The following is a 49,986-nucleotide window of genomic DNA, read 5'->3' on the forward strand; positions in this document are numbered from 1 at the left end:
TAGACCTTCTGGAGCTTCGCCGTGACCTCGGCGCGCTTCTTCTCGTCCTTGGTCTTCGTGTCACCCTTGCCGCCGTCGACCTGCTTCCCGGCGGCGGCGCGGGTCGCGGTCAGGGCGGTCATGGCCTGGGCGCCGGAGGCCGCCGCGCCCTCTTTCGCCGAGGAAAGCTGCTGGTTCTCCGCAGACCGGCCCTTCGCGGGGGCCTTCGCGGAGTCCGTTTCGGCTGTCTTCTTGGCGGAGAGCGCCTCGTCGAACTCCGGCTCGTTGCCCTTGGCGAGCTGTTCCTCGGTGATCTCGGCGTCGGCCATCGCCTGGTCGTTGGCGGCCGGGCCCTCGGAGAAGTCCGTGACCGCCGCCGGCTGCTTCGCCGGGATCGCGTCGGACGCCGAGGGGGCGCCCGGGTTCGGCGGGGCCTGGTCCGGGGTGAGGGGGGTGACCTCTTTGTCCTGGGCGGCCGACGTGTCGGGCGGGGCCTTCGTCGCCGTGTCGATGTCCTTGGCCGAGGACTCCTTGCCGTCGGTGACCTTCCCGTCGACCTCGTCCTTGACCTTGTCGGCCTTCCCCGACTTGGAGAACTTGTCGGCCTCGTCGAGGTTCTTGGGCGCCTGCGCGTCGATCGCCTTGTTCACCGCGTCGACGAACGCCTTCTTGTCGAACTCGCCCGGCTTCGCGGCATTCATCTTCTCCGCGTTCGCCGCCTTGCCCTGCGCCTCCTTGTCGTCCGGGGGCGCCACGGCCGCGTCCTGCGAGGCCTTCGACTCCGCAGCCGCGGGCGGGTGGACGGCGATCCGTGTCCTCTTCGCCGCCACGTCCGCCTTGACCGCCCGGAAACCCGGGGCCTGGGCCGGGGACGGCTTCACCGGGGCCGTGTAGCGCTGGGCCACCAGGCGTGACACCGCCGCGTTCCCCGCCGTCCGCTGGAGCCGTTGGAGCGAGCGGCGGTCCATGGACGGAGAGGGGGACGGAGACGGTGTCGTGGGGGGCCGGTCCGTGCGGGAGACGGTGCCGGTACGGGTCGGTGTCGTGGGGGCCTTCTCCGGAACCGCCTTCACTCCCCGACCCTCCCGCCAGCCCTCGGTCGCCCGGACGTGGTGCCTGTCAGGGTGCCGGGCGCGGCCATGGGTGGGCGGAGTGTGCGCGGGCGAGGGCGGGGGCACCACCGGACGGTTCGTACGGGGCTGACGCGTTGCCTCTTCGGGCAGCCGCCGGTGCACGGCAGGGCGGCCGTGCATCCGTTCCCGGTGATCGAACGAGTGGCGAGAATTGCCGGCGTTCCCCGGTCGTGGAACGGGGCGAGCAGCACGTCGAGGAGCGCGTCAAGGAGAGGCTCATATGCCGTCGTACCTGTCCCCGGGTGTCTACGTCGAAGAGGTCGATTCCGGATCCCGGCCGATCGAAGGGGTGGGCACGTCCGTCGCCGCCTTCGTGGGATTCGCCCAGCGGGGACCCTTCGACGAGCCGACGCTGATCACGAACTGGAGCCAGTTCGTCAGCACCTTCGGCGACTTCGTCGACGGTACGTACCTCGCCTCCTCCGTCCACGGCTTCTTCTCCAACGGCGGTGGCATCTGCTACGTCGTACGGATCGACGACGGTTCCGCGCAGGACGGCGACGGGGAGAGCGGCGAGCCGGCCGCCGGGGCGGAGGTCCAGGTCGGGCCGTACGCCGTGAAGCCCCGGCCCGGCGTGGCCGGGGAGATCAGTGTCGAGGTCACGGAGGCCGAGGGGGACGATCCGCCCTCCGACGTCTTCCAGCTCATCGTGAAGCGCGACGGCCAGGTCGCCGAGACGTACCCGTCCGTCACGACGAAGCGCAGCAAGGAGAACGTCGCCACCCGGGTCAACGCCAGGTCCGAGCTCATCGAGGTACGGGAGTCGGGGCGCGGCGCGGCGCCCGCCCGGCCCGAGCCGCAGGCCGTCACCCTCGCGCCCGCCGCTCCCGTCGCCGGTGGTGCCGGGGCGCTGACGCCCGAGCTGTACGTCGGTGACGCCGACCGCCGGACCGGACTGGGCGGACTGGAAGCGGTCGACGAGGTCACCATGGTCGCGATCCCCGACCTGATGAGTGCCCTGCAACGCGGACTGCTGGACCTGGACGCGGTGATCGCCGTCCAGCAGGGGCTGATCTCGCACTGCCGGCTGATGGGCGACCGCGTCGCCATCCTCGACCCGCCGCCGGGCTTCTCGCCCCAGCAGATCAAGGGCTGGCGCACCGATCGCGCCAACTACGACTCCAAGTACGCGACCCTGTACTACCCCTGGATCAGCATCGCCACCCCCGCGTCCGGTGGCCGCCCCGTCCTCGTACCGCCGAGCGGGCACATCGCCGGGGTCTGGGCGCGCAACGACGACACCCGGGGAGTGCACAAGGCCCCGGCGAACGAAGTCGTACGGGGCGCTGTGGCGTTGCAGACGCAGCTGACCAAGGGCGAACACGACCTGCTCAACCCGATCGGCCTCAACTGCATCCGGTCCTTCCCCGGGCGGGGCATCCGGGTGTGGGGTGCGCGGACCCTCGCCTCGGATCCGGCCTGGCGGTACCTGAATGTGCGGCGGCTCTTCAACTACCTGGAGGAGTCGATCCTCGCCGGTACGCAGTGGGTCGTCTTCGAGCCGAACGACGATGCGCTCTGGGCCCGTATCCGCCGTACGGTCTCGGCCTTCCTGGTCAACGAATGGCGGAAGGGGTCGCTGTTCGGGCTGACCCCCGACGAGGCGTTCTATGTGAAATGTGACCGTGAGACCAACCCGCCCGAGAGTATCGACGCAGGTCAGGTCATCTGTGAGATCGGTGTCGCGCCGGTCAAGCCGGCCGAGTTCGTGGTGTTCCGGCTCTCCCAGCTGACCGGCGGCACGGGAGGGATCGACGAATGACCGGGATGACGTCCCGATCGGTGACCGGCCCATCTCTGAGCACGGCGTAAGGAGTCTGTTGTGCCACTTCCCGATCTCGACAGTTCCGTCGGGCATTCCTTCGGCCTTGAGTTCGACAGCGTCATCATCAAGCAGATCACCGAGGTCAGCGGTCTGAAGATGGAGCAGGACGTCATCGAGCTGAAGCAGAACACCGCCGACGGCAAGTACGCCATCAAGAAGCTGCCCGGACGCCCCAAGGCGGGAGAGGTCACCGTCACCCGTGGTCTCACGGAGGACAACAGCTTCGAGCGGTGGATCAAGGACTCGCGGTTCGGCCGTATGACGGACGCCCGCCGCAACGGCGCCGTCATCGTCTACGACTACGAGGGCATGCCGATCAAGCGCTACAAGCTGATCAACGCCTGGCCCAAGTCACTGGAGATCGGCACGCTCAAGGCCGGTGACACCTCGGTCCTGACGGAGAAGCTGGCGATCACGTACGAGAGCATGGAACTCGACTGATGCGGCGTACGGTCCAGTTCCAGAACCCGGGCCAGCAGCAGGCGGGGCCGACGGAGCGTGGGGAGCAGCCCCGCGCACCTCAACCCGAGCCTCTGCGCACCGAGTTCGCCTTCGAGCTGCCTCGTGGGTACGTCGACGATTCGGGCGCCGTGCACCGCAGCGGAGTGATGCGGCTCGCGACAGCCCGCGACGAACTGGTGCCGTTGCGGGACGACCGGGTGCGGGAGAACTCCGCGTACCTGTCCGTCGTGCTGATCGCCCGCGTCGTCACCCGGATCGGAACCGTCGAGGACATCCACCCGGGCGTCATCGAGGATCTGTTCGCCTCCGACCTGGCGTTCCTCCAGGACTTCTACCGGCGGATCAACGCCGAGGGCCACACGCGCGCCGCCGTCACCTGTCCGTCCTGCCAGGAGGAGTTCGCGGTGGATCTCGCCGGTGGCCGCCTGGGGGAATCGTGACGTACGCGGCCGACCTGCTCTACGAGGAGGTCGCGTACCTCGCCTATCACTTCCACTGGCCGCTCGATGACCTGCTGGACCTGGAACATCCGGAACGCCTGAAGTTCGTCGCACAGGTCGCTCGCCTCAACGGGCAGTAGCGAGTAGCGCAGGGGAGACGAGGGATCCATGGGGCTGATGTCCTGGCTGCGCGGAGGTCGTTCCCGTGGTGAGTCCGCGCCGGCCGGCGCTGCGGAGGGTCCACGAGCGGGCGGGAGCGACGCGGTTGGTACGGCTGACGCGGGTGGTACGGCTGGTACGGCTGACGCGGGTGCGCGGAGCGACCGTGTCGATGTGAGCCGGCTCGTGCCCATCCAGCGGACCGTCGCCGAGCAGGACCTCGTCATCGGCACCTCCGGGTTCGAGCAGTCGCTGACCACCCGCCGGGACACCGCACTCGGTACGCCGCTGGGGCACCTCGTCAGCCCAGAGGCGCCCGCCGGGCTCGTCCACGGGGTCACCGCGCCGGTGGTGGGCCCGCAGGCGGCGAGCACGGCTCAGCGGACCGTCGAGATGCCCATGCGGCGGGAGACCGTGCCGGGGCGTGAGGCGGTTTCCTCACCCGTACCGGCCGCCGTACCCGTACCGGCATCTGCGCCCGCCCCCGTACCCGCGCCCGTGCAGCGTGTTCACGGGGGTGGTGGCCCCGCCATGACGTCGGTCGGCGAGGGCGCGTTCGCGGATCTGCCCGTACGCCAACTCGTCGGTGAGCAGCCCCTCGTAGCGCCCCCGGCACTTCCGCCGACCCCGGCGGCCGGCGTCTCCGGCGCTGTTCAGCGCGCGGTGGGGTCTTCGGCTTCGGCGGGGGAGCCGCCCCGGCGCGTACCCGGACTCGGTGCGCCTCTGCCCGGTCTGCCTCCGACGGCTCAGCGACAGGCCGCCGCGTCCGTGCCCGGGGCCGCGGGCGAAGGCGGCGCCGAGGCGGTCGGGGAAGCGGGCGGGGAAGCCGGTCGCCCGGACGCGGGTGAGGTCACCGCGCCGCTCCTCGGTGACGATCCGCTCGTCGGCGTCGTGTCCGGCGAAGGCGAAGGCGAAGGCGAAGGCGAAGTCGGGGGTGAGGGCGGGGGCGGGGGCGGGGTCGGGGGCAGGGATGCGGACGGGGGGAGCAGCGCCGGTGCGGCCCCTGTTCAGCGTTCCGTTGTCGCTCCTGCCGCGTCCGCCGTACCTGCTGTGTCCGCCCTCCCCACCGCTCCGTTGCTCGGCGACCGGCCGTTGGTTCCCCGTACCGCTGTCGGTACCGGCGGGAGCGAAGGGGTAATGGGGCCCGCTGTGCAGCGTTCCCCGGCGGACGGGGAGGCGTCGCGGGCCGGTCCCTCCGCCGCCGCGCCGGACGTCGTGGGCCCGGGGGCCGCTCCCTTTGCCGTGCCCGTGCGGTGGACCACCGCGGATTCGGGAGCGTCGGCGGTGGCGTCCGTGGGTCCGAACGCCGCACGGCCTGTCCCGGTGCAGCGGGCCGCCGTCCCCTTCCCGGGAGGAGTGCCCTCCGCGCCCTTCACGCCCTCGCGCCTTCCCGTGCAGCGGAAGGCGGGCGGAGGGCCCCCGCCGGTCCCGGCGTCCGTGTCGGGGGCGGGTGCAGGGGGCTTGTCCGGGGGCGGCGGCCAGGGCGCCATCCCCACGGCCGGGGCCTTCGCCGTCGCGGCCGGGGTCGCCCAGCGCATGCCCGACGGGAGCGTGGTCTTTCCGACCGCCCCGTCCTCTTCGTTCCCCTCGTCCTCTTCGTTCCCCTCGTCCCCTTCGTTCTCCTCCGGCACCTCGCGGCCCGTCGTGCAGCGGGACGCGGAGATCAGCGAGGAGCCCTCGCCGCCCGATCCCGCACCCGAACCCGGCTCCGTACCCGATTCCGTACCGGACATGGAGCCGGAACCCGGTCCCGATGCCGCGTCCGCCGATGGAGGGGACGCGGGGACGAACCGGGCCGATGGGACCGGGGCCGGCCGGGGTGGTGCGCCGGTGGTGACGGACGAGCTGGTCCGGGCCCTGTACGCACCGCTCAGCCGTCTCCTCAAGGCCGACCTCCGACTGGAACGCGAACGCGCCGGATTCCTGATCAACACCCGCCACTGATGACTACTCGCCACTGATGACCACGCGTCACCGACGGCCACGCGGCCCTGGCGGCCACGCGTCACCGACGACCACCCGCCACCGATCACCACCCAGTGAGAGAGGTACGAGTCATGGCCACCGCCCAGGACGGCGACCCCGCCGTCAGCGTCTGCTTCGTCGTGACCATCGACGACATCGAGCTGGGGTCGTTCAACACATGTGACGGCCTGGGGTGCGAAGTGGTGCTCGAAACCCGCGAGGAGGGCGGCAACAACGGCCACCTCTGGCAACTGCCGACCCGGCTGAAGTACTCCAACGTGAAGCTGTCCCGGCCGCTCACCCGGGAGACGGAGAAGGTGGCGCGCTGGTTCGCCACGATGACGACCGGCTTCAGCCGTAAGACCGCGCACATCGAGGCGCGGACGGGGGACGGGCGGAAGGTGGCCGAGTGGGGGCTGCTGGAGGTCGTTCCGGTGCGCTGGACCGGTCCTTCCTTCACGCCCGAGTCGCCGAAGGTCGCGATGGAGACGATCGAGATCGCCCATCACGGCTATGTGATGGAGGGCTGAGCACATGGCCGGGGCAGGACCCATCGCCTTCAGCGCCGCCGGTACGTCGGGGGTGGCGTCCGCCGCGAAGGGCGGCTCGGCCCGGCCCAAGCTGGAGCACGCCTACCTGGAGCTGCGGACCCCGCCGACCGGTGGCGGGCTGACGCCCGGCGGGCCGTGCGGGCGGATCGACTTCCAGTTCAACCCGAAGGAGCTGAGCCTGACCAAGGCGGCGTCCTGGAAGCGGACTCCGGCCAAGGGGGCGAAGAGCTCCGGGCCGCCGGAGTACCAGGGGTCACAGCCCAGCAAGCTCACCGTCGAGATGTTCTTCGACGCCAGTGACACCCAGGACACCCGGGTGGTGACCTCGGTGGAGCAGCTGTTCGCGTGCTGCGTGCCGACGAACGAGACCCGGCAGCAGCAGCGCTCCTCACCGCCGTGGGTGGTCTTCCACTGGGGCGGGCTGACGGGGTTCCCCGGGTACGTCAGTCAAGTGGCCGCGAAATACACCCTGTTCACCACTTCCGGGGTGCCGATCCGGGCTGTCTGCCAGGTCACGATGGAGGAGATCAGCGGGGAGACACCGGGGCAGAACCCGACCTCGGGCGCCCTGGCCGCCCGGCGCGTGCACCGGGTGGACGCCGGGGACTCGCTGCCGTCGCTGGCCCACCGGGAATACGGGGACGCCGGTGCCTGGCGGGTGATAGCCGAGGCGAACGGCATCGACGACCCGATGCGGATCGCGCCGGGGACCCAGCTCCTGCTGCCCGCCCTCGACGAACTGAGCCGGCTCCAGGGGTCCGCCGACCGGGAGGGGCGGGGCTGATGGCGCACCAGGGCGTCGCCACCGCGCTGGTGGTGGAGTTCGGTGGCACACCGCTGCCGGCGAAGTTCGTGAACACGCTGGTCGAGGGGTACGTCGACGACAGCCGTACGCTCCCGGACCTGTTCCTGCTGCGGTTCCGGGACCCGGACCGGGTGCTTCTGGAACAGGCCGGGCTGAAGATCGGCAGCGAGGCCCGGCTGCTGGCCCGCGCGGGCGGTGACACGGCTCCCAAGCCGCTGCTCGACGGGGTGGTGACCGCCCTGGAGGTGGAGCTGGACGAGACCGGAACGTTCACCGTCGTACGTGGACTCGACGAGTCGCACCGCCTCTTCCGGGGGCGGCGGGTGGCCAGCTACCAGAACATGACCCTCGCCGACATCTGCGGCCAGGTCGCCCGGCGCGCCGGGCTGAAGCCCGGGAACGTGGACATCGCCGGGCCCGTACTCGAACACATCGCCCAGCCCAACATCACCGACTGGGAGTTCGTACGCGGCCTCGCCGAGGAGGCCGGGGCCCAGGCGTACGTGCGCGACGGGCAGTTGCACATCACCCGGCCCGCCGAGGCGAGCGGGGCGCCGGACGGTTCGGCGCGTGCCGACCGCGATCCGCTCGTCCTGGAGCTGGGCAGCAATCTCCTGCGCTGCCGGGCCGGGGTGTCCGCCGCCGAGCAGGTCTCCGAGGTGGAGGTGCGCGGCTGGGACGTCCAGGCCAAGCAGCCGCTGGTGGGCAGGGCGCCGGCGGGGAAGTCCTCGACGCTGGAGCTGGGCGTGACGGCGGCGGAGGTGTGCGCCCCGTTCGGCGAGGCGCGGTTCGTGGTGACGGACGCGGCGTACGGGGCCCAGGCGCAGGTCGACCAGGCGGCGAAGGCCCTGGCGGAGCGGATCGCCGGGTCGTTCGCGGAGCTGGAGGCGGTGATCCGGGGCAACCCGGAGGTCAGGGCGGGCAGCGCGGTGGCACTGAACGCGGTGGGCGCGCCGTTCGAGGGCCGGTACACGGTGACGTCCTCGCGCCATGTCTTCGACGCCGTACGGGGGTACGAGACCTGGATCACGGTCTCCGGGCAGCAGGAGCGCTCGTTGTTCGGGCTGACCGGGGGAGCGCCGGGCGGGAGCGGTGGCGGCGGCAACGGTGGGTCGCGCTGCGCCGGGCTGGTCAGCGGGACCGTGACGGACACCCAGGACCCGGAGGGTTCGGGGCGGGTCAAGGTCAGGTTCCCGTGGCTGTCGGACGAGTACGCGAGCGACTGGGCGCGTACGGCGCAGTCGGGCGGGACGGGCGGCGGCGAGGCGTTCATCCCGGAGGTCGGCGACGAGGTGCTGGTCGGGTTCGAGCACGGGCATCTGGACCGGCCGTACGTGCTGGCCGGGCTGTACAACGGGCAGGACCGGCCGGGAGGCGGCTCGGGAGGCGGTGGCGGCTCCGGGGCAGGTGGTGTTCCTGCGGCCACTGGTGTTTCTGGGGCTGGTGGTGCTCAGGGGGGCGGTCCGGGGGGAGGCTCCGGGGCCGGTGGTGCTCCGGGTGGCGGTGACGGAGGTGAGCTGGTCGACCCCACGAGCGGTGCCGTGAACCGGCGCACCTTCGCCTCCAGGAGCGGCAACCAGTTGGAGCTGCTGGACGCGGCGAACGGCCCGCAGGGCGTCAGGCTCCGTACCGGCGACGGCAAGCTCACCATCGACCTCGACCGCAGGGGCACGGCCATCGTCATCCACAGCGACGGCAGCGTGACGATCGAGGCCAAGGAGCAGGTCTCCATCACGGCGGCCAAGGGTGTCGCCCTGGACGCCGGGCGCGGCGCTCTCGAACTCTCCGGTGACAGCGTCACCTTGACGTCCCGCAGTGGTGTGGCGCTGGACGGCGGCACCGGAAAGGTCGCGCTCTCCACGGGTGGAGCGGTGGAGGTGCAGGGGGGCCAGGTCTCGGTCAACGGCACCCGGCGCACCGACATCAAGAGCGGGGCCTCGGTGTCCGTGAACGCCCCGATGATCAAGCTCAACTGACGTACGCGCACCAGAGGAACGCAAGGGAAGCACGCACAGGATCACGTGACACGAACACGCACAGGAACCCGCACAGGAACCCGCACACGAACACGCACACGAACAGGAGTGGACCGCATGTCGGCAGCAGCAGCCGCAGCCGCCCGGGTCGGCGACCCCACCGGGCACCCCGGCACGGTCGGGCCGCCCGGTGTGCCGTCCGTGCTCATCGGCGGGCAGCCCGCCGCCACGGTCGGGACCCCGCACCAGTGCGCGTCCCCCGCCGCCCATCCGCCGTCCGTCATCGCGCCGCCCGGCAGCTACACCGTGCTGATCGGCGGGCAGCCCGCCGCCCGGGTCGGGGACCTGGCGGGCTGCGGGGCGCCGGTCGTGTCCGGGTGCGCGTCGGTGCTGATCGGGGGCTGAGTCGGCATGGGACAGCAGTTCATCGGAGCGGGCTGGGCGTTCCCGCCGCGTACGGACGCCACCGGGTCGATCGCGCTCGTGCGCGGCGAGCACGAGCTGGAGGAGTCGATCCGGCTGATCCTGGCGACCTCGCCGGGGGAGCGGCCGATGCGGCCGGAGTTCGGCTGCGCCGTCAACGACTACGTGTTCGCGCCCGCCGACGCGGGGACCGCGGGGCAGCTCGCGTACGAGGTGCGTCTCGCGCTGGAGCGCTGGGAGCCCCGGATCGAGGTGGCCGAGGTCGTCGTCCGGTTCGACGAGGCGGACGAGGGGGTGCTCTACATCGACATCGGGTACACCGTGCGCGGTGCCAACGACCCCCGGAATCTGGTCTTCCCGTTCTATGTGATTCCGCAGCACGCCCAGGAAGCGACCTACGACGAGGAGACCGGCGCGTGACGCTGCCCAGTCCGCATCTGGACGACCGCCGCTTCCAGGGCCTGGTGGACGAGGCCAAGCGCCTGGTGCAGCAGCGCTGCCCGGAGTGGACCGACCACAATGTGTCCGACCCCGGGGTGACGCTCATCGAGGCGTTCGCGACCATGGTTGACCAGCTCGTCTACCGGGTGAACCGGGTGCCGGAGAAGAGCTATCTGACCTTCCTCGACCTGATCGGGGTGCGGCTCCACCCGCCCACGGCCGCGCACACCGATGTGACGTTCCGGCTGTCCGCACCGCAGCCCGAGCCGGTGGTGGTGCGGGCCGGCACGGAGGTCGCCACGGTCCGTACGGAGACGGAGGAGGCGGTCGTCTTCACCACCTCCGAGACCCTGACCATCGTGCCCTGCGCCTTCGCCCATCTCGCCACCTGGCCCTCGCCCGGGGAGGCCGTGGACCGTACGGAGGAGCTGGCGCTCGGGCGGGACGTGGCGTGCTTCGGGGCCACCCCGGCGCCGGGGGACTGTCTGTACGTGGGGCTGTCGGCGGCCGTTCCGGCGGGCGTGCTCGTCCTGCGGCTGGACTGCGGGGTCGAGGGCGTCGGCGTCGACCCGTTGCGGCCACCGCTGCTCTGGGAGGCGTGGGACGGCACCGCCTGGACGGTCTGCGATGTCGAGAAGGACGACACGGGCGGCTTCAACCGTTCCGGTGAGCTGATCCTGCACCTGCCGAGGACGCATGTCCCGGCGGCCGTGGTGCGGCGTACCGGCGGCTGGCTGCGCTGCCGTCTGATCGAGGCGGAGCCGGGCCAGCCGACGTACATGGCACCGCCCGTGGTCCGCCGGATCACCGCGTTCACGATCGGCGCGACCGTCGCCGCCGAGCACGCGGAGACCGTCGCCGACGAGGTGCTGGGGGCGGCGGAGGGGGTGCCGGGCCAGGTGTTCACACTGGCGCGCCCGCCCGTGGTTCCCGGCGAGTTCGTCGTCGAGGTGTCCGGCCCGGTGGGCGGTGACGGGGTCACCCGGTGGACCCGGGTCGACGACTTCGCGCACTCCGGGCCCGAGGACCGCCATGTCACGCTGGACGCGAACTCCGGGCGGGTCGAGTTCGGCCCCGCCGTACGGGAACGGGACGGCGGCATCCGCTACTACGGCGACGTCCCGGACAAGGGCGCGGTCGTCCGGGTGCGCTCCTACCGCACGGGGGGCGGGCTGCGCGGCAACGTCGCCCGGTCCACCCTGCGGGTCCTGCGCAGCGCGATCCCGTATGTGGCCCGGGTGGAGAACCGCCGTCCGGCGCTCGGCGGGGTCGATGGCGAGAGCGTCGACAGCGCCCGGGTGCGCGGGCCGATGACCCTGCGGACCCTGCACCGGGCCGTCGTGCCGCACGACTACGAGCTGCTGGCCCGCGAGATCGCCCCGGACGCGGCACGGGTGCACTGCATCCGGGCCGGGGAGGACGGCGAAGGGGCAGGTGGTGCCGCGACCGGCGGAGCGGGCGGGGCGGGTACGGGCGGGGCGGCGCCGGGGAACGGTGGCGCCGGGGGGCACACGGGCGCGGGCGCCGACGCGGGCGGGGTGCGGCTGCTCGTCGTACCGGCCGGACGCAGCGACGAACAGGGCCGGATCGAGTTCGACGAACTCATCCCGCCCGCCCACACGCTGGGCCTCATCGCGCAGCATCTGGACGCCCGCCGTCCGATCGGTGCCCGGCTGGTCGTCGAGCCGCCGTTCTACCAGGGCGTCACCGTCGTGGCCACGGTGCAGGCCGAGCGCGGGGCGGTCGTCGAGCGGGTCCGGGAGACGGCGCTGACCGCGCTGTACGGGTACTTCAACCCGCTGACCGGGGGGCCGAACGGGCAGGGCTGGCCGTTCGGCCGGCCGATCCAGTCGGGCGAGGCGTTCGCCGTGCTCCAGCGGGTGCCGGGGGTGGACCTGGTGGAGGACGTACGCCTCTACCGGGCCGACCCGGTGACCGGCGAGCGCACGGACGCCACCACCAGGATTCCGCTGGACCGGCACGCCCTGGTCTTCAGCTACGAGCACGCGCTCCGGGTACGGGAGGGCTGAACCGATGCGTACCGGCGTTCCCGGTCTCCCGACCCCGCACCCGCTGATCGAGCAACTGCCCGCCGTCTACCTGGAGCAGGACTTCCTCCAGCGCTTCCTCGCCGCGCTCGACGACGTACTCGCCCCGGTCCTGCTCACCATCGACAACCTCCCCGCCCACCTCGACCCCCGCAGCGCCCCCGACGACTTCCTGGACTGGCTGGCCCAGTGGGTGGCCGTGGAGCCGTACGAGGACAGCACCCCGGACCGGCAACGGGCCGCGGTCCGGGGCGCGGTGGCGCGGCACGCGCGGCGCGGGACGCCGCGGGGGCTGGCGGAGGCGGTGCGGCTGGAGACCGGCACCGAACCGGAGATCGTGGAAAGCGGCGGTACGGCGTGGTCGACCCGGCCCCTCACCCCGCTGCCGGGCCTGCCGCGTGCCTGGGTGACGGTCCGGGTCCGCGAACCGGAAGCGGGGCGGGGACGGCGCGTCGACCGGGTGCGGCTGGAGGAACTGATCGGTACGGAGGTTCCCGCGCACGTCGGGTTCACGCTGGAGATCCTGCCGCCGGCCGGGAGTCCGGGGCCGGTGGCTTCGGGGGGTGAGGCGGAGTGATCTGCGAGTCGTGCGGCCACCGGAACCCGCCGGGGCGCGAGTTCTGCGCGTCCTGCGAGGCGTTCCTGGCCTGGGAGCCGGAGCCGGGGCCGGGGCCGGTACACGGGCCGGGGCCGGCTCCGGGAGGAGGGGCGGGTGCGGGTGCGGGGGGTGCGCCCTCCGCGCAACCGCCCGCGTCTGTAGGACCGCCCATGCCACCGGCTGTGCCAGTACAGCCGCCTGTACAAGCACCAGTACAGCCGCCAAACCAGCCGCCAGTACAGCCGCCTGTGCCACCGGCCGTGCCTGTTCAGCAGCCCGTACGACCGTCCGTGCCTGCGCGACCGCCTGTGCCACCGGCTGTGCCAGTGCAGCCGCCCGTGCTTGGGCCTCCGGTTGTGCCTCGGCCTCCGCCGGCTCGGCCGGTTGCGCCCGCGCCCGCGCCGGTTGCGCCGGTTGCGCCCGCGCCGGAGCCGCTCCCCGTACGCCCCACGCCCGCACCCACCCCCGTACCCCTGCCCGTACCCCCACCGACCGCTCCGGCTCCGCTGTCCGGCACCGCTGCTCCCCGGCGCCCCGGGGAAGGGACGGACGACGGGCGCGCTCCGGGGCCCGACGCGTGGCCCGATCCAGGGCCGGGACCGGTCGTCCCCGAGACGCCGGGCCCCGTCGCCTCCGGGGCACCGGTGCGCTGCCCCAACTGCCGTACGGAGAACGCGCCGGGGCGCACGCTCTGTGTCCGCTGCGCCCTGCTCCTCGACCCCGGCCCGCCTCCCGGCATCCGCCCGCCGTGGTGGCGGCGGCTCTTCAGCCGAGGTCCCCGGCAGGCCCACGCGGCCGGGGCCAGGCCGAGGCGCGGGTGGCGGCGGCCGAGGCTCGGGCTGCCGGTCGTGCTGCTGCTGGTGGCCGTCGGGATCTGGTTCGCGCTTCCGCATCTGCCCGGTCTGTTCGGCTTCGCGAAGGAGGAGACGGGCACTCCCGAGTCGGTGCCGCCGTCCGTGTTCCGCGGCTCCAGCGCGGTGTCGGGCCATCCGGCGGGTGCGGCCTTCGACGGGTTCAACAACCGCTACTGGGCACCGAAGGAGGCCGGGGACGGCGCCGGGGAGTATCTGGAGTGCGACTTCGCCCAGCCGGTACGGGTGATGAAGGTCGTCGTGTTCTCCGGGACCTCGGCGCGCAAGGACGAGTTCCTCACGCAGGCACGCCCGGCGCGGCTCACCGTGGTGCTGACCGCGAAGGACGGCAAGGAGACGCGCCGGACGCTCAGGCTGCGGGACCAGGCGGGGCAGCAGACCTTCGACGTGCGCGGCTCGGACACCGTACGGGCCCGGCTCACGGTCGACTCGGCGTACGGCACGGGGGAGGGGCGCCGGGTGGCCGTGGCGGAGATCGAGTTCTTCGGGCGGAGGCCGTAGCCCCTGCCCCCTGCTTCCTGCCCCCTGCTTCCTGCCCCCTGCCCCCTGCTTCCTGGCTTCCTGCCTGTGCCGCTGCGGTTGCCGCTGCTTCCGCTCCTGCTTCTGCTCCTGCCGTCGGCATGGGCCACCGGTCTTGACTTGAAGTGCACGCGAACACGCAGACTCCGTTCCCGTCGCCCGCACGCACGATCCGCAGCGGGCCGTACGAGGGGAACTCCATGCGCTACCGCACGATCGGCAACGACCCGAGCACACGCCGCGAGGTCAGTGTCCTGAGCCTCGGCGCCATGCTGTTCGGTACGGCGACCGACGAGGCGACGTCGTTCGCGATCCTGGACCGGTACGTCGAGGCGGGCGGCACCTTCGTCGACACGTCCAACAACTACGCGTTCTGGTTCACCGGCAGCCGGGGCGGCGAGAGCGAGGGTGTCCTCGGCCGCTGGCGCCGCAGCCGGGGGGCCGGCGACGAGATCGTGGTCGCGACCAAGCTCGGCGCGAGCCCGCTCGCGGAGGGTACGAGCTACGTCGACAACGCCGAGGGGCTGTCTGCCGACGCGATCCGGCGGGCCGCCGAGCGCAGCCGGGAACGCCTCGGCACCGAACGGCTCGACCTCCTCTACGCGCACATCGAGGACCCGCGCGTGCCGCTGGAGGAGACCGTCGAGGGCTTCGCCGCGCTGGTGGCCGAGGGCACGGTGGGCCTGCTCGGTGTCAGCAACCACTGGACGTGGAAGGTGGAGCGGGCCCGGCGCATCGCGGCATCGGCCGGGCTGCCCGGGTACGAGGTGCTCCAGTACCACCACACGTATCTGCGCCAGCGAATCGACCTGCCCGGCCAGCTCTCCGACGACGGACACCAGGGCCTGGTCGGCGGGGACATGCTGAGCTATCTGCGGACCGAGCCGGGACTGGCGATGGTGGCCTACTCGCCCCTGCTGAGCGGCGGTTACGTACGGGAGGACCGCCCGCTCGGCCCCGCCCACGACCACGCGGGCACCCCGGCCCGTCTCGCTGTCCTGCGCGAGGTGGCGAAGGAGACCGGCGCGACCGTGAACCAGGTGGTGCTGTCCTGGCTGATCGGGGGCGACCTGCCGGTGATCCCGCTGGTCGGCGCGTCGTCCGTGGCACAGCTGGAGGAGAGCCTGGCGGCGGTGGAGCTGGAGCTCAGCCCGGAGCAGCGCGCCCGCATGGACGCGGCCGGGTGAGGCGCCCGGCCGCACCGCCCGGTTTCGCGCCCGGTTCCGCGCCCGCCTCCCCAATCGCCTCCCCATCCGCCTTCCCATCCGCCTCCCCCACCCGTTTCCCGGCCCGGATTCACGGAGACGGGGGCAGCGCGTCCGCCCGGCTCCGCAGATAGCGCGCCTCGGGTTCGCTGAGGGTGCGGTCGGCGGCCGACCGGTAGGCGGCGCGCGCCCCGGCCGGGTCGCCTGCCCGCTCCAGCAGATGGGCCCGTACGGCGTCGAGCCGATGGTGTCCGGCCAACGGGCCCTCCAGCAGGGCGACTTCCGCCAGACCCGCCCGCGGGCCACGCACCATGGCCACGGCGACCGCCCGCCCCAGCGCGGCCATCGGGTCGCGGGTGCGGTGCACGAGGATGTCGTACAGGGCGAGGATCTGCGGCCAGTCCGTGTCGTCGGCGCGCTCCGCCTCGTCGTGCAGGGCGGCGATGGCGGCCTGGAGCTGGTAGTCCCCGGCGGGTCCCTGGGACAGCGCCTCCTCGGCGAGCGCGGAGCCCTCCTCGATCGCGGAGCGGTCCCAGCGGGTGCGGTCCTGTTCGTCGAGGGGGATCAGCTCACCGTCCGGGCCGGTGCGCGCCGGGCTGCGGGCCTCGGTGAGGAGCATGAGCGCCAGCAGCCCGGTCACCCGGCCCTCCCGGGGCAGGAGACGTCGTACCGACCGGGTCAGCCGGACGGCCTCGTGGGCGAGATCCGCACGGTGCAGGGCGGGGCCGGAGGAAGCGGTGTAACCCTCGTTGAAGATCAGGTAGAGCACCTGGAGCACGGCGGCCAGCCGCGTGTCACGGTCCTCGGGACCCGGCTGCCGGAACGGGGTCCCGTGCACCTTGTGCTTGGCCCGGCTGATCCGCTGGGCCATGGTCGCCTCGGGCACCAGGTGCGCGCGGGCGATCTCGGCGGTGGTCAGGCCGCCGACCGCACGCAGGGTGAGCGCGATCTGCGCGGCGGGGGAGAGCGCCGGGTGGCAGCACAGGAAGAGCAGGGTGAGGGTGTCGTCCTCGGAGGGGGCACGGCTCTCCCCGGGCGGCGGTGCGGTGAAGGCGTCCCTCGGGGTGAGCGCCGCCGCCGTCTCCTCGCGTCTGCGCCGGGCCGAGTCGGCGCGCAGCCGGTCGGTCAGCCGCCGGGACGCGATCCTGATGAGCCAGCCGCGGGGGTTGTCCGGCACACCCTCTTCCGGCCATTGTCGTGCCGCCGCGAGAAGGGCCTCCTGCACCGCGTCCTCGGCCGCGTCGAAGTGCCCGTACCGCCGTACGAGCGCGCCGAGGACCTGCGGCGCGTGCAGGCGCAACAGGTCCTCGATCCGGTCCTCGATCCGGTTCCCGATCCGGTCCTCCTCATGGCTCACATGCGGCCTCCGGCCTTCGGCGTACTCAGCACTCGCCCTGGATGGGGCGGATGACCACCGGATACTCGGGTGCGCCCTCGGGCTGCGGGCAGAGCGCGATACGCGCCGCGATCTCGGTGACCCGCTCCAGGCTCTCGCAGTCGAGCACCCAGTACCCGGCGAGCAGTTCCTTGGTCTCCCCGTACGGCCCGTCCGAGATCACCGGCCGGCCGTCCTTGCCCGCGCTCACGAAACGGGTCTGCGCGGGTTCGGTGAGACCGTTGGCGTCCACGAGCTCACCGGACTCGGCGAGGTCGTTGTTGACGCTCTCCATGAAGGCGAACATCTTCCGCATGTCCTCCTCGCTCCAGGTCACGCTGTGCTCGGATCCCTTGCCGGACATCGTGTCGTAGTCGGCCTGGGTGCCCTGGACCATCACCAGATACTTCATGAGTCCGCTCCTCGGTTCCTGTGTCCGCCCGGGGGTCGGGCGGCTTTCACAGGGGACGTCGGAGCCGGGGACGGTTTCTCGACACCACGCGCGGAACTTCTCCGGAATCACTCGGCCTGCCCCGTACGGGGTGGTGCCGCCGGGACGCCGGTTGCCGGAGAATTGCCCGTATGAGCGTCAAGGAGACCCCGACTTCGACCGTGCCCGCAGCCGCGGACGCGTTGTCCGGACCGCCCGGACCGCCCGGCCTGACGGGACCGTCCGGACCACCCGGCCTGCCCATGGGGCTGCGCGAACGGAAGAAGCTGCGGACCCGGCGGAGCATCCGGCGCGAGGCCTACCGCCTGTTCGCGGAGCAGGGGTACGAGGAGACCACCGTGGACCAGATCGCCTGCGCGGCCGAGGTCTCCCCGAGCACGCTCTTCCGTTACTTCCCGGCCAAGGAGGACATCGTCCTGGCCGATGACCGGGGGCAGGACCACGACCACGGTCAGGTTCTCTCGCTGGCCCGCGCGCTCCGGGCCCGTGCGGCCACCGGCGAGCCGGTCGTGGACGCCGTACGCCACGCGCTGACCGAGTCCCTGGGCGAACTGTCGGCCGCCGACCGGGAGGAGCTGCTGTTCCGGACCCGGCTGGGTCTCCGCGACCCCGCCGTCCGGGCCCGCAGGCTGGACGAGCAGCAGCACGGCCAGGACCTCGTCGCGGAACTGATCGCCGAGCGCACCGGGCGCCCGCCGGGCGACCTGGAGGCCCACTGCGCCGCCGCGGCGGTCGTCGCGGTGTTCACCGCCGTCGTACGGCACTGGGCCGAGGGTGACGGGACGGCGGATCTCGCGGCGCTGTACGACCACCATCTGGGGCTGCTCGCGGAGGGGCTGCGCATCTGAGGGAAGGGCCCGTTAAGTAGAGTTTCGGCTGCGTCTCCCACCCCCGACCACGCCGACCAGCACCCGGCCGCCCTGCCTGTCTCCTTTCTCTTCCTCTTCCTCCCTCTCCACGTTCCTTCCCTTCCCCTCCCCTTCCTCCCCTGCCCGAACACCGAGGTCCCGGCTGTGTCTCCTGCCCCCAAGCCCGCGCACCCCGTGTCCGTCGTGGGGATCGGCGCCGACGGCTGGGCGGGGCTGTCCGCTCCGGCGCGCACCGCGCTCCAGGGCGCCGGCGTACTGATCGGCGGCGAGCGCCAGCTCGCGCTGCTCCCCGCATCGTGCGCCGGGCGGCGCGTGCCCTGGCCGTCCCCGCTGCGTCCCGCCGTCCCGCGCCTCCTCGCCGAACACCGGGGCAGCACTGTCGCCGTGCTGGCCAGCGGGGACCCGATGTTCTACGGGATCGGCAGGGCGCTCACCGAGGAACTGGGCGCCGGGGCGCTGCACGTCCTGCCGCACCCGTCCTCGGTGTCGTACGCCTGCGCACGCCTCGGCTGGCCGGTGGAGGACACCGAGGTCGTCACCCTCGTGGGCCGCCCCGCCGCCCGGCTGGCCGCCGCGCTGTACGACGGCCGCCGCCTCCTGGTCCTGAGCGCCGACGCGGCCACGCCCGCCGCCGTCGCCGCCCTGCTGCGCGAGCACGGCTTCGGCCCGAGCCGGCTGCGGGTGCTGGAACAGCTCGGCGCCGAGGGAGAGGCCCATGTCGACGGCACGGCCGACACCTGGGCGCACTTGCCCGGCGACCCGCTGAACGTCATCGCCGTCGAGTGCCGGAGCGCCCCGGACACGCTGCGGCTCGGCGCCGTACCCGGGCTGCCCGACGAGGCGTACGAGCACGACGGCCAGCTCACCAAGCGACACATCCGGGCCGCCACGCTCGGCACCCTGGCGCCCGCGCCCGGCGAACTCCTCTGGGACATCGGCGGCGGCTCCGGTTCGATCGCCGTCGAGTGGATGCGGGCCCATCCGTCGTGCCGGGCGATCACCGTGGAGCGGGACCCGGCGCGGGCCGCGCGCATCGTCCGCAACGCGGACCGGCTCGGGGTCCCCGCCCTGCGCGTGGTCACCGGCCCGGCCCCGGCGGCGCTGGCCGGACTGCCCGTGCCCGACGCGGTGTTCATCGGCGGCGGGCTGACCGCCCCCGGGCTGCTGGACGCCTGCTGGGACGCGCTGCCGCCAGGGGGCCGGCTGGTCGCCAACACGGTCACCCTGGAGTCCGAGGCGCTGCTCGCCGAGCGGTACCGGGCGTACGGCGGCGAGCTGGTGCGCCTTGCGGTGGCACACGCGGTACCCGTCGGCGGCTTCACCGGCTGGCGCCAGGCCATGCCCGTAACGCAGTGGTCGTGCCGCAAACCCCCAGCCCCAGCCCCAGGACCAGCCCCAGCCTCAGCAGACACCACAGGAGACACTCCATGACCGTGTACTTCATCGGCGCCGGACCGGGTGCGGCCGACCTGATCACGGTGCGCGGCGCCCGTATCCTCGCCGCCAGCCCGGTCTGTCTGTACGCGGGCAGCCTGGTCCCGGTCGAGTTGCTGGCCGAGTGCCCGGCGGACGCGCGGCTGGTCGACACGGCGAACCTCGACATCGAGCAGATCACGGCGGAGCTGGTACGGGCCCACGCCGAAGGCCACGACGTGGCGCGGCTGCACTCGGGCGACCCGTCGGTCTTCAGCGCGGTCAACGAGCAGATGCGGCGGCTGGACGAGGCGGAGGTGCCGTACGAGGTGGTGCCCGGGGTGCCCGCGTTCGCCGCCGCAGCCGCCGCGCTGAAACGCGAGCTGACCGTGCCGACCGTCGGCCAGACCGTGATCCTCACCCGGATCGCCCAGCGTGCGACCGCGATGCCCGAGGGCGAGGACCTGGCGACCCTGGGCCGCAGCGGCGCGCTGATCGTGCTGCACCTGGCGGCGGGGTACGTCGACCGGGTGGTGGCGGAACTGCTCCCGCACTACGGCGCGGACTGCCCGGCCGCCGTGGTGGCCATGGCGTCCCGGCCGGACGAGATCATCCTGCGGGGTTCGCTGGACTCCATCGCGGAGCAGGTGAAGGCGGCCGGAATCGTCCGGACAGCGGTGATCATGGTGGGCCGCACGCTGGGGGCGGAGCAGTTCCGCGACAGCCACCTGTACTCACCGGAGCGCGACCGTCACGTGTGCTGAAGCGAACAGATTGAGGGTCCGAAGGTGGCCGTCGAACGACCGCATGCCGCGCTCGAACTCCCTGAAGGGTCCTGGTGGGACTGGGACGTCCTCGCGTGGGGCCGTGATCAGTTCCGGCTTGCCGCCGATTTCGACCTCAGCTATCACCACGCGCTGGAACTGGTCTTCACCGCCCCGCTCTTGGTCCGCTGTCCGGCGGCCTTTCAGGATCCCGTCTTTCGCGCACCCACGCCCGAGGAGCTGCTGAGGGTCACGCAGCAGCTCGGCGGAAGGCCGCCTGTGCTGGTCGTCTTCGAAGCGGACGCCGGCGGGTGGGAGCCCGCCTCATGCCTTGTCGCCGCGGAGCGGCTCGACATCGTGCAGGAGACGGTCCTCAGGTACTGGCGAGAGGACGCGGCCCCCGACCAGCGGTTCGCTCCGTGGGTCCAGCTTCCGGGGCAGTGACGGCGCAGGGTTGGGAGTCACCGGACGTCTGCCGGACCGGATGTCAGCGCAGGGCGTGGGCGACACGCCGCCGGAGGGTCAGGTCGCCGACGGTGTCGGGGTCGCGCCATGCGGCACCGGTCACCTCCTCGGTCTGGAGCTGACCGATGTCGGCCGTGGTGCGGAAGAGGAAGCGGAAGTCGATGTGCTGGTGGTCGGGTTCCCCCTTGGCGTTGTTGGCGGGGATGGGGTGGACGTCGATGTGGACGGGCAGGTGACTCACTGCGGTGACGGCGTCGGCCGGAATCCCCGTCTCCTCGGCGAGCTCCCGCAGGGCCGCTTCCAGCAGCGTTTCGTCCGCGCTCTCCAGATGGCCGCCGGGCAGGAGCCACTTGTCCAGGGCGAGGTGGTGGACGTGAAGGATGCGCCCGTCCGGTCCGGCAAGGATCGCGCCGACGGTCGCATGGCCGCGGAACTCGTCGCGGACGGTGAGGTCTGCGCCGGAGTCCAGGAGGTCCAGGACGGGTGCGAGACCGGGCTTCTCCTCGGGGTGTTCGTCGAGGTAGGCGGTCAGGGTGGTGCGGAGGTGGGCTTCAGTGACGGGCAAGTCGATCACCTGTTGAAGTAGGAGAGCCAGGTCGCCGCGACGGCGGCTCGGTCGGCCGCGCTGACCTCGTGCATACCGGGGTCGAGGTTATTGCGGGTGAGCATCCTGATCGCGGCGAGGATCTCTGCCTGGATCAGGAAGATGAACGGTCCAACGCTGGCGCCGTGCAGGAAGTTGACGGCGTTCCCGCCGTTCGCCAGATAGAAGTAATGGCCTGTGGTCTGGTAGCGCGTGACATGGTCGCCGATCATCGTGCGGGTGTAGACGTTCGGCAGCCCGGCAAGGTCGAGTTCGTCCTCGCTGCTGGTGACGGTGGCGATGTAGGCGCCGTTGCGAAGGTGCGGGAAGTCCTCGCCCTGCAGGGAGACCGCGCCGGTCGCGCAGAGCACCAGTCCGGCCCCCGTCAACGCGCTCTCACGGTCGCGGGCGACGGCGAAGCCCTGGGAGAGGGCCTGGGTGCGGCGGACGGGGTCGATGTCGAAGACGGTGACCTGGACCCCCTTGGCGTGCAGCAGCCGGGCGATGCTGGAACCGAGCTTGCCGAAGCCGATGACCAGGGCGGGTCGTCCGTGCAGGATGTCGCCGCGTCCGCGCATGACGGCCTCGGTGGAGAAGACCACGGACTGGCCGACGAGAAAGTCCTCGGGGTCCTTCAGTGGCGAGCGGGCGACGGAGATGATGGGGCAGGGCAGCTTGTCGAGGTCCTCATATCGGCGGTGGCCGTTCTCGGTGTCCTCGATCACCCCGGCGATCCGGCCGGAGAAGCGTTCGTGGAGGTCGGTGAGGGCCGGAGCGAAGTAGCCGCCGACGTCCAGCAGCGCGACCGGCTCGCCGGCGGCCCGGGACTCGAAGTAGTCCAGGGCGGTGTCGGTCTCGGCGAACAGTTCGCGGGTCAGGGCGTCGACCGGGAAGGCCCGCTCGACCTCGCGCTGGGCGGACGGGCTGATGGACTTCGGCTTGGGCAGCACCGCCCGCAGTCTGGAGAGGGAGGCGACCGCGTGGACGAAGGCGGGTCGCTCGGGGAGCAGGTGGGTGACCAGGAAGGCCGCGGCCTGCTCGGCGGGGGCGAACTGGCCGACGATCTTGGAGAAGTAGGCGTCCAGACGGGCGCGTTCGAAGGATTCCACGGTAGTTCCCTCTCGTCGAGCGTGCGGGCCGTGCATGGAGAGACTGGGTGGTCCAGGTCGTGTGGACGGGGCCGAACAGGAGTCGGTCGGTGGCGAAGGCGGCGTCCAGGCAGGCGCCGACAGTGAGCGGGTCAGCACGGTGTCTCTCCGGCCCTGAAGTGCGACCGGAGGGTCGATGTCGGCCAGGGGCGGCCACGTCCGGTCCCTTCGTAGCCCATGAACGAGATGCTAGAAGTGCGGGGTTGACGGGCTATATGCTGTTTTCTCGAATTTGCTCGATGCCCTGCCAAGATTGCTGGTTCTTTCTCCTGGGCCCTGCCTGACCTCGTAGTGCCCGAGCCGAGGCCCCGGCCATGCTGTTGGCTCAGCACCCCTGGAAGGGAGAGCGTCATGACTCGTCAGTTGCGCTTCACGGGTACGGACAGCAAGGTCGATGGTTGCCCCGCCCTGCACACGGACGAGGGCACCGGAGAGATCATCGTTCAGGGCACACCCGTTACCGATCCCGGAGACCTCGCACAGCTCCAGCACTTCGGGCCGGGCGACGCGGCGGTCGCCGTGCCGCGCGAGCTGCTCGTGAACTGGGGACCGAAGGAGATGGAGCGGGTGCCGGAGATTGTCGACCGGGCTACCTTCCGGCGCCTCTTCGAGACCTTCAAGCACACCGCCTGGCGTCTTGAGACGCGGCGCGGTTACGCGTCGGACCGACAGGACCCCGACTTTCAGGCATTCTTGGCCACTGGCTCTTCGCCCTGCGACCCCACCGAGTCATGGTTCGTCAACATCCGGGTCCAGACAGACGCGGGCAAGCAGGTCGGCCGTGTCCGCATCGCCGACAACCCGCCAACCATGGAACAGCTGTTCCTGCTCGACTACGCCCGGCACAACGCGGCTGTCGGCGAGGACATCCGCTATCTCTGGCGCGAGGATGCGGTCGGCCTGCCCACAGAGGACTTCTGGATTTTCGACTCGCGCCTGGTTGCCCTGCTGCACTTCGACGACGAAGACAAGCTGTTGAACATCGAGCTGATCACCGAGCCGGCCGACGTCGTGCGCTATGCCGTCACGCGCGACGCGGCGATGCACCACGCCGTGCCGTTCGGCCAGTTCGCCACGCAGGTGGCTCCGATCACATAGTGCGTGTGACCGGTGAGTACTGACTATCAACAGGCACGGGCGGCCTTGGGGATACGGCTGCGTGAACTCCGCCTCTCGCGTCCCGGAGGCCGGCTCACCGGTCAGCAACTCGCGCAGCGGCTCGACTGGCCAGGCTCCAAGGTCAGCAAGCTGGAGAACGGCAGACAGACGGCCACCCCCGCGGATCTGAGGTCGTGGGCCGACGCGACCGAGCAGCCAGGCGCGTATGCCGAACTCGCGGCGCGACTGGCCGGGTTCGAGTCCCACATCAGGTCTTGGCGTCGTGCGCTGGCGAACGGCTTCAAGCCGCTGCACGAGGGGCTGAGCGCGGAGATCGACCGCACCTCACAGATGTGGATCTGGGAAGAGTCGGTGGTCCCCGGGCTGCTGCAGACTCCCGATTACGCGCGCCACGTCATCCAGCGCTATTCGGAGTTGCTGGGCGGAGCCAGAGACATCGAGGACGCGGTGCGCTCCCGGGCGCGGCGGCAGGAGTGGCTGTACCGGCCCGGTCGCAAGCTGCACGTGTTGATATGGGAAGCCGCGTTGCGCTCGCTGATCTGTCCTCCCTCTGTGCTGGTCTCTCAGCTCGATCGCCTCACAGGTGTGATCGGGATGGACACGGTGGAGCTTGGCATTGTCCCGTTCACGGCGTCCGTCAAGATCGTGCCTGCCAATGGCTTCTGGGTCCTTGATGACCGCTTGGTCGTCGCGGAGGACTGGCACGCCGAGCTGTGGCTGGACGACTCCGACAACGTCGCCTTGTACACGAAGGTCTGGAAGACCCTCCGAGGGTCGGCTGTCCACGGTGCCGAAGCCCACAACGTCATCAACGCGGCCAGGCGCGCATTGAACACGCCTTGAGCGCGGTCCGGACTCCGTGCACCAACTGCGCAGTATCGAGAGCGTCAAGGCCATGAGCGAGGGGCTGACCGGGCCCCGGCAACGGTGACCAGGGAGATACACGCGTGAGAGACAACCAACGGGCCCTCACCGAGGACCAGTGGCGGCATGCCAAGCAGATCTGGGACTACCACCAGATGCATCACGAGGCCCGGCCGGCCGACGTGGCGATCGGCCTGGGCAGTCACGACCTCGGAGTGGCCGCGTTCGCCGCCGAGCTGTATCACGCCGGGTTCTTCCCGCACCTGGTCTTCACCGGCGGCAACAGCCCCACCACCGCCAAGGTGTTCCCGCGCGGTGAGGCCGTGCACTTCCGCGAGCACGCCATCGGTCTCGGTGTTCCCGCTTCGGTGATCCTGCTGGAACCGCACGCCGGGAACACCGGGCAGAACATCACCTTCTCCCGCGAGGTGCTGGCTGTTGCCGGGATGACACCGAAGAGCGTGCTGCTGGTCTCCAAGCCTTATATGGAGCGGCGATCCTTCGCCACCGCCCGCAGACTGTGGCCCGAGATCGAGATCATCTGTGCCTCGGAGCCGCTGGAGTTCGACGACTATCTCAAGAGCATCGGCGACGAGAGACTCGTCCTGGACATGCTCGTCGGCGACCTCCAGCGGGTGGTCGAGTATCCGAAGCTCGGTATCGCCATCGAGCAGGACGTCCCGGAGGACGTGCATGCCGCGTACGAGTATCTCCTCGCTGACGGCTTCGACAGCCGTCTCCTGAGGATCTGATCTCCTCGCCCCGGGCAGCCGTGGGGTGTTGAGCGGATTGTCCGCAACGTGCCCCCGGCTGCGGTACCGTGATCGCATCATCACCCTCTGTGCGTATGCGCACATGGGGCGGCCCCCGGTGGTGTTAGCAGCACCGGTCCGGAGGCCTTCACCCACGAGTGGAAAACGAGTCCACCAGGATGCTTTGGCATGCTACCGCGCCGGTTCGGCGCTATACGAAGGCTTCGCACGACATCGTGCGTCATCCGGGTCTTTGCAGCGACGCGAAGATCCTTCTCCTGTACATCCAGGGGCTCCCCGACGACCGGACGCATCTGCCGCTCAGCGAGCACGCACGGAAGCTGGGTCTCAAGGGGCGCGCGTTCCAGAGGGCCAAGGAACAGCTCGTCGGCCTCGGGTTCGTTCATGAGCGGCGGGTCACCGGAGAGCGGGGGCTGTGGATCACTCATCAGCTCTTCTCCAATGTGCCGTTGACCGACGCGGACGCCCTCGCCGTCTGGTGGGAGGCGGGTGTCGACGTCGGAATGCCTCCGAGTACGCAGTTTCCGACCGTCGGCCAACCGGCCCCTCGGACAACTGCTCACCAACTACCGGTAGACGAAGAACGGGAGAAGAACACATCCCACCCACCCACCGAAGCGGCCGACGCGGAAAGCGGTGCTCACAGCCCGCTGCCCGAAGAAGCTGAGGCGGAGGGGGTGTTGTTGTCGTTGCGGCATTCCCATCGCGATCTGCACCTCGGTGTCGCCGAGGCCCGTGCTCTCGTCGGGCAGGCCGTCGAGTGGCTGCGGCGCGGGATCTCCGGCGGTGAGCTCCGGCGCGTACTGACCAGCGATCTGCCACCCGGCGGGGTCCGGTCCGCCGTGGGGTTCCTCCGTCACCGGCTGGTGCAGAAGATGCCCGAGGGGGAGCGTCACGCTCCTGCCGTCCCTGTCGTCCCTGCCGTCCCAGCGGGAGCCGTGGGTGCCGTGGGTGCCGTGGGTGCCGCAGGGATTGCGGGAGCCGCTGGGGCCGCGTGTCCCGAGGCCTCGTCCCCTGCGGGCGTGGCGTGTCCTGAGGCCTCGCCGCCTCGGCCCGTCGCTCCCCGGTACGTTCCCCCGTTGATCACCTGCCGAGGACCCGGGCCCGAGCATGTCTTCCGGTCCCTGGCGGGAGAGACCGAGTGCCCGGAGTGCCAACAGGCCGCAGCCTGGGCGCACTGGGCCGCCAGAAGGGCCGCCGACCTCGGCGTGGACCTCGCGGGTGACGCGGCGGCGGCCGTGGACGCCGGGCGGGAACCGGGCGGGTGGCGGGCGCGGCTCGCCGCTGCCGCCTCCGGGGCCACCTTCAGCACGTGAGGGGCCTACGCCTGGCCCACCACCGCCCCCGCCCGGTCGATGCAGATCACGTCGACCGCGACCGGCGCGCCCCGCAGCACCGCGAGGGCCTCGTCGCGGGCGCGGGCCGCCACCAGGTCGCCGAGGGGGACGCCCGCCGCCTCGCACAGGCGGAGTGCCGCCAGCCCCGTGTTGGCGACGGCGACCTCCGCCGCCAGGGACTCGTCCGCGCCGCCGTGGCGGGCCAGTTCGGCGAGGAACCCCTTGTCGACCTGGGAGCGGGCGGAGTGCAGGTCCAGATGTCCGGCCGCGAGCTTCGACAGCTTGGCGAACCCGCCGCAGATCGTGAGCCGTGCGACCGGATGCCTGCGCACGTACTTCAGCACGGCGCCCGCGAAGTCCCCCATGTCCAGCAGGGCGATCTCCGGCAGCCCGTACTCGGCCACCACGGTCTTCTCCGAGGTGGAACCGGTGCAGCCCGCCACATGCGTGAGCCCGGCGGCGAGCGCCACATCGACCCCGCGCCGGATCGAGTCGATCCAGGCCGAGCAGGAGTACGGCACCACGACGCCGGTCGTGCCGAGGATCGAGAGGCCGCCCAGGATGCCGAGCCGCCCGTTCCACGTGGAACGGGCGATCTCCTCGCCGTGGTCCACGGAGACGGTGATCTCCACATCCGCCGTGCCGCCGTGCTCCGCCGCCACCCGGGCGACGTGCTCGCGCATCAGCTGCCGGGGTACGGGATTGACCGCGGGCTCCCCGACCGCGAGCGGCAGTCCGGGCAGCGTGACCGTGCCCACGCCCGGCCCCGCCCGGAACACCACCCCGGACCCGGGCGGCAGCTTCCGCACCGTGGCCCGTACCAGCGCCCCGTGCGTCACGTCTGGGTCGTCGCCCGCGTCCTTCACCACCCCCGCCATGGCGGCCTGCTCCGGCCCGTCCGACAGCTCCTCCACCGCAAGCGCGAACGCGGGCGTCTGCCCCCTGGGCAGGGTGATGGTCACCGGGTCGGGAAAGGTGCCGGTCAGCAGTGCCGTGTACGCGGCCGTCGTCGCCGCCGTCGCACAGGCCCCGGTGGTCCATCCCGGCCGCAGACCGGTGTGCTTGAGTTGTGCGCTGCGCCCGCCCTGCGGCTCGCTGCTCTGCGGCTCACCGCTCATGGGGGCCTCGCTGCTCATGGAGAGGGACCGTGGTGATGGTGATGCATGTGCTCGTCCTCGGCGGGACGACCGAGGCCCGTCGCCTCGCCGAGTCCCTGGCGGAGCACAGGGAGGCGGGCGGGGACATCCGGGTGACCAGTTCGCTCGCCGGGCGGGTGGCCGGACCGAGGCTCCCGCCGGGCGAGGTCCGCATCGGCGGCTTCGGCGGCACGGACGGGCTCACCGCGTGGCTGCGGGAGCACGAGGTGGATGCGCTCATCGACGCCACCCATCCTTTCGCCGGGACGATCAGTTTCCACGCGGCCGTCGCGGCCGCCACGGCCCATGTTCCCCTGCTGGCGCTGCGCCGGCCGGGCTGGGTACCCGGGGACGGCGACCGGTGGCACCCGGCCGGGTCGCTGGACGAGGCGGCGGAACTGCTGCCCGCGCTGGGGGAGCGGGTGTTCCTCACGACCGGCCGGATGGGGCTCGCGGCGTTCGCCGGGCTGGACGCGCTGTGGTTCCTGATGCGCTCGGTGGACGCCCCGGAAGGGCCCTGCCCGCCCCGGATGGAGGTGCTGCTCGACCGGGGGCCGTTCACCCTGGACGGGGAACGGGAGCTGATCCGCCGCCACCGCCTCGATGTCCTCGTCACCAAGGACAGCGGAGGCGACGCGACCGCCCCGAAGCTGACCGCCGCCCGCGAGGCCGGTATCCCGGTCGTCGTGGTCCGGCGGCCACCCGTCCCCGAGGGGGTCCCGGTGGCCGCCACCCCGGAGGAGGCCGTGGCCTGGCTGCGAGGTGTGGGCAGACCCTAGGCCGCCGGGCCCTCCAGGCCCTCCCGGGCCTCCGAGGCCTCCAGGGCTTCGAGGGCCTTGTGGGCCTGCCCGGCCGCCCGGCTGCCCGGCCGCCTGGCCTCCGGGGCCTGCCCGGCCTCCTAGTCCTCCGTGGCCTCCGGGTACCGCCTCGGTGTCCACACGATCTGCTGCCCGTCGCCGCCCCGCCGCACCCACCGCGTCTGCGACGAGCCCACGATCAGGATGGTCCGCATGTCGACCTCCGCCGGGTCGAGATCGGCGAGCCGCACCGTACGCACGCTCTCGGCCGGCCCGCCGACGTCCCGGCCGAGCACCACGGGCGTGTCCGGCGAGCGGTGTTCGAGCAGCAGGTCGCGCGCCTTGCCGACCTGCCAGGTCCGGCTCTTCGAACCGGGGTTGTACAGGGCCATCACCAGGTCCGCCGCCGCCGCCGCGCGCAGCCGTTCCGCGATGACCTCCCACGGCTTGAGCCGGTCGGACAGCGAGATCGTGGCGTAGTCGTGGCCGAGCGGGGCGCCCGCGCGGGCGGCTGCCGCGTTGGCCGCGGTCACTCCCGGCAGGACCCGTACCGCGATGTCCGCGTAGGCGTCCTGCGAGGCCACCTCCAGTACGGCCGTCGCCATGGCGAAGACGCCGGGGTCGCCGCCCGACACCACGGCCACCCGCCGCCCGCGCCGGGCCAGGTCGAGGGCGAACTCGGCGCGCTCGGACTCGACCTTGTTGTCGGAGCCGTGGCGCGCCTGGCCCGGCCGTACCGGCACCCGGTCCAGATACGTCGTGTACCCGACCACGTCGTCGGCGGCGGCCAGCGCCCCGCGCGTCTCGGGCGTCAGCCACAGCGGCCCGGCGGGTCCGGTGCCGACCACGACCACCTCGCCCGCGCCCGGCGCCCGCTCGGGGCGGGCCGCGTCGATCCGGCTCGGCAGCACGGCGACCGCGAAGTACGGGACGGAACCGGCCTCCACGTCCGCCAGGTCGCCGGTGCGCTCCCCGGCCATCGTGGCGCGCTCCACGTACCGGGCCTCGGGCAGCCGCCCCGACGCCTCGAACGCACGGCGCACCGCCGGGAACGTACGGCCCAGCTTCATCACCACCGCGGAGTCCGTGGCCGCCAGGCGGGCCGTCAGTTCCTCCTCGGGCAGCGTGCCGGGCAGGATCGTCAGGATCTCCTCGCCCTCGACGAGCGGTGTGCCGAGCCGGGCCGCCGCGGCGCTGACCGAGGTGACGCCGGGGACGACCTCGGTGTCGTACCGGTCCGCGAGCCGCTTGTGCATGTGCATGTACGAGCCGTAGAAGAGCGGGTCGCCCTCGGCGAGCACGGCGACGGTGCGCCCGGCGTCCAGGTGCACCGCGAGCCGGGCCGCGGCCTCGGCGTAGAACTCCTCCAGGGCGCCCCGGTAGCCGCCCGGGTGGTCCGTGGTCTCCGTTGTGACGGGGTAGACCAGCGCCTCCTCGATGTGGTCGGCGCGCAGGTGCCCGGCGGCGATGGAACGGGCGATGGAACGGCCGTGCCGGGCGCTGTGGTACGCCACGACATCGGCCTCGCCGATGACCTGGACGGCGCGTACGGTCATCAGGGACGGGTCGCCGGGACCGAGCCCCACGCCGTAGAGCCTGCCCGTCCTGCCCGCCTTGCCTGCCTTGCTCACGCTGTCGCTCACTACTCTTCCTCGCTGGCGATCGCGTTGAGCGCTGCCGCCGCTATCGCGCTGCCGCCGCGGCGGCCACGCACGATCAGGTGCTCCAGGCCGGACGGGTGGGCCGCCAGGGCCTCCTTCGACTCGGCGGCACCGATGAAGCCGACCGGGACCCCGATGACGGCGGCGGGGCGCGGGGCGCCCTCCTCGATCATCTCCAGCAGCCGGAACAGGGCGGTGGGCGCGTTGCCCACGGCCACGACGGCGCCCTCCATCCGGTCGCGCCACAGCTCCAGGGCCGCCGCGCTGCGCGTGGTCCCCATCTTCGCCGCGAGCTCCGGCACCGCCGGGTCGGACAGGGTGCACACCACGTCGTTGTCCGCCGGGAGCCGCTTGCGGGTGACCCCGCTGGCGACCATGGCCACGTCGCACAGGATGGGTGCGCCGGCGCGCAGCGCCGTACGGGCGTGGGCCACGGCGTCCGGGGAGAAAGCGAGATCGCGTACGAGGTCGACCATGCCGCAGGCGTGGATCATCCGGACGGCTACCTGGCTCACATCGGCGGGCAGACCGGCCAGATCCGCCTCCGCGCGGATGGTGGCGAAGGACTGGCGGTAGATCGCCGGTCCGTCCTTCTCGTACTGATGCACAGTGCTGTCGCTTTCTTCTTCGTCCAGGGGACAGGGGACAAGGGGACAGGAACGGGTCGGGGCGGGGCGGGGCTGGTGGACTGGGCTGGGCTATGCGTACACGGTCACCGGTGCCGGTGACCGTGCCGTGTACCGGTCAGGCACGGGCTTCGGCGACCGCGGCGGCGAGCGCGGCCGGATCGTCCCGGACCGTCACCGGAGCCTCGCGGCGGTCCCCCCGTACGTGCGAGATCCGGTGCCCGTCCGCGGTGGCCACCACGTCGATCCACTCCCCGTGCGGATGGCCGCACCGGCGTTCGCACCCGGACCAGTACACAGGTAGCCGCCCGAGCGGTCCGACGGCGGCCCCCGCCTCGGCCCGCACATCGGCCAGGGACTTCGCGCAGCCCGGGTGCCCGATGCAGGCTCCCACGCCGGTCCAGGGGGAGTCGGGCCCGGTGATCAGCCCGGCGTCGGCGAGGGTACGGAGCGCCTGCGGGGCATCCCGCGAGGGGAGCCCGGGGACGACCACCCCGCGCCACGGGGTGAGCCGCAGTTCGCCGGAGCCCCGGTGCCGGGCGATCCCGGTGAGGAGCCGCCACTGCGCCGGGCCGAGCCGCCCGAGCGGTACGCCGGTACTGAGCGCGGTCCGGCCGTGCGGCCCGGCCACCGCACCCGGGGCCGGGGGACGAGCGGCGCGCGGGCGTTCGCGGTGGACGGCCGGGCCCTGCGGGCGGACCCGCCGCGCGACCTCGTCCGGCAGCGCGGCGCGGGCTCCGTCGGGCAGGTCCTTCACCCGCCAGGCACCGGTCTCCCGGGCCAGGCCGAGGAACACCTCGGCGGCGAGGAGCGCGGCGCGGGGACCGTCGGAGGCGGGCAGCCGGAACACCGCGTCGTCGCCCCCGACCCGCAGCAGCGCGCCCGCGCCGTCCGCGATCAGGGTCACATCGGCGCCGAGGGCGTCCACATCGCCGCGGCCGTCGTCGAGCGCGAACAGGAAACGGCCCGAGAGCCCCGTCGCCCGCTCGCTCCCGCAGAGCAGCGCGTCCAGCCCGGTCAGCCAGGAACGGATGTCCGGGAGCCCGCCGCCGTCGATCCCCGAGAGCGGCGAGGCGACGATGTTGCGCACCCGCTCGTGCGCTTCGGAGGGCAGCAGCCCGGCGTCGCCCAGCGACCGGGCCAGCTCCGCCCCGCAGCCGGGAGCCAGCCCGCGCAGCTGGACGTTGCCCCGTGAGGTGAGATGGAGGTCACCGTCGCCGAGCCGCCCGGCCACCGTCAGCAGGGCCTCGGCCCGGTCGGCGGTCAGCACTCCACCGGGCACCCGGACCCGCGCCAGCGCACCGTCGTCCGCCCGGTGCAGCCTCAGCGTTCCCGGACAGGCATCGCCACCGCTCGGGACGGCGGAGGCACCCGTGGACCGGGGCGAGAGGGCGGAATCGGACATGGCGGCGAGCATACCGACCGCCCACCCCACGCTCCCTGTGACCTACAACTCCGGCCCTCCACCACGGGCAGCACCGGCCCCAACTCCATCCCACCGCCCCCACCCGCCCCAGGTCGCACCGGCCCCCAACTCCAACCCACCGGCCTTCCAGCCGGCCCTCCACCACGCGCAGCCCGGCCCTCCACCACGGGCAGCGCCAACCTTCCGCACCCGCGCCCACCCACTGCCGCACCCCACCCGCTTAGGATGCAGGCGGCGGGCCATACGGTCCGTCATCGCCAGACGGCGACAGGGGAGGAAGCCCGGTGAGAATCCGGCGCGGTCCCGCCACTGTGAGCCCGGCCGACACAGCGGCCGGGCGAGTCAGGAACTCCCTTCCCCACGCTCTCGGACCGACCCGGTCCGCCTGAGCACCGGGGAGCCCACTTCGACACCGCCCGGGGCGTGGACACCCCGAGGAAGGCCTGACGCAGCATGATCCTGCTCCTGTCGACGTCCGACACCGACCTGCTGAGCGCCCGCGCCTCCGACGGCCCGGTCAGCTACCGCTACGCCAACCCCTCCCGGCTCCCGCTGGACGGCCTTCCGCAGCTCCTGGACGGCGTGGACCTCGTCGTCGTACGTCTCCTCGGCGGCGTACGCGCCTGGCAGGAAGGGCTGGACCAGCTGCTGGCCGCGGGCCTCCCGGTCGTGGTGCTGACCGGCGAGCAGGCCCCGGACGCCCAGCTGATGGCCGCGTCCACCGTGCCCATCGGCATCGCCGCCGAGGCACACGCGTACCTGGCGCACGGCGGCCCCGCCAACCTCGGCCAGCTGGCCCGGTTCCTGTCCGACACCGTGCTGCTCACCGGCCACGGCTTCGAGCCGCCCGCCCCGGCCCCCGCGTGGGGCCCGCTGGAGCGGACGGCCCGGGAGACCGACGCGTCGGCGCCCACCGTCGCCGTGCTGTACTACCGCGCCCACCACATGAGCGGGAACACCGCGTTCGTCGAGGCGCTGTGCACGGCCGTCGAGGACGCGGGGGCCCGCCCCCTCCCGCTGTACGTGGCCTCGCTGCGTACCCCGGAGCCCGAGCTGATCGATGAACTCCGCGCCGCCGACGCCATCGTGACCACCGTGCTCGCGGCGGGCGGCACCCGTCCCGCCGAGGCGTCGGCGGGCGGCGACGACGAGTCCTGGGACGCGGGCGCGCTGACCGGTCTCGATGTGCCCGTCCTCCAGGCGCTCTGCCTCACCAGCCCCCGGGCCGCCTGGGAGGAGAACGACGAGGGCGTCTCCCCGCTGGACGCCGCCACCCAGATCGCGGTGCCGGAGTTCGACGGCCGCCTGATCACCGTGCCGTTCTCCTTCAAGGAGATCGACGAGGACGGTCTGCCCGCGTACGTCGCCGACCCCGAGCGCGCCGCCCGGGTCGCCGGCATCGCCGTACGGCACGCCAGGCTCCGCCACATCCCGAACGCGGAGAAGCGGATCGCGCTCGTGCTGTCCGCGTACCCGACCAAGCACTCCCGCATCGGCAACGCCGTCGGTCTCGACACCCCGGCCAGCGCCGTCGCGCTGCTGCGCCGGCTCCGCGCCGAGGGGTACGACTTCGGCCCCGAGGACGCGATCCCCGGCCTCGTCTCCGGCGACGGCGACGAGCTGATCTACGCCCTGATCGAGGCGGGCGGCCACGACCAGGAGTGGCTGACCGAGGAGCAGTTGGCACGCAACCCGGTGCGGATCCCGGCGGCCGACTACTGCCGCTGGTTCGCCACGCTCCCCGCCGATCTGCGCGAGGCCGTCGAGCGGCACTGGGGCCCGGCGCCCGGCGAGATGTTCGTGGACCGGTCCGTGAACCCCGAGGGCGACATCGTGCTCGCGGCCCTGTGGCGCGGCAACCTGCTCATCCTCATCCAGCCGCCGCGCGGCTTCGGCGAGAACCCGATCGCGATCTACCACGACCCCGATCTGCCGCCCTCGCACCACTACTTGGCCGCGTACCGCTGGATCGCCGCGTCCGCCGACGACAACGGGTTCGGCGCCGACGCGATGATCCACCTCGGCAAGCACGGCAACCTGGAGTGGCTGCCCGGCAAGAACGCGGGCCTGTCCGCGTCCTGCGGCCCGGACGCGGCACTGGGTGACGTCCCGCTCGTCTACCCGTTCCTGGTCAACGACCCGGGCGAGGGTACGCAGGCCAAGCGCCGCGTCCACGCCACCCTGGTCGACCACCTCGTACCGCCGATGGCCCGCGCGGACAGCTACGGCGACATCGCCCGGCTGGAGCAGCTCCTGGACGAGCACGCCCAGATCGCCGCGATGGACCCGGCGAAGCTCCCGGCGATCCGGGCGCAGATCTGGACCCTGATCCAGGCGGCGAAGCTCGATCACGACCTGGGGCTGGAGGACCGCCCCGAGGACGAGGGTTTCGACGACTTCATCATGCATCTCGACGGCTGGCTCTGCGAGATCAAGGACGTCCAGATCCGCGACGGTCTGCACGTCCTGGGCACCGCCCCGGCCGGTCCGGACCGCGTCAACCTGGTCCTGGCGATCCTGCGCGCCCGCCAGATCTGGGGCGGTACGGCGTCCCTGCCCGGTCTGCGCGAGGCCCTCGGCCTCGACGAGTCCGCCGCCACCCGCACCGCCGCCGACGACATCGAGGAGCAGGCCCGCGCCCTGGTCCAGGCGATGGAGGACGCGGACTGGGACCCGGCCGCCGTCGAGGCGGTGGCCGCCGGACACCCCGCCGCCGTCGCCGACATCCTCGGCTTCGCCGCGCACGAGGTCGTGCCGCGCCTCGCCGCGACGACCGACGAACTCGCCCACGCCGTCCACGCGCTGAACGGCGGCTTCGTCCCGGCGGGCCCGTCCGGGTCCCCGCTGCGCGGTCTGGTCAACGTGCTGCCGACCGGCCGCAACTTCTACTCGGTCGACCCGAAGGCCGTCCCCTCCAAGCTCGCCTGGGAGACCGGACAGGCCCTCGCCGACTCGCTCCTGGAGCGCTACCGCACCGACAACGGGGACTGGCCCACCTCGGTCGGCCTGTCCCTGTGGGGCACCAGCGCGATGCGCACGGCGGGCGACGACATCGCGGAGGCGTTCGCCCTGCTCGGCGTCCGCCCCGTCTGGGACGACGCCTCGCGCCGTGTGACGGGCCTGGAGGCGATCCCGTACGAGGAACTGGGCCGCCCCCGCATCGATGTCACGCTGCGCATCTCCGGCTTCTTCCGCGACGCGTTCCCGCACACCATCGGTCTGCTGGACGACGCCGTACGGCTCGCCGCCTCGCTCGACGAGCCGGCCGAGCACAACTACGTACGCGCCCACACCCAGGCGGACCTGGCCGAGCACGGCGACGAACGCCGGGCCACCACCCGTATCTTCGGCTCCCGCCCCGGTACGTACGGCGCGGGCCTGCTCCAGCTCATCGACTCCCGGGACTGGCGCACCGACGCCGACCTCGCGGAGGTCTACACGGTGTGGGGCGGATACGCCTACGGGCGCGAGCTCGACGGCCGGCCCGCCCGCGAGGAGATGGAGACCGCGTACAAGCGGATCGAGGTCGCGGCGAAGAACACCGACACCCGCGAGCACGACATCGCGGACTCGGACGACTACTTCCAGTACCACGGCGGCATGGTCGCCACCGTGCGCGCGCTGAAGGGCACCGCGCCGGCCGCGTACATCGGGGACTCCACCCGCCCCGAGACCGTCCGCACCCGCACCCTGGTCGAGGAGACGTCCCGCGTCTTCCGCGCCCGGGTCGTGAACCCCAAGTGGATCGAGGCGATGCGCCGCCACGGCTACAAGGGCGCCTTCGAGCTGGCCGCGACCGTCGACTACCTCTTCGGGTACGACGCGACGACGGGCGTGGTCGCCGACTGGATGTACGACAAGCTCACCGAGACGTACGTCCTGGACCCGACGAACCGGGAGTTCCTCCAGCAGGCCAACCCGTGGGCCCTGCACGGCATCGCGGAACGCCTCCTGGAGGCCGAGTCGCGCGGGATGTGGGCCAAGCCCGACCCGGCGGTGCTCGAAGCGCTGCGCCAGGTCTTCCTGGAGACGGAAGGCAACCTGGAGGGCGAGGACTGACAGGGGTCCGGAGTGATCCGGTCCGGAGGCGGACCGGATCACCGGAGTGGGGCGAACCACCGGTGGTGCCCTTCCCCGCACGGCACAATCGCGTCCATGGGGACGACTGATTCCGGGCTGCAAGAGACCACGGGGCCGATAGCCCTGATCCGCGGATTCCTGGCCGGGGGGACGACCGGTGCCGCACTGGCGGGCATGGTCTCCGGGGTCGTCCTGGAGCGGGTGCCCCTCCTCCTGCTGGGGGCCGGGCTCCAGGTGGTCACCGTCACGGTGCTGCTGGTCGTGGACAGCTGGATCAAGGCCAGGAGGGGGAAGCCGGTCACCCGTACGGCACTCGCGCTGATCGAGGACCTGCGCGCCATCGGGGGCGAGTCGGCGGACGTCCCGGTCAGGTTCGATCTGACGGTGGCCCCGGAGGACCGCCCCGCGTACCGGGTCACCACCAGCCAGTCGGTCAACCTGGTCGACCTCCCCACCTACCGGCCGCAGGGCATGACCGTGGTCGAGTACCGCCCCGACGAGCCGTGGGAGGTCGAGATCGTCACCCGGCCGTCGCCGGAGTGGGCGCGTCGGGCGGAGACGGAGAAGGCGGACTCGGCGCCGGAGTCCAGCCGGGTGGCCGCGCCGGTCCGGAGCCGGGCAGGCTGCTTCGGCGGGCTCGTGGGGCTTCTGATCGGCGCGGCGGTCGTCGTGCTGCTGTTCCGGGGCGAACTGTTCGCCGACGACGGTTCGGCAGGCGCGAAGTCGTCCTCGTCCTCCTCCACGACCTTCTCGTCGTCCACGACGGTGTCGGGGCCCACGTCGTCGATGCTGGACATCGGCCGGATGCGCGAGACCGCCGAATCGCTGACGGCGCGGGTGGGTACGCCGACGGTCGCCGACCTCTCCATCGACGAGCACCGCATGGCGGTGAGCGGTGAGGCCGGCGGGCCGCAGGACGGAATGCACGCCATCGACCTGCGGACGCTCCCGTACGAACTCTTCCCCGGCCTGGTGCGCGAGGCCCGGAACACCCTGGGCGTGCGCGACCCCGGGGCCTGGCGCATCGACGTGGAACCGGCATCGGGCGACCGGGCCCTGACCATCCGGGTGTCGGTGACGGGCGGGGGCGCCAAGGCGTCGCTGGAGGCGGACGCGCAGGGCAGGATCACGAAGCGCCACCCGAACTGAGCGCGGGGCGGACGGGGTACGGGGCAGAAGGGCTCCGGATCTACGGGGCAAGGGGCTACGGGGCAGAGGGGCTATCGGCGCGCGGCGCGCGGCGCGCGGCAGCAGGGCTACGGGGCTCGGGGCGCGGGCACGAGTACGGCCCCCGGAAACCCATGGTCTCCGGGGGCCGTCCCCTTCCTGCTCACTGCCCGCCGCGGTGGCGGGCGGTCATCAGTTGGCGTCCACCCGCTCGTGCGGGGGAACGGTCACCGTACGGGCGCCGGGCTTGCCGCCCAGGACGACCTTGCGCAGGGCGCTGTTGTTGGTGAGGTCGGTCTCCTTGAGCCGCTTCTCCGGGTTGGCCAGCACCTGGATGTAGTAGGTGCCGTTCGCCAGGCCGGTGATGTCGAAGGACTGGCCGGGGAGGTCCTGGGTGTAGGTGTCACCGGAACCGACGTCGAGCACCTCACGGACGGAGATCGAGTTCTCCTGGCCGCACGCGGTGGACAGGTCGGTGTTGTCCGGGTGCCAGTTGGCGTTCTTCACCGTGTAGTCGACCGCGTCGGTGTTGGCCAGGCAGAAGGCCTCCTTGCCGCTGCGCACGGTCTCCTTCTTGTCGGCCTTCAGCAGCCGGTAGCTGGCGAAGTCGGTGAAGTGCCAGTGCTCGTGGCCGGGGCGCGGGTCCCACTCCATGGTGCCGGTCGGGGTGTAGCCGACCTGCTTGCCGTTGGCGTCGTAGAAGTACTGGTACGCGTCCATCAGCTCCTTGCCCGGAGAGCGGAAGCCGTCCACGACGAGCTTGGCCGGGCCGGCGTTCCACACATTGGCGCTGAAGGCCAGGTAGTCCTTGCCCGGGACCTCCTCGTAACCGTCGCTGACGGTGATGCCGTAGGCGGGCAGCGAACGGAGGTCCGGCTTGGGAACGTCGGGCACGCTCGCCTTGCCGGTCGGCCGCTTCGCGTTGGGCTGCACGGCGGGCGCCTTGCGGGACCCGTCGGTCCGGCCGGGCCCGTCGCCCGCCTGCGCGGACGCGGCGGACTTGAGGGCGGCCTTCTTGATCGCCCACGGCAGGGCGGGCGGCGCGGGCGCGTAGGGCCCGTGACCCACGTTGTACGAGGGACCGGCGCCGCTCGTCGCGGCGGCCGGGGCGGGCGAACGCATCGCACCGTGACCCGGCATGCTGTGCCCGGACATGTCGTGCCCGGACATCTTCGACATGTCGTGCCCGGACATCGCGGAGGCGCCGGAGACGCCCTCACCCTCCTCCCAACTGCGCTCGCGGACGGTCACCTTGACGGTCTGGGGCTTGTCCGCCATGCCGAACAGATCGCGGTAGGCCTTCGTCACGGACACCTTGGCGGTGTACTTCCCGGCGGGCAGCACGACCGGCGTGGAGTAGTAGCCCGCGTAGGTGTTGGACGCCCAGCCGTTCTCGACCCCCCAGACCGAGCCGAGGGTGAACGGGTTCACCGGGCAGCTCTGGGGATACTTCGAATTGGCCGGCGCCTCGGGGTGGATACGCCCGGACGCGTTGTTCGGACAGAACGCCTCGGTCTTGTCCAGCACGGTCTTCCCGGCCGCGTCCTTGACGGTGATCTTCGCGAAGTCGGGCAACCCCGCGAAGTCCTTCAGCAGTCGCTTGGGCAGGGTCTTGGTCCCTGTCTGCTTGCCCTTCGCGTCCCGGATGATCTGCTTCGCGATGATCGGGTCGTTGTAGGACTTACGGTTCACCCTGAGTTCGAGGGGACCGTTCTCGGCGGTGACGTACGTGCCGAGGTCCAGATAGACGCCGGGGTCCTCCTTCCACGAGTCGAGGGTCACGGAAGTGGAAGCGGCGATCAGGCTGAGCTTCGGCGTCGGCGCGGCCTTCTTGGCGTCAGGTGCGGCGGCGACGACGCCCGCGGTCACGGCGATGGCCGCGGCGGCTGCGATCGCCGAACGCGACATGCGGGCCTGGTGGGATCTGGTCATCATTCCTCGTACTTCCGAGTGCCTGATGGGACGTGGACGGACAGCGCCGCACCGGTGCCCGGCCGCGAAAACTGTCTCCCGCCTGTGAGAGATGCGGTACGGCCCCCGGGGTTGTCTGCGCAGCCGCGACACGTCCATCGTTGTCCGAAACCCAGTCAATGAGGCTGAATCCAGACGTAGTTGAGCCATACAGACATGAGGTGAAGGGCACGCTCATTCGTCGATCGAACACGAACTCGCAGAATGGGATCCCGTATGCCCTTGATCTTCGTGAACTACCGAACGAACGACGAAGAGGCCACCGCCACCCTCGTGGACAGGGAACTCTCGCGGATCTTCGGAGACGAGAACGTCTTCCGCGCGAGCAAGTCCATCCGTCCGGGAAGCCGGTACCCCCGGGAACTGCTCAGAGCCGTCCGGCGCACCAGTGTTCTGCTGGCGGTGATCGGTCACAGATGGCTGGAGGCCGGAGGAACCGGCACCCGCAGTGCCCTGGAGGACGAGAACGACTGGACACGGCGGGAGATCGAGGAGGCGCTGGAGAACGGTGCGGTCGTCATCCCTCTCCTGGTCGCCGGAGCGAGGCGCCTGCGGTCCGAGGATCTGCCGGTGGCGCTCGGAGATCTCGCCGACTGTCAGTATCGCCGTCTCGACCACCGCAACGCGGCGGCCGATCTGGGGAGGCTGGCGGACGACCTGATCACCCTGCTCCCGGAACTCGCCACCGCCGCACGGAACCACGGTCACGGTCACGGTCATGACCACAGGGACATGGACGGCAGCGGCAGCGGCACCGCTCGTGCGCGGGAGGGGGCGCGGACGGGGTCGCGCGCGGGGGCGGTCAGCAATCGGCGACGCGGAGGCATGGGAAACCTCAACGGAGACTTCTCCGGGACATTCGTCAGTGATCCCCGGGGCCCGGTGCACACGGGCAGCGGCCACCTCTACGCCGAGCAGCGCCCGGACCGGGGCGGGCGGCCTGTGGACGGGGCACGGTGACCGGCGCGGGCGGCACATGGGTCAGCGATCCGCGGGGGCCGGTGAACAACGGGGCCGGGAATCAGTACGTCTTCCAGCGGTTGACCGGCGGGGACGAGCGCCCGACCGGAACAGGCCTCCCTCGGCTGAGCATCACCCAGCAGCACCGGCGTCGGCTGGGCGGCTGCTTCGTACGCCCACGGGGGTTCGGCCGGGCAGCCGAACGGCTGGCGGCTCCTGGTGCCGCGGTGCTGGTGGACGGTGCGCCCGGGAGCGGCCGGCGTGCGGCGGCGACGATGCTGCTGGAGGGGACCTCGGTGCCGGGCGGCCGGATCGAGGAGCTGCCGCCGGTCTGGGAGGCGGGCGCTCCCGACGTCTCGGCGGACGACCGCTGTCTGATGGACCTGTCGCATGTAAGCCTCGCCGGCTACCCCGAGGCTCAGCACAGCCTCCTGCGCCACCTCGCCCTCGTCGAGAGGTGCGGCGCGCGCCTGGTCGCGATACTTCCGGCGGGCGCGGCGTCGATGCTGCACATGGACCTGTTCCCTTTGACCGTACGTCTCGAACGGCCCCGTGGGCGGGCGGTGTTCAGCCGGTACCTCCGGGTGCGGGGCGTGGCGTTCGAGCCGGAGCAACTGGACACCGCGTACCTGGCCCGCATGTTCGCCACAGCTCCTCTACGGGAACTGGCCCGCCTGGCGGAGCTGGTCGTCCAGGCGCGGGACGGGGACGGGTACCGGGACGGCGCGGACTTCGCGGCCTGGCTGGGCGAGGCCATGGACACCGTGACCGACCGGTCGGCCGAGGCCGCCGGGCACGTACGGCGGCATCGGGGTGCTCCCCAGCGCGCTCTGCTGCTCGCGGCGGCCATGAACAGCGGCGCCGCGTCCCCGGCGGTACTGGACGCGGCCCGCTGTCTGCTGTCCGTACTGGACCACCCGCAGGACCGGACACCCGGCCTCGAACAGGCGGACGTCGGCGAGCGGCTGGAGGAACTGTCCCTCGGCCGGGACGACGGCGGGCGGGTGACGTTCACGACGCCCGGCTACGACAGCGCGGTCGGGCGGTACTTCTGGGAGAACTTCCCCGATCTCCATACGGATTTCCGCGACTGGGTGGGCAGGTGCGTGGAACTGCCCGCATACACGGCGGAGGACCGCGCACGCCTGATCCGCCGATTCGCGGAGCGGACCCTGTCGGCCGCTCGCCCGGACGACCTGTGCGACCTCGTCGAGCGGTGGACCCGTCCTCCGGCGGGCGGGCGCCTGCGCGCCGAGGCCGCGGCGGCGCTGGAACTGGGGCTCAGCCACGACCGGTACGGTTCGCGGTTCCGGTCCCGGGTCCACGGCTGGGCGGCATCCGAGGAGACATCGCCCGATCTCGCTCGGGTGCTCATGGACGTACGCCGACGATGGGGCCCCTACGGGACCGCGGAAGCGGCCGGTCCGGCGTACCTGGGGCAGACGGACGGGAACCGCCGCTCCGGCAGACGGCTGCTCCGAAGGATCCTGCCCCGGAGGCGGCCTGCGGAGATCCCGTCCGGTACGGGGGCGTAGCACGGCTCGCGTATCCCCGCCCGGACCAACGGAACGGCGCCCTCTCCCGTGGTGCGGGGAGAGGGCGCCGGCGCCACTGTCGGGACAGCCCTTAGCGACGGGCGGCCGTCGCCGGGGCAGCCGCGGCGGACCGTTCGATCAGGCCGTTGATCTGCTGGTCCCCGTGGGCGTCCATGGGCATGGAGTAGTCGCCGACCGCCCAGAACCTGCCGTCGGCGCCGGCCGGAGCCAGGTCGTAGAAGGAGTAGGACGGCCACTGGGTGTCGCCGTCGGGTGCCGACGCTCCGGGTTCCTTGGTCCAGGTGGTGCCGTCGTAGTGCCAGAAGACCGGCCCGGCGGCGACCGGATCGGTCTTGTCGTTGCCGGTGACCCACAGACCGCCGCGGCCGTCGGAACTGATCGCGTGGAGGTAGAGATCGGCGAGCGAACCGGTGACGTCCTGCCACGTCGTGCCGTTCCAGTGCGCGACGCCGGGGGCGGGCGGTCCGCCGTCGGCGTCGTCGGCCCATCCGGCCACGTAGACACTGTCCGGGGCCGCCGCGGTGATCTTCGCGGTGTCCGTACCGGCGGGGACCGGGGGCTGGTCCATCAGGGTCCAGGTCGTCCCGTCCCAGTGGTACGTCACCGGGTGGCCGCCGTTGACCGGGTACCGCATGCCGGTCGCGTAGGCGTCGTCCGCCGAGAGGGCGTCGATGTCCCGGATGTCGACGAGGTACGGCAGCGTGAAGGTCTGCCAGGCGCCGTCGGCGTACGTGTAGAGGGCGTTGCCGCCCTTGAACAGCCGCCCGGGAACGGCGTCGATCGGGACCTCCGGCCATGAGTCGTCGGCGGGGCCGGCCGTGGGAACGGTGGTCCAGCGCTCGCCGTCGTAGTGGACGAGCGCCTGATCCCTGTTCACCGTTCCGTAGGCCCATACGTCGTCGGCGGCGACGGCGCTGACCGCCGACCACTGCCAGACGTCGGGCAGCCCCGGGGCGGTGTCCTCGCTCCAGTTCTCCCCGTCCCAGCGCATGATGACGCCGGTCTGTCCCTTTCGGCCGACGGCCCAGGCCAGATCCTCGTCGACGGAGGACACGGACATCAGGGACTCGGCCGGGCTGTCCCCGGAGAGCGAGACCTCCCAGCCGGGCGCCGTCCCGGCCGCCTGGGCGCCGCCGGCGGTGAGCAGAGTGGCGGCGAGCGTCAGTGAGGCGGCCGCTGTGCGCAAGAGGTGCCTTGCAAGCATCGGTGAGCGTTCCTTTGCGGTGAGAGAGCTCTGTCCGAATGACGTGTGCAGGCCAGAGAGCTACTGGCCGACGAACCAGACTCACGACGGCGCCGAACGGTTGTAACAGGCCATTTCGATGACATCGTCGGCCAGGGGCGGGAGCCGCCCGTGTTCTCCGGAACCGGGTGCGCCGGTCCGGAGCGGCACCCGGGACCCGACGATCACGTCACGGAGGCAGGGCGCGGGTCGCCGCGGAAGACCTGCCCGGTGTGCCAGGACCGATGGCACTCCGCGATCGGGCTCGTGCCCGGCTGGGGGCCGGTCAAGGGGCGGCCGGCGAGCGCCGTCACCTGATCGCGGGCTGCCGGGCTCCGCCCGACGAACTTCTGCGACACCAGGATGCGGTGGCCTTCGCCGACGCCGAGGACACCCTTGTCGAACAGCTTGTGATGCAGCGCGCACAGGCACAGTCCGTTGTCGACGTCGTCCGGACCGTCGAACGCCCACCAGCGCACATGCGCGGCCTCCAACCCGACCGGCACCGCGCCGAGTCTGCCGTCGAAGCCGCAGAAGGCGCACTGGTACTCGTAGGCGGTCAGCACCATCTCCCGCATTCGCCGGTCCCGTTGCCGTCGCCCGGCCCGGAGGGGTTCGGGCGCCACCGGCTCCAGGTCCAGGCCCACCGCCTCGCGCAGTTCGTCGTGGAGCGACGGCGGGAAGTGCTGATCGAGCAGCACCCGGGTGATCCGGCCGAGCAGCGACGGCTCACGTCGCAGGGCCGCCCGCAGCTCCGGCACCAACCGCCCGGCCGCGCCCGTCGCTCGCAGCTCCAGCACCCCGGTGCCGGGACTGCCGGGTCCCCGATCGGTACGTACTTCCCACACCCCGTCGCTGACCAGATGGTGAAAGGGGTAGGCGGGTGTCGTCCTGTTGGCGGGCCCGTACTCGGCGAGCAGCCGCTTCAGGTCCTCCTCCACCCCGCTGTACCGCAACTCGCCGTCGGCGTCCTCCCGGAACCGGCCGAGGGCGTACAGGAGCAGCAGGGGTTTGTGCGGAGCCCGTATCCCGTTCCCGGTCCATTGCCTCAGCTTCGCCGCGCGTTCGAGCCAGTCCATGACCGGCGATCGTAGGCGACGTCACCGGGAGGGGAGCGGGCGTCGGACCGCGACCGGCCGGGGCCTTCGGCCATTCCCCGTCGCGCCGGTGGAAGGAGCGGTCGTAGCTGTTCGGCCCGGAATGCCGCAGAAATTCTGTCACGGGCGTTCAATTCGGGGGTCAAGCGGAATGTTCATGGAAACTGTAGATAATTCCGGCAGTGATGGGCGAACTTGAGCCAATCGCGATGCCGCGCGTTGCACGCCCGTGGCGGTGGGGCAGCGGTCCCTGCGGCTCGATGGGCTGTGGCTGAGGTTCGCCACCTCCGTCGAAGGATCGGTGCAGACATCCGTTCCGACGATTATCGAACGGGGGTTTTCGGCCCCGAAGTGGAGAGCTCTTGCGGGTCCGATGGCGTCATGCGCATGATGGATCGTGGAAATCGAAACATTGCTTCTGTACGCACAGGTCTTTCGAGTCGCGCACGTGTCTGGTGATTGAGGGCCGGTCGTCGATTGATTCGGCCGGCATGGGTGGAAGTCCATTTTCCTGAATTCGAGGGTGAAGCCCCGGCTCGCGTCGCGCGACTCGACCTGGTTTCGAATCGAAAGGGAGTTCAGGAGTGACGGTCAATTGGCCACCGACGTACTACACCAGTGAGCAGCACTTCACCCTGGAGCAGGAGCGGATATTTGAGCGCTCCTGGCAGTGTGTGGCACGCTCCTCGGAGATCGCCGAAGTCGGATCATTCGTGCGTGTGAATGTGGGGAGGGAGAGCGTTCTCCTCGTACGCAAGGCCGCCGGCGAGATCCGCGCCCTGATCAACCTGTGCCGCCATCGCGGTGCCCGTCTCTGCCTTGAGGATAAGGGGAATTTCGGCGGCTCCATCCGCTGTCCCTACCATGGATGGACCTTCAGCCTCGACGGTCACCTCACCGCGGCCCCCTTCATGCGTGACCTCCCGCCCGAGACGAAGGAGCGGCACCTCTTCACCGCCGGTGTCACCGAATGGCTCGGCTATGTCTGGGTGAACCTCGACCCCGACGCGGCACCCCTGGAGGACCAGGTCGGACCGCTGATCCGGGAACGCTTCGGCGATGACGACGTCCCGGGCAACTACGGCTGCGACGAATTAAGGGTTGCCAAGGAGGTGGTCTACGAGGTTCCGGCGAACTGGAAGATTCTCTATGAGAATTTCTGTGAGTGCTACCACTGTCCCACCATGCATCCGGAAATTTGTCAGATCCTTCCGAGCTGGCGCACCGGATACGGGACGGTAAGCGGCCCCGAAGGTCCTTTGAAACGTGGTTCCGCACTGGCTGAAGGGGCCACCGGTTTCTCGCTCTCCGGAAAATCGGCGGCGGCCCGGCTGCCCGGTGTTCCGGAAGGTGATGCCCGCACCTTCCATGGAATCCTGCTCTGGCCCAATGTGCACCTCATGTTCATTCCGGACCATGTGATGTGTATGCGGTTCGAACCAGTGGGCCCCGACCGCACCAAGGTCCTCACACAGTGGCTCTTTCATCCCGAGGCCATGAATGACCCCGACTTCTCCCCGGAAGATGCCGCGGCGCTCGTGGATGTCACGGCCCGCGAGGACTTCGAAGCCTGTGTCAGGGTTCAGAAGGCGGCGGGGTCCCGGTACTTCGAGGAGTTCCACACTCCGCACGAGAGCCTCATCGTCACGTTCCGGGAGTGGGTCCTGGAGCAGCTGGAAAAGAAGGAGGAGAAAGTCTTGGCGATTTAGCGGGGCCGTGCCCGCGTGCACCGGGAGAATGATTTCTGTACCCCAGGCGGAACCTGTGCCTGGGGTATGACCCGTTCCATGTCACCCCAGGGCCATGTGGGCGCCGAGTCCCAGAATCAGAGCGCTGGACACCACGGCGGTGACCTTTCGACCTCGTGGGCCGGTGATGAAGCGGCCGAAAACCGCCCCTCCGCCGGCAAGCAGCAACTGCCAACTCGCGGACGCGGTGACGACAGCCGCGAGGTAGACCGTCGATTCTGCCCACGATGCCTCCTGGAGGGCCTGATGTCCGAGGATGAGCGCGACGAAGTACAGGGCGGGCCACGGGTTGAGCGCTGTGAGCGCCAGGAACATCACGAACGACCGGCGTGGGCTGACGGCCTTCTCCTCAGGTGGCCTCCGGACCGCGCCGTCCTTCTGCTTCCGCAGTCCGGCAACGGCGATCCGCGCGGCCATCACCGCCAGGACCAGGAAGGCCGCCCAGCGCAAGGGTTCGGAGAAGGGCTGGATCGCCGTGGCCACAGCAGCTCCTCCCACGACGGCGACCACGGCGTAGAGCGCATCCGCCGTCGTCGCGCCGATCGCCGCCGCGGCCCCGACGCGGAACGAGGTCCGGGCCGTCAGATTGATCATCAGTACGGCGACGGCTCCCACCGGGATCGCGAGACCGTATCCGGCCAGCGCTCCCGCGACAGCGGAATCGAACACAACAGGCCTCCAGCGGGCTCGGAGCGGACAGTGTGGGAGGCGGATCCGCACGGGCCCCTGCGCGAGCGTCGATCGTCGTGGGCGCGGATCCTCATTCTCGTCCGGGCGTCCTGACAGCGTCCATTGGAAAGTTCCACACCGTTCCGTTCGGAGAAGCCACATGATCGACCCTCGTCTGCGGGCTCTGCGCGCCCTGCACGCGGAAGGAACCGTCACCGCCGCGGCGGCTGCTCTGCACCTCTCGCCCCCCACGGTCTCGCAGCAGCTTCGGCAGCTGTCGGGCGAACTCGGCCTGAAACTCCTGGAACCGGCGGGCCGGAGGGTTCGGCTCACTCCCGCCGCGCTCGCACTGGTCGGGCATGTGGAGGCCATGAACGCCGAATGGGAACGGGCCGAGGCCGTCCTGGACTCCCACCGGGAAGGAACCGCCGGCCTCCTGCGGATCACGGGCGTCGCCAGCGCCCTCGCCCGGGTGATCGCCCCGGCGGCACGGACACTGCGCGACCGGTTCCCCCAGATGGTCTGCCGCCTCGACGAGTATCCCGACGAGGACCGCCTCAGCCTTCTGCTCGCCCACCGGGTGGACATCGCCGTAGTGATCGCCGCCTTCGACGTCTCGTCCACGGGAGGCGGCCTCTTCGAACACGTGACGCTGACGGAGGAACCCCAGGACCTGGTCGTACCCGATCACCATCTCCTCGCCCGCCGTGAATCCGTACGCCTGGCGGACGCCGCCCAGGAGACCTGGATCCAGGCGGGGGACCCCAGGGACCAGCACCCGGTCCTCCTGCACGCCGCGGCAGCCGCGGGGTTCACCCCACGCGTGGCACACAGCGCGATCGACTGGACGGCCGTCGCCGCCCTGGTCGCCCACGGACACGGCGTCTGCCTCATGCCCCGGCAGGCGCCATTCCCTCAGGACCTGCCCCTCCGGCGCGTCCCCCTGACCGGCCCGGCAGCCCCCGTGCGAAGGCTCCTGGCCTGCGTACGGCCCGGCAGCCGGGCGCAGGTTCTCATCGCGCGCGGTCTGGACGCGCTCCAGGACGCGGCCACCCAGCAGCCGAGCCCATGGCCGCACACGCCCCCTGGCGCCGCCGAGTCGAAGGGGTGAGCAACATGCTCGCCACCTCGGCGTCAGCCGCCACACCACGGCGCCCCCGCGTGCTGGGCATCACACACCGGAAGGCCGGCCACGCGGTGCTCGGGCGGGAGCTGTTGAACGAGAAGACCAGAGCCGCAACCACCAACGTCGAAGGGCCCCGCAGCAAGCTGCGGGGCCCTTCGACGTATTGCCCGGTGAGAGCAATGGCGGAGGATACGAGATTCGAACTCGTGAGGGGTTGCCCCCAACACGCTTTCCAAGCGTGCGCCCTAGGCCACTAGGCGAATCCTCCGCGGCAAACAATACAAGACGTTGGGGAGTGCTCGCGAACCTGTTCCCCCGTTGATCGTCCTGGGCGGTTCCGGAGCCGGGTGGCGGGGTGGGCGGGGGTGGACCGGAGGGGGTGGGGATCCGCTAAGGTGGGCGTCAGCCCCTCACGTGGCGCTATCTGACTGAACTCCCCCAGGGCCGGAAGGCAGCAAGGGTAGGTTGGCTCTGGCGGGTGCGTGGGGGGCCCTTTGCGTTGTCCGGGCGGGCTCCCGCGTTGTCCGGGCGGGCTCCGCTCCGGGGCCGCCGGGCGGTACGGGGCCGGTTGTCGGTCCGTCCCGATAACCTCGTAGGTGTGTCGTCCCTTGCGCTGTACCGCCGCTATCGCCCCGAGTCGTTCGCCGAGGTCATCGGTCAGGAGCATGTCACTGACCCGCTGCAGCAGGCCCTGCGTAACAACCGGGTCAATCACGCGTACCTGTTCAGCGGGCCGCGCGGCTGCGGGAAGACGACCAGTGCGCGCATCCTCGCCCGCTGTCTGAACTGTGAGCAGGGCCCGACGCCGACCCCGTGCGGCGAGTGCCAGTCCTGCCAGGACCTCGCGCGCAACGGGCCGGGTTCCATCGATGTGATCGAGATCGACGCGGCATCGCACGGTGGCGTGGACGACGCCCGTGACCTGCGCGAGAAGGCGTTCTTCGGTCCCGCGTCGAGTCGCTACAAGATCTACATCATCGACGAGGCGCACATGGTCACCCCGGCAGGGTTCAACGCCCTGCTGAAGGTGGTCGAGGAGCCGCCGGAGCATCTCAAGTTCATCTTCGCGACCACCGAACCCGAGAAGGTCATCGGCACGATCCGGTCGCGTACGCACCACTACCCGTTCCGGCTGGTCCCGCCGGGGACGCTGCGCGGGTATCTCGCCGAGGTCTGCGCCAAGGAGAACAGCGCCGTCGAGGACGGAGTGCTGCCGCTGGTCGTGCGGGCCGGTGCGGGATCCGTGCGTGACTCGATGTCCGTCATGGACCAGTTGCTAGCCGGCGCGGGCGACGACGGTGTGACATACGCCATGGCGACCTCGCTGCTCGGGTACACGGACGGGTCCCTGCTCGACTCCGTCGTGGACGCCTTCGCGGCGGGTGACGGCGCCGCCGCCTTCGAGGTCGTGGACCGGGTGATCGAGGGCGGCAACGACCCGCGCCGCTTCGTCGCCGACCTGCTGGAGCGGCTGCGCGACCTGGTGATCCTGGCCGCCGTCCCCGACGCCGGGGACAAGGGCCTCATCGACGCTCCCGCCGATGTCGTCGAGCGCATGCAGGCCCAGGCGGCCGTCTTCGGTGCCGCCGAGCTGAGCCGCGCCGCCGACCTGGTCAACGAGGGGCTCACGGAGATGCGCGGGGCGACCTCGCCGCGCCTCCAGGTGGAGCTGATCTGCGCCCGGGTGCTGCTGCCCGCCGCCTTCGACGACGAACGTTCGCTCCAGGCCCGGCTGGACCGGCTGGAGCGCGGCGCGTCCTTCGCGGCCCCCGCCGCCGGGCCCGCCGCCGGTCCCGCCCTGGGGTACGTACCGGGGCCGGAGGCTCAGGCCCATGCTCCCGCCGCCCCGGCCGGACAGCCCGGTGGCGGACCCGCCGCGGCCCGTGCGGCGGTACGGGGCGAGGCCCCCGCGCCTCCCGCAGCGCCCGCCCCCGGAGAACCCGCCCCCGCAGCGTTCGCGCCGGTCGCCGCCGAGCCCGTGGCCCACGCCGGGTCCGCCCAGCAGCCCCCGGCACAGGCTCCCGCGCCCGCCCAGCGCCCCGGGTCCTGGCCTGCCGCCGCCGGTACGGAACAGGCGCGCCGACCCGGCGGCTGGCCCACCGCCTCCACGCCCGGCAGCGCGCCCCCCCCCCCCCCCCGCGCCCCCCCCCGCCCCCGGGGGGCCGCCCCCCCCCCCCCCCCC

The 49,986-nt window shown here is 71.8% G+C and carries 42 protein-coding genes, 1 tRNA gene, 1 other RNA gene, 1 pseudogene and 1 riboswitch; of the genes and pseudogenes, 31 read left to right on the plus strand and 14 right to left on the minus strand.

The genetic code is table 11. The features are described 5' to 3' along the window. Window positions 1-947 (minus strand): annotated as a pseudogene (locus tag ABT170_RS38415) (hypothetical protein); the annotation flags it as partial. Between the two features lie 385 nt (window positions 948-1,332). Between ABT170_RS38415 and ABT170_RS38420 the strand changes: the two are divergent. The 14 genes from ABT170_RS38420 (at window position 1,333) to ABT170_RS38485 (ending at window position 15,383) form a co-directional block, all read left to right on the plus strand. Further along, a complete protein-coding gene (locus ABT170_RS38420; RefSeq protein ID WP_351875507.1) occupies window positions 1,333-2,874 on the plus strand; it encodes a phage tail sheath family protein in 1,542 nt (513 codons plus the stop codon). 60 nt (window positions 2,875-2,934) lie between these two features. After that, entirely contained in the window at window positions 2,935-3,378 is a 444-nt protein-coding gene (locus ABT170_RS38425) for a phage tail protein (protein WP_266932489.1), read from the plus strand. After that, complete coding sequence (locus ABT170_RS38430) at window positions 3,378-3,839, plus strand: hypothetical protein (RefSeq protein ID WP_351875510.1); 462 nt, start codon at window positions 3,378-3,380, stop codon at window positions 3,837-3,839. Before ABT170_RS38425 ends, ABT170_RS38430 begins: the two co-directional genes overlap by 1 nt. Continuing rightward, the gene (locus ABT170_RS38435) at window positions 3,836-3,979 is read left to right on the plus strand and encodes a DUF6760 family protein (RefSeq protein ID WP_018099790.1); all 144 of its coding nucleotides are present in this window, start codon (window positions 3,836-3,838) and stop codon (window positions 3,977-3,979) included. Before ABT170_RS38430 ends, ABT170_RS38435 begins: the two co-directional genes overlap by 4 nt. 193 nt (window positions 3,980-4,172) lie before the next feature. After that, complete coding sequence (locus ABT170_RS38440) at window positions 4,173-5,942, plus strand: hypothetical protein (RefSeq protein WP_351875514.1); 1,770 nt, start codon at window positions 4,173-4,175, stop codon at window positions 5,940-5,942. A 113-nt stretch (window positions 5,943-6,055) separates the two neighbouring features. After that, a complete protein-coding gene (locus ABT170_RS38445; RefSeq protein ID WP_266932484.1) occupies window positions 6,056-6,493 on the plus strand; it encodes a phage tail protein in 438 nt (145 codons plus the stop codon). 4 nt (window positions 6,494-6,497) lie between these two features. Continuing rightward, window positions 6,498-7,298: a CIS tube protein gene (locus ABT170_RS38450; RefSeq protein WP_329944844.1), complete on the plus strand. Its 801-nt coding sequence runs from the start codon at window positions 6,498-6,500 to the stop codon at window positions 7,296-7,298. After that, on the plus strand, window positions 7,298-9,295 hold the full coding sequence (locus tag ABT170_RS38455; protein WP_351875518.1) for a VgrG-related protein: 1,998 nt from the start codon (window positions 7,298-7,300) through the stop codon (window positions 9,293-9,295). The genes ABT170_RS38450 and ABT170_RS38455 overlap by 1 nt, the downstream gene beginning before the upstream one ends. A gap of 117 nt (window positions 9,296-9,412) precedes the next feature. After that, the gene (locus ABT170_RS38460; RefSeq protein WP_351875521.1) at window positions 9,413-9,700 is read left to right on the plus strand and encodes a PAAR domain-containing protein; all 288 of its coding nucleotides are present in this window, start codon (window positions 9,413-9,415) and stop codon (window positions 9,698-9,700) included. A gap of 6 nt (window positions 9,701-9,706) precedes the next feature. Beyond that, window positions 9,707-10,138, plus strand: coding sequence for a GPW/gp25 family protein (locus tag ABT170_RS38465; RefSeq protein ID WP_329944847.1), 432 nt, complete (start codon window positions 9,707-9,709; stop codon window positions 10,136-10,138). Beyond that, complete coding sequence (locus ABT170_RS38470) at window positions 10,135-12,189, plus strand: putative baseplate assembly protein (protein WP_329944848.1); 2,055 nt, start codon at window positions 10,135-10,137, stop codon at window positions 12,187-12,189. Before ABT170_RS38465 ends, ABT170_RS38470 begins: the two co-directional genes overlap by 4 nt. A 4-nt stretch (window positions 12,190-12,193) precedes the next feature. Beyond that, complete coding sequence (locus ABT170_RS38475; RefSeq protein WP_329944849.1) at window positions 12,194-12,784, plus strand: phage tail protein; 591 nt, start codon at window positions 12,194-12,196, stop codon at window positions 12,782-12,784. 665 nt (window positions 12,785-13,449) lie between these two features. Then, window positions 13,450-14,178 carry a discoidin domain-containing protein gene (locus tag ABT170_RS38480; protein ID WP_351875526.1) on the plus strand — a complete coding sequence of 243 codons (729 nt, stop codon included), beginning with the start codon at window positions 13,450-13,452 and terminating at the stop codon, window positions 14,176-14,178. Window positions 14,179-14,396: 218 nt separating this feature from the next. After that, complete coding sequence (locus tag ABT170_RS38485; protein ID WP_329944851.1) at window positions 14,397-15,383, plus strand: aldo/keto reductase; 987 nt, start codon at window positions 14,397-14,399, stop codon at window positions 15,381-15,383. 109 nt (window positions 15,384-15,492) lie between these two features. Here the strand turns inward: ABT170_RS38485 and ABT170_RS38490 are convergent, their stop codons facing one another. Both ABT170_RS38490 and ABT170_RS38495 read right to left on the minus strand, forming a co-directional pair. Continuing rightward, entirely contained in the window at window positions 15,493-16,758 is a 1,266-nt protein-coding gene (locus tag ABT170_RS38490; protein ID WP_351875529.1) for an RNA polymerase sigma factor, read from the minus strand. Between the two features lie 25 nt (window positions 16,759-16,783). Beyond that, window positions 16,784-17,188, minus strand: coding sequence for a YciI family protein (locus ABT170_RS38495; protein WP_329944852.1), 405 nt, complete (start codon window positions 17,186-17,188; stop codon window positions 16,784-16,786). 170 nt (window positions 17,189-17,358) lie between these two features. On the opposite strand from ABT170_RS38495, the gene ABT170_RS38500 reads away from it, so the two are divergent. The 4 genes from ABT170_RS38500 to ABT170_RS38515 all read left to right on the plus strand — a co-directional run bounded on the left by ABT170_RS38500 (window position 17,359) and on the right by ABT170_RS38515 (window position 20,717). Beyond that, window positions 17,359-18,075, plus strand: coding sequence for a TetR/AcrR family transcriptional regulator (locus ABT170_RS38500; RefSeq protein ID WP_351875532.1), 717 nt, complete (start codon window positions 17,359-17,361; stop codon window positions 18,073-18,075). Between the two features lie 165 nt (window positions 18,076-18,240). Then, window positions 18,241-19,527 carry a precorrin-6y C5,15-methyltransferase (decarboxylating) subunit CbiE gene (gene cbiE / locus ABT170_RS38505; protein WP_351875535.1) on the plus strand — a complete coding sequence of 429 codons (1,287 nt, stop codon included), beginning with the start codon at window positions 18,241-18,243 and terminating at the stop codon, window positions 19,525-19,527. Continuing rightward, the gene (gene cobM / locus ABT170_RS38510; RefSeq protein ID WP_351875538.1) at window positions 19,524-20,273 is read left to right on the plus strand and encodes a precorrin-4 C(11)-methyltransferase; all 750 of its coding nucleotides are present in this window, start codon (window positions 19,524-19,526) and stop codon (window positions 20,271-20,273) included. Before cbiE ends, cobM begins: the two co-directional genes overlap by 4 nt. A gap of 24 nt (window positions 20,274-20,297) precedes the next feature. Continuing rightward, entirely contained in the window at window positions 20,298-20,717 is a 420-nt protein-coding gene (locus tag ABT170_RS38515; protein ID WP_351875541.1) for a hypothetical protein, read from the plus strand. 43 nt (window positions 20,718-20,760) lie between these two features. On the opposite strand, the gene ABT170_RS38520 is transcribed toward ABT170_RS38515, so the two are convergent. Together ABT170_RS38520 and ABT170_RS38525 are read right to left on the minus strand one after the other, a co-directional pair. Further along, complete coding sequence (locus tag ABT170_RS38520; protein WP_351875544.1) at window positions 20,761-21,312, minus strand: NUDIX hydrolase; 552 nt, start codon at window positions 21,310-21,312, stop codon at window positions 20,761-20,763. After that, window positions 21,309-22,430 carry an adenosylhomocysteinase gene (locus ABT170_RS38525; RefSeq protein ID WP_351875547.1) on the minus strand — a complete coding sequence of 374 codons (1,122 nt, stop codon included), beginning with the start codon at window positions 22,428-22,430 and terminating at the stop codon, window positions 21,309-21,311. The genes ABT170_RS38520 and ABT170_RS38525 overlap by 4 nt, the downstream gene beginning before the upstream one ends. 390 nt (window positions 22,431-22,820) lie before the next feature. On the opposite strand from ABT170_RS38525, the gene ABT170_RS38530 reads away from it, so the two are divergent. From ABT170_RS38530 to ABT170_RS40755, 4 genes are all read left to right on the plus strand, one after another. Then, window positions 22,821-23,567 (plus strand): DUF6879 family protein, encoded by a 747-nt coding sequence (locus ABT170_RS38530; protein WP_351875549.1) that lies wholly within the window; start codon window positions 22,821-22,823, stop codon window positions 23,565-23,567. A gap of 12 nt (window positions 23,568-23,579) precedes the next feature. Further along, window positions 23,580-24,431 (plus strand): helix-turn-helix domain-containing protein, encoded by an 852-nt coding sequence (locus tag ABT170_RS38535; RefSeq protein ID WP_351875552.1) that lies wholly within the window; start codon window positions 23,580-23,582, stop codon window positions 24,429-24,431. 104 nt (window positions 24,432-24,535) lie between these two features. Then, window positions 24,536-25,204 (plus strand): YdcF family protein, encoded by a 669-nt coding sequence (locus ABT170_RS38540; RefSeq protein ID WP_351875555.1) that lies wholly within the window; start codon window positions 24,536-24,538, stop codon window positions 25,202-25,204. 179 nt (window positions 25,205-25,383) lie between these two features. Next, window positions 25,384-26,541: a hypothetical protein gene (locus ABT170_RS40755; protein ID WP_502970633.1), complete on the plus strand. Its 1,158-nt coding sequence runs from the start codon at window positions 25,384-25,386 to the stop codon at window positions 26,539-26,541. A gap of 5 nt (window positions 26,542-26,546) precedes the next feature. Here the strand turns inward: ABT170_RS40755 and ABT170_RS38555 are convergent, their stop codons facing one another. Next, on the minus strand, window positions 26,547-27,698 hold the full coding sequence (locus ABT170_RS38555) for a cobalt-precorrin-5B (C(1))-methyltransferase (RefSeq protein ID WP_351875563.1): 1,152 nt from the start codon (window positions 27,696-27,698) through the stop codon (window positions 26,547-26,549). 23 nt (window positions 27,699-27,721) lie between these two features. Between ABT170_RS38555 and ABT170_RS38560 the strand changes: the two genes are divergently transcribed. Beyond that, window positions 27,722-28,477: a cobalt-precorrin-6A reductase gene (locus ABT170_RS38560; RefSeq protein ID WP_329944958.1), complete on the plus strand. Its 756-nt coding sequence runs from the start codon at window positions 27,722-27,724 to the stop codon at window positions 28,475-28,477. Window positions 28,478-28,596: 119 nt separating this feature from the next. On the opposite strand, the gene ABT170_RS38565 is transcribed toward ABT170_RS38560, so the two are convergent. The 3 genes from ABT170_RS38565 to cobG form a co-directional block, all read right to left on the minus strand. Then, window positions 28,597-30,138 (minus strand): precorrin-2 C(20)-methyltransferase, encoded by a 1,542-nt coding sequence (locus ABT170_RS38565; RefSeq protein ID WP_351875565.1) that lies wholly within the window; start codon window positions 30,136-30,138, stop codon window positions 28,597-28,599. Further along, window positions 30,138-30,764: a precorrin-8X methylmutase gene (locus ABT170_RS38570; protein WP_266932458.1), complete on the minus strand. Its 627-nt coding sequence runs from the start codon at window positions 30,762-30,764 to the stop codon at window positions 30,138-30,140. Before ABT170_RS38570 ends, ABT170_RS38565 begins: the two co-directional genes overlap by 1 nt. Window positions 30,765-30,900: 136 nt before the next feature. Next, complete coding sequence (cobG, locus tag ABT170_RS38575; protein WP_351875568.1) at window positions 30,901-32,199, minus strand: precorrin-3B synthase; 1,299 nt, start codon at window positions 32,197-32,199, stop codon at window positions 30,901-30,903. Between the two features lie 282 nt (window positions 32,200-32,481). Further along, window positions 32,482-32,560: riboswitch (cobalamin riboswitch) on the plus strand. 101 nt (window positions 32,561-32,661) lie between these two features. Between cobG and cobN the strand changes: the two genes are divergently transcribed. Further along, on the plus strand, window positions 32,662-36,267 hold the full coding sequence (gene cobN, locus ABT170_RS38580) for a cobaltochelatase subunit CobN (protein ID WP_351875570.1): 3,606 nt from the start codon (window positions 32,662-32,664) through the stop codon (window positions 36,265-36,267). Between the two features lie 96 nt (window positions 36,268-36,363). Beyond that, window positions 36,364-37,437: a hypothetical protein gene (locus ABT170_RS38585; RefSeq protein WP_329944865.1), complete on the plus strand. Its 1,074-nt coding sequence runs from the start codon at window positions 36,364-36,366 to the stop codon at window positions 37,435-37,437. A 210-nt stretch (window positions 37,438-37,647) separates the two neighbouring features. On the opposite strand, the gene ABT170_RS38590 is transcribed toward ABT170_RS38585, so the two are convergent. Next, window positions 37,648-39,390 carry a lysyl oxidase family protein gene (locus tag ABT170_RS38590; RefSeq protein WP_329944866.1) on the minus strand — a complete coding sequence of 581 codons (1,743 nt, stop codon included), beginning with the start codon at window positions 39,388-39,390 and terminating at the stop codon, window positions 37,648-37,650. Window positions 39,391-39,642: 252 nt separating this feature from the next. On the opposite strand from ABT170_RS38590, the gene ABT170_RS38595 reads away from it, so the two are divergent. Together ABT170_RS38595 and ABT170_RS38600 are read left to right on the plus strand one after the other, a co-directional pair. Continuing rightward, window positions 39,643-40,386: a toll/interleukin-1 receptor domain-containing protein gene (locus tag ABT170_RS38595; protein WP_329944867.1), complete on the plus strand. Its 744-nt coding sequence runs from the start codon at window positions 39,643-39,645 to the stop codon at window positions 40,384-40,386. After that, complete coding sequence (locus tag ABT170_RS38600) at window positions 40,383-41,921, plus strand: hypothetical protein (protein WP_351875575.1); 1,539 nt, start codon at window positions 40,383-40,385, stop codon at window positions 41,919-41,921. Before ABT170_RS38595 ends, ABT170_RS38600 begins: the two co-directional genes overlap by 4 nt. A gap of 91 nt (window positions 41,922-42,012) precedes the next feature. Here ABT170_RS38600 and ABT170_RS38605 read toward each other — a convergent pair whose 3' ends face one another. Next, window positions 42,013-43,146, minus strand: a complete 1,134-nt coding sequence (locus ABT170_RS38605; RefSeq protein ID WP_329944869.1) for a hypothetical protein — start codon at window positions 43,144-43,146, stop codon at window positions 42,013-42,015. Between the two features lie 203 nt (window positions 43,147-43,349). After that, window positions 43,350-44,243 (minus strand): phosphorothioated DNA-binding restriction endonuclease, encoded by an 894-nt coding sequence (locus ABT170_RS38610; protein WP_351875579.1) that lies wholly within the window; start codon window positions 44,241-44,243, stop codon window positions 43,350-43,352. A 602-nt stretch (window positions 44,244-44,845) separates the two neighbouring features. Here ABT170_RS38610 and ABT170_RS38615 point away from each other — a divergent pair. Next, window positions 44,846-45,970, plus strand: a complete 1,125-nt coding sequence (locus ABT170_RS38615; RefSeq protein WP_351875582.1) for an aromatic ring-hydroxylating oxygenase subunit alpha — start codon at window positions 44,846-44,848, stop codon at window positions 45,968-45,970. Window positions 45,971-46,051: 81 nt separating this feature from the next. On the opposite strand, the gene ABT170_RS38620 is transcribed toward ABT170_RS38615, so the two are convergent. Further along, window positions 46,052-46,678: a LysE family transporter gene (locus ABT170_RS38620; protein WP_351875585.1), complete on the minus strand. Its 627-nt coding sequence runs from the start codon at window positions 46,676-46,678 to the stop codon at window positions 46,052-46,054. A gap of 160 nt (window positions 46,679-46,838) precedes the next feature. On the opposite strand from ABT170_RS38620, the gene ABT170_RS38625 reads away from it, so the two are divergent. Beyond that, window positions 46,839-47,789, plus strand: coding sequence for a LysR family transcriptional regulator (locus ABT170_RS38625; RefSeq protein WP_329944873.1), 951 nt, complete (start codon window positions 46,839-46,841; stop codon window positions 47,787-47,789). A 195-nt stretch (window positions 47,790-47,984) separates the two neighbouring features. On the opposite strand, the gene ABT170_RS38630 is transcribed toward ABT170_RS38625, so the two are convergent. Next, a tRNA-Ser gene (locus tag ABT170_RS38630) sits at window positions 47,985-48,072 on the minus strand. A 133-nt stretch (window positions 48,073-48,205) separates the two neighbouring features. Here ABT170_RS38630 and ffs point away from each other — a divergent pair. Continuing rightward, window positions 48,206-48,302: signal recognition particle sRNA small type (gene ffs / locus ABT170_RS38635), an RNA gene on the plus strand. A 100-nt stretch (window positions 48,303-48,402) separates the two neighbouring features. Further along, the coding region (locus ABT170_RS38640) for a DNA polymerase III subunit gamma and tau (protein WP_351875589.1) at window positions 48,403-49,986 on the plus strand (1,584 nt) is incomplete at its 3' end.

Source organism: Streptomyces sp. NPDC001787 (assembly GCF_040297465.1).
In the GTDB taxonomy this organism is placed as follows: domain Bacteria; phylum Actinomycetota; class Actinomycetes; order Streptomycetales; family Streptomycetaceae; genus Streptomyces.

Coding starts and splice junctions, on each gene's coding strand:
- ABT170_RS38495 (WP_329944852.1), bottom strand. CDS start 17,188: ATGAAGTATCTGGTGATGGTCCAGGGCACCCAGGCCGACTACGACACG.
- ABT170_RS38555 (WP_351875563.1), bottom strand. CDS start 27,698: ATGAGCAGCGAGGCCCCCATGAGCGGTGAGCCGCAGAGCAGCGAGCCG.
- cobN (WP_351875570.1), top strand. CDS start 32,662: ATGATCCTGCTCCTGTCGACGTCCGACACCGACCTGCTGAGCGCCCGC.
- ABT170_RS38585 (WP_329944865.1), top strand. CDS start 36,364: ATGGGGACGACTGATTCCGGGCTGCAAGAGACCACGGGGCCGATAGCC.
- ABT170_RS38610 (WP_351875579.1), bottom strand. CDS start 44,243: ATGGACTGGCTCGAACGCGCGGCGAAGCTGAGGCAATGGACCGGGAAC.
- ABT170_RS38590 (WP_329944866.1), bottom strand. CDS start 39,390: ATGATGACCAGATCCCACCAGGCCCGCATGTCGCGTTCGGCGATCGCA.
- ABT170_RS38430 (WP_351875510.1), top strand. CDS start 3,378: ATGCGGCGTACGGTCCAGTTCCAGAACCCGGGCCAGCAGCAGGCGGGG.
- ABT170_RS38420 (WP_351875507.1), top strand. CDS start 1,333: ATGCCGTCGTACCTGTCCCCGGGTGTCTACGTCGAAGAGGTCGATTCC.
- ABT170_RS38485 (WP_329944851.1), top strand. CDS start 14,397: ATGCGCTACCGCACGATCGGCAACGACCCGAGCACACGCCGCGAGGTC.
- ABT170_RS38455 (WP_351875518.1), top strand. CDS start 7,298: ATGGCGCACCAGGGCGTCGCCACCGCGCTGGTGGTGGAGTTCGGTGGC.
- ABT170_RS38445 (WP_266932484.1), top strand. CDS start 6,056: ATGGCCACCGCCCAGGACGGCGACCCCGCCGTCAGCGTCTGCTTCGTC.
- cobM (WP_351875538.1), top strand. CDS start 19,524: ATGACCGTGTACTTCATCGGCGCCGGACCGGGTGCGGCCGACCTGATC.
- ABT170_RS38595 (WP_329944867.1), top strand. CDS start 39,643: ATGCCCTTGATCTTCGTGAACTACCGAACGAACGACGAAGAGGCCACC.
- ABT170_RS38625 (WP_329944873.1), top strand. CDS start 46,839: ATGATCGACCCTCGTCTGCGGGCTCTGCGCGCCCTGCACGCGGAAGGA.
- ABT170_RS38460 (WP_351875521.1), top strand. CDS start 9,413: ATGTCGGCAGCAGCAGCCGCAGCCGCCCGGGTCGGCGACCCCACCGGG.
- ABT170_RS38605 (WP_329944869.1), bottom strand. CDS start 43,146: ATGCTTGCAAGGCACCTCTTGCGCACAGCGGCCGCCTCACTGACGCTC.
- ABT170_RS38475 (WP_329944849.1), top strand. CDS start 12,194: ATGCGTACCGGCGTTCCCGGTCTCCCGACCCCGCACCCGCTGATCGAG.
- ABT170_RS38465 (WP_329944847.1), top strand. CDS start 9,707: ATGGGACAGCAGTTCATCGGAGCGGGCTGGGCGTTCCCGCCGCGTACG.
- ABT170_RS38450 (WP_329944844.1), top strand. CDS start 6,498: ATGGCCGGGGCAGGACCCATCGCCTTCAGCGCCGCCGGTACGTCGGGG.
- ABT170_RS38500 (WP_351875532.1), top strand. CDS start 17,359: ATGAGCGTCAAGGAGACCCCGACTTCGACCGTGCCCGCAGCCGCGGAC.
- ABT170_RS38560 (WP_329944958.1), top strand. CDS start 27,722: ATGCATGTGCTCGTCCTCGGCGGGACGACCGAGGCCCGTCGCCTCGCC.
- ABT170_RS38530 (WP_351875549.1), top strand. CDS start 22,821: ATGACTCGTCAGTTGCGCTTCACGGGTACGGACAGCAAGGTCGATGGT.
- cobG (WP_351875568.1), bottom strand. CDS start 32,199: ATGCTCGCCGCCATGTCCGATTCCGCCCTCTCGCCCCGGTCCACGGGT.
- ABT170_RS40755 (WP_502970633.1), top strand. CDS start 25,384: ATGCTTTGGCATGCTACCGCGCCGGTTCGGCGCTATACGAAGGCTTCG.